The sequence below is a fragment of the Streptomyces sp. TRM70350 genome (assembly GCF_019219825.1).
Classification (GTDB): domain Bacteria; phylum Actinomycetota; class Actinomycetes; order Streptomycetales; family Streptomycetaceae; genus Streptomyces.
In genome coordinates this window covers 57,672-111,692 of record NZ_JAHUXH010000025.1, presented here as the reverse complement: position 1 = coordinate 111,692, position 54,021 = coordinate 57,672, and the positions used below count along the sequence as shown (strand labels likewise).

Sequence of the window (54,021 nt, the reverse complement as noted above, 5' to 3'; positions counted from 1 at the left end):
ATGCTCCGCCCGGCCGGAGCCCTGGGAACCGGGCCCCGGCAGCCGGACAGATCAAAGCAAGGACAGCCCAGCAAGACGTCAGTCAGTGATTGGGTCACGATCACCGGGGACCCGCGTATCACTATGACTGTCAGTGGTGATCGATATGGTCGGCACACCTGATCAGATGAGGAGTGCGGACCATGAAATCTCCGGCCGAACTGGACGCGGTACCGTGGCACGCCCTGACCCATGCCTACGGCTCCGCAGAGGACGTGCCCGAGCTGATCAGAGCACTCCATCAGGGCGACGAGGAGACGGCCGACGAGGCGATCTACGAGCTCTACGGCAACATCCACCACCAGGGCACGGTCTACCCCGCTTCGGCACCCGCCGTCCCCTTCCTCGCCCACGCCGTCCGGCACGCCCCGGGCAAGCGCGGCGAGTTGCTGATGCTGCTCGCCGTCCTCGCCGACCACGACCCGGCGGACATCGAATCTCCGCACTGGCCCGGCAGCTCGGTCGGCGGCGTCTGCGCGGAGCTCTGCCAGGTGGTCCCGGAACTGCTGCCCTGTCTCGGGGACGATGAGCGGGTGGTGCGCCGGGCAGCGCTCCGGGTGGTCGCGGCGGTGGCCGAACTCCTCCCGGGTGAGCTGCGGACCTCCGTCGAACGTCAGATCGAGGAGCTGTACGCCACCGATCCCGTCCCAGCGGTGCGGGCGGACGCGATGGTCGTCCTCGCCCGGTTCGGCCGGGAGACGGCGGCAGCGGCACTCGACAGCCCCCTGCCCGAAGTCAGGCTGGCCGCGGCCATGCTCGGCGCCGAACGGTCCGGGCCACCGTACCCGGCTGAGCTTGTGGAGGTCATCGCCGAGGACGGTGCCGAACCCGACCCGGGGGACGACGACTTCCCGTGGTCGGGCACCACCACCTCGGACGAGCAGCTCACCCGCCTGCTCACTCGGGACGCGGACGCGGGCCTCGCCGTTGCCGCCCGCTGGATCGCGGCCGGAGACCTCGGCTCGCGCGGATCCTGGCTGGCCCAGGAGATCGCCGAGACCTGGCGCGACCGGGAGCCCGAGGTCCTGGACCTGCTGCTGTCCGCCCTTCCCCACCAGAAGGACACCCGTGGCCTCGTCGGACGCCTTCGCGCTATCGGCCACTGGATCGAGCATCTGCCCGCGCCGGGCGCCGGCCTCCGGGACGCCTTGTACCGGCACGCGAGCGCCGGCGACGCGGCCGTCGAGCCGGCGCTCCTCGCCCTGGTGCGCTCCCGTGACCCCCGCGCCCTGGAGCTGGTGCCGCGCCGACCCAGTGCCCAGTTGCTCGAAGCGGCGGCGCGGCACTTCCCCGAGGCACCCGACCAGCTGATACCCGTGATCCGCCGAGAGCTGGCATCAGGTGCCACCGGGAACGCGGGCATCGCCCTTGTCGGGGCCCTGGCGCCGTTCGGCGCCGCCGCGCGACAGGCCCAACCCGAACTGGTCGACTGCCTCAGCACCGGCCGCGCGGCCATCGTCGCCGCCCGCCAAATCGGGCTCAACGGCATACGAACGCGGGAGGTCACCGACCTTTTGCGCAACGCCGCGCAGAGCAACGACCCGTCGTTGAGAGCCGCGGCAGCCGTGGCCCACTACCAGCTGACCGGTGACGCCGGTCCGGCGCTGCACGTCTTCGAGGGGCTGCTGTCGTCCCGGGGCCAGACCCACTGGTACCTGAGCAGCCTGCAGCCGCTGGGCAGCGCCGCCGCTCCGCTGCTGCCGTTCATCGAGCCTCTGCTGGAAGCGGGGTACGAGTGGACTCGGATGGCGGCCGCCGAGGCCCACCACTGGATCACCGGGTCCACGGAGCACGCCGTCCCCGTGCTCGTCGAGTTGGTCGGCCCCACCCCGGTCGGCCTCCGCGCCCTCAAGGCTCTCGCCGCCACCAACCAGACCCCAGAGGAGCTCCGCCCCACCCTTCGCTCCTTCGCCTTCTCCCCGCTCCGCCTGCTCAGTGACTCGCCCCTCTCAGGGCAGGGCCATCCGGACGAAGAACTCCGCACCCTGGCCCGGGCGTTGCTCACTGCGGGCTGAGGCAGCGAGGACATACCGGCCATTGCGAGGCGAGGGGCGTCAGCCAACGGCTGACGCCCCTCCAGTCGTCACTGCTCAGCGAACGCGTCGGATGTCGTAGCCAACGCGCATCCGCTCAGTGTCAGCTGCAACCGCTCGTCGAGCCGCAGCCCTCGCAGATGTAGCAGGAGCCCGCGCGCTGCATCTTCGTACCGCAGGAGAAGCACAACGGGGCGTCGGCCTGGATGCCCAGCTGCATCTCCACCAGCTCGGCGCTGGTGTGAGCCTGCTTCGGGGCGGGCTTGGCCGCCTCGATGTCGGCCTTCGGCGTGGCGACGGCCTTGAGCTCCTGGGCGCGCGGCGCCGACTGGGCCAGGCCTTCGACGTCGACGTCCTCCTCCAGCGGCTCGTACGAACCGGTCTCCAGGTGACGCTGGCGCTCCTCGGCGGAGTGGATGCCGAGCGCCGAGCGCGTCTCGAAGGGCAGGAAGTCCAGCGCCAGGCGGCGGAAGATGTAGTCGACGATCGACTGGGCCATGCGGACGTCGGGGTCGTCGGTCATACCCGCCGGCTCGAAGCGCATGTTCGTGAACTTCGAGACGTAGGTCTCCAGCGGCACGCCGTACTGCAGACCGACCGAGACGGCGATCGAGAAGGCGTCCATCATGCCCGCCAGGGTCGAGCCCTGCTTGGACATCTTCAGGAAGACCTCGCCGAGACCGTCGTCCGGGTAGGAGTTGGCGGTCATGTAGCCCTCGGCGCCGCCGACGGTGAAGGACGTGGTGATGCCGGGACGTCCCTTCGGGAGGCGCTTGCGGACGGGGCGGTACTCGACGACCTTCTCGACCGTGGGCTCCGCGGCGGGCTGCTCCGCCTTGGCGTCCGTGGTGTCCTTCTTCTTGGCGGAGAGCGGCTGGCCGACCTTGCAGTTGTCGCGGTAGATGGCGAGCGCCTTGATGCCCATCTTCCAGGCCTCGAAGTAGATCTCCTCGACCTCCTCCACGGTCGCCGACTCCGGCATGTTGACCGTCTTGGACAGGGCGCCGGAGATCCAGGGCTGGATCGCGGCCATCATGCGAACGTGGCCCATCGGGGAGATGGCGCGCTCGCCCATGGCGCAGTCGAACACCTCGTAGTGCTCGTGCTTGAGGCCGGGGGCGTCGATCACATTGCCGTGCTCGGCGATGTGGGCGACGATCGCCTCGATCTGCTCCTCCTGGTAGCCCAGGCGGCGCAGGGCCTGCGGGACGGTGCCGTTGACGATCTGCATCGAGCCGCCGCCGACCAGCTTCTTGAACTTGACCAGGGCGAGGTCGGGCTCAAGGCCGGTGGTGTCGCAGGACATCGCCAGACCGATGGTGCCGGTCGGGGCGATGACGGACGCCTGGGAGTTACGGAAACCGTTCTTCTCACCGAGGCGCAGCACGTCCTGCCACGCCTCCGTGGCGGCGGCCCAGACCGGCGTGTCCAGGTCGTCCATGCGAACGGCCTTGGCGTTGGCGTCGGCGTGCTGCTTCATGACGCGGTTGTGGGCGTCGGCGTTACGGGCGTAGCCGTCGTACGGGCCGACGACCGCGGCGAGCTCGGCGGAGCGGCGGTAGGCCGTACCGGTCATCAGGGAGGTGACGGCACCGGCGAGGGCGCGGCCGCCGTCGGAGTCGTACGCGTGGCCGGTCGCCATCAGCAGGGCGCCGAGGTTGGCGTAGCCGATGCCGAGCTGGCGGAACGCGCGGGTGTTCTCGCCGATCTTCTGGGTCGGGAAGTCCGCGAAGCAGATGGAGATGTCCATCGCGGTGATGACGAGCTCGACGACCTTGGCAAAGCGCTCGACCTCGAAGGACTGGTTGCCCTTGCCATCGTCCTTGAGGAACTTCATCAGGTTCAGCGAGGCGAGGTTGCAGGACGTGTTGTCCAGGTGCATGTACTCGCTGCAGGGGTTCGAGCCGTTGATACGGCCGGACTCCGGGCACGTGTGCCAGTGGTTGATGGTGTCGTCGTACTGGATGCCCGGGTCGGCGCAGGCCCAGGCGGCCTCGGCCATCTTGCGGAACAGGGCCTTGGCGTCGACCTCTTCGATGACCTCACCGGTCATCCGCGCGCGCAGGCCGAACTTGCCGCCCTGCTCGACCGCCTTCATGAACTCGTCGTTGACACGGACCGAGTTGTTGGCGTTCTGGTACTGGACGGAGGTGATGTCCTCGCCGCCGAGGTCCATGTCGAAGCCCGCGTCGCGCAGGGCGCGGATCTTCTCCTCTTCCTTCACCTTGGTCTCGATGAAGTCCTCGATGTCGGGGTGGTCGACGTCGAGGATGACCATCTTGGCGGCGCGGCGGGTAGCGCCGCCCGACTTGATCGTTCCTGCGGAGGCGTCCGCGCCGCGCATGAAGGAGACCGGGCCGGAGGCGTTGCCGCCGGAGGACAGCAGCTCCTTGGAGGAGCGGATGCGGGAGAGGTTCAGGCCGGCGCCGGAGCCGCCCTTGAAGATCATGCCCTCTTCCTTGTACCAGTCGAGGATCGACTCCATGGAGTCGTCGACGGACAGGATGAAGCAGGCGGAGACCTGCTGGGGCTGCGGGGTTCCGACGTTGAACCAGACAGGGCTGTTGAAGCTGAAGATCTGGTGCAGGAGGGCGTACGCCAGCTCGTGCTCGAAGATCTCGGCGTCGGCGGGCGAGGCGAAGTACGTGTAGTCCTCGCCGGCCTTCCGGTACGTCTTCACGATGCGGTCGATCAGCTGCTTGAGGCTGGTCTCGCGCTGCGGGGTGCCGACGGCACCGCGGAAGTACTTGCTGGTGACGATGTTGACCGCGTTCACCGACCAGAAGTCGGGGAACTCGACGCCACGCTGCTCGAAATTGACCGAGCCGTCGCGCCAGTTGGTCATGACGACGTCACGGCGCTCCCAGGCCACCTCGTCGTACGGGTGTACGCCGGGGGTGGTGTGGATGCGCTCGATACGCAGTCCCTTGGTGGCCTTGGTGCCCTTTGCTCGGGAACCTCGTGCCGGACCGCTCGCCGTCTCTGTCATGCCGCCTCCCTGTACGGGCTAAAACGCCCTGAAGTGCCCCGATGTTCCCGTGGCACGGTGTTCTGTCTTGTGTTGCGGGTCCCTCTCGCTGCCGCCCGCAACAGGTCTTCGATCGCCGCCGATCCGGCCGGTCCGGATGCCGCCTCCGGTCCCGGCCCGCCGATCAGTCGGCGGCGCGCGCGGGCTCGGGGAGCTGACCAGCCCCTCCGGACCCGCGGTCGTCTTCCTGGCTCCCCGTGCCGCCGTCTTCGTCGTCCGCGGCGGGGCGTCCCGGCTGTTCCCTGAGTTCCGCGATCGCCGCCTCGAAGTCCTCCAGCGACTCGAAGGCCCGGTACACGGACGCGAATCGCAGATAGGCGACGAGGTCGAGCTCCTGCAGCGGGCCGAGTATGGCCAGCCCCACGTCATGGGTGGTCAGCTCGGCGCTCCCGGTGGCCCGCACCGCCTCCTCGACCCGCTGGCCGAGCTGGGCGAGTGCGTCCTCGGTGACAGGCCGTCCCTGGCATGCCTTGCGCACACCGTTGATGACCTTGGTACGGCTGAAAGGCTCGGTGACTCCGGACCGCTTGACCACCATGAGTGAGCACGTCTCCACGGTCGTGAAACGACGGGAGCAGTCGGGGCACTGGCGGCGCCTGCGGATCGACGTGCCGTCGTCGGTCGTACGACTGTCGACCACGCGGCTGTCGGGGTGCCTGCAGAAGGGGCAGTGCATGGATTCCCAACCCTCCTCACAGCAGACTCAATAGCCTCAACAGACCCGTGGGCCCCTCGAAGCGACCCCAAGCATAGGCGATGATCGCGCGGCCGAAGACCGGGGGGACCACAACTTCTGGGCTGCTGTAGCCATCCAACCACTAGATGTGGGGATTGGCTCGTACGTCCACCCGGCCTCGCGTGTCGGCGGGCGCATCAGCGCACGCCACGCGCGCGTGCGGCGCGCCGGACCCATCGCGCGCCACGCGCGCGGCACGTCGGACCCGTCGGCGCACAGCCGTATCGCGGCGACACGTGGGGAGATACCGTGAGCGACACAGGGAGAAGACGTAGGACTCCCGCGCAGACGGGGACCGGTGCCCGGTTGGCGGGGCGCCGGATGGCAGACTGGGCCGCACCCCACGAGGGCTCACCCCGGCGGTGAAGAGTACAACAAAGGGCGCTTTTGCCTGCGGGGCGCCGCGTCAGCCATACACCCAGACACATGATCACGTCCGGCGATTCGCACTTTTTCACTCGAACGTGTGTTTGGCGCAACCTTTCGAAAGCAACTACCGTTGTGCAGCAGGGAGACCATCGAGAGGGGCCGACGTGACCACCACCGCAGACAGTGCCACCATCACTGCCCAGGACCGCTCCCAGGGCCGACTCGAGCCGGTGCATGCGATGAACGAAGCCACGAATCCAGAGGGGCCCAAGCGCTCCCTGCCGGGCCGACCTCCAGGCATCCGGGCGGACAGCTCCGGGCTGACCGACCGGCAGCGCCGGGTGATCGAGGTCATCAGGGACTCGGTGCAGCGGCGCGGCTACCCGCCGTCGATGCGGGAGATCGGCCAGGCGGTCGGGCTGTCCAGCACGTCCTCCGTGGCGCACCAGCTGATGGCACTGGAGCGTAAGGGCTTCCTGCGCCGCGACCCGCACCGCCCTCGCGCGTACGAGGTGCGCGGCTCCGACCAGGCCGCATCCGTGCAGCCCACGGACACCGCGGGCAAGCCCGCCGCGTCGTACGTCCCGCTGGTCGGGCGCATCGCCGCCGGTGGCCCGATCCTCGCCGAGGAGTCGGTCGAGGACGTCTTCCCGCTCCCCCGGCAGCTCGTCGGTGACGGTGAGCTGTTCGTGCTGAAGGTCGTCGGCGACTCGATGATCGAGGCCGCGATCTGCGACGGCGACTGGGTCACCGTCCGCCGCCAGCCGGTCGCCGAGAACGGTGACATCGTGGCCGCGATGCTCGACGGCGAGGCCACCGTCAAGCGCTTCAAGCGCGAGGACGGCCACGTCTGGCTGCTGCCGCACAACTCGGCGTACGAGCCGATTCCGGGCGACGACGCGACGATCCTCGGCAAGGTGGTCGCCGTTCTGCGGCGGGTGTGATGCCCACCGCGGGCAGCCCTGTCGCCGCTGCCCTCCCCTGACCGGGCCCCGGGACCCCTGCGCCGGTTCCGGGGTCCTGTGCTGTGCGGACCCGCGCTGAGAGGTGGGATGACCTCACGCCGCGATGCGTCAGGCCAACCCACCTCTCACTGCGCTTACACCTCTGTGGCGGAGGGCTGTGCTTCCTGCTGCTTGGCCGCCGCGTCGATCGCGGCCAGTGACTTCCGAACCTGGTTGCGGTCCGTGGTGTACCAGAAGTCGGGCAGTGACGCCTTCAGATAGCTCCCGTAGCGGGCCGTGGCCAGCCGCTGGTCGAGTACGGCGACCACACCGCGGTCCCCCGAGGCCCGTACGAGGCGCCCGGCGCCCTGGGCCATGAGCAGGGCCGCGTGGGTGGCGGCGACCGCCATGAAGCCGTTGCCGCCGGCGTCCTCCACCGCCTTCTGGCGGGCGCTCATCAGCGGGTCGTCAGGCCGTGGGAACGGGATCTTGTCCATGACCACCAGCTGGCAGCTCGGGCCGGGCACGTCCACGCCCTGCCAGAGCGACAGCGTGCCGAAAAGGCACGTCTCCGGGTCGGCGGCGAAATTCTTGATCAGCTCGCCCAGGGTCTCCTCGCCCTGGAGGAGGATCGGGAACTCGGGGATGCGGGTGCGCAGTTCCTCGGCGGCCAGTTGGGCGGCCCGCATCGAGGAGAACAGGCCGAGAGTACGCCCGCCCGCCGCCTGGATCAGCTCCGTCAGCTCGTCGAGCATGTCCGCGCGATCGCCGTCCCGCGCGGGGCGGGACAGATGCTTGGCGACGTAGAGGATGCCCTGCTTCGGGTAGTCGAAGGGCGAGCCGACATCGACGCCCTTCCACTTGGGCAGGTCGTCTCCTTCGGTGCCTTCGGGGGCGAGTCCCAGGGAGGCGCCGACGCCGTTGAAATCGCCGCCCAGCTTCAGGGTCGCGGAGGTGAGAATCACGGAGCGGTCCGCGAAGAGCTTCTCCCGCAGCAGGCCCGAGACCGCCATGGGGGCGACGCGCAGCGAGGCACCGAAGCGGTCGTGGCGCTCGTACCAGACGACGTCCCACTCCGAGCCGTGCGTGATCCGCTCCGCCACGTCGTGCACGGTCTCCACGGAGGCCAGCGCCTGCTTGCGGACCGCGTCCTCGTCCTGGACGGACTTGTCGCGGGTCCCGCCGATCGCGGAGATGACCGTGCGGCAGGCGTCGCGCAGCGCCGTCAGCGCATAGCCGAGATCCTCCGGGATCTCTTCGAGCCGGCCGGGCAGGGCCAGCTCCATCAGCCGCTCGAAGCCCTCGGCGGCGGTCTGGAGCTGGTCGGCGGCCTTCTCGTTGACGAGCTTCGCGGCGCGGCGCACCGCGCGGTTGACCTGGCCGGGGGTCAGCTCGCCGGTGGCGACACCGGTGACCCGGGAGACCAGCTCGTGCGCCTCGTCCACGATCAGCACCTCGTGCTGCGGGAGGACGGGAGCGCCCTCGATGGCGTCGATGGCAAGCAGGGCGTGGTTGGTGACGACGACCTCGGAGAGCTTGGCGCGCTCCCGTGCCATCTCGGCGAAGCACTCGGCGCCGTACGCGCACTTCGAGGCGCCCAGGCACTCTCGCGACGAGACCGACACCTGGGCCCACGCGCGGTCGGAGACACCCGGGGTGAGGTCGTCCCGATCGCCGGTCTCGGTCTCCTCCGACCAGTCCCGCAACCGCAGCAGGTCCTGGCCCAGCTTGCTGGTGGGCGCGGCCGCCTCGAACTGGTCGAAGAGGCCCTCCTCCTCGTCCTGCGGGACGCCCTCGTGGAGGCGGTGCAGGCACAGGTAGTTGGACCGGCCCTTCAGCATCGCGAACTCCGGACGGCGGCGCAGCAGCGGGTGCAGCGCCTCGACCGTGCGCGGCAGGTCCCGCTCCACCAGCTGGCGCTGCAACGCCAGGGTGGCGGTCGCTACGACGACACGCTCGCCGTGCGCGAGCGCGGGCACCAGATAGCCCAGCGACTTGCCGGTACCGGTGCCGGCCTGGACCAGCAGATGGGAGCCGTCGTCGATCGCCTCCGCGACGGCTTCGGCCATGGTCACCTGGCCGGGGCGCTCCGTACCGCCGACGGCTGTGACGGCGGCATGCAGGAGTTCGGGGAGTGAGGGCTTCGTCATAGCTCGACCACCCTACGGCCCGGCACTGACAAACGGGTGATGACGGTGGGGGTGAGGGCTGGATCAGGGATAGGGGGTTCTGGGCTGAGGGAGGGAGGCGGGGTGTGCATCGGATCGGTTGGGTGCGGCATGAGATCGACGGGGATCGGGCTTGGACCGGAGCGGGACGGTTGAGGATCGGCTTGGGCGGCGATGGGGGGACGGTTGTTGATCGCCTTGAGCGGGGCCGGGTGGTTGTGGTTCGGACTGGGCGGGGTGGGCCAGTCGCGATCGGTCGGCCGGGTTGCCGTGCCCCCAGACGGAGTCGATGAAATTCGGTGGGAACCGGATCGCCATCGGCGGTGTACCAAAAGTGATGACGCTGTGGCACAGCGCTACAGCAGATGGCTCAGGGACCGGTCTCTCATCATGAGGGCGGCCCGTTTGGCAGGCAGGTCGACCTCGGCGGCGAACCGGAAACCGGCGTTGAGGAAGGCCGCCACGGAAGGAGTGTTGCGAATGTCTGGTTCCGCTACGACGCGTGCGCAGGCGGGCCGTTTGTCGAGGACGAGGTCCGCGACGGATCTGAGGAGGGTGCTGCCGAGTCCCTGGCCGCGCTTGGCGATATCGCCGATGAGGATGTGGATGCCGGTGTCGTGCGGCCGGGCGGGATAGTAACGGGCCAGTGCGTCGAGGTCGGCCCGGTAGATCTCCCAGTAGCTCATCGGGGTGCCGTCCAGCACGCCGAGACAGGGGACGCTGCGTCCGTCACCGGCCAGCTGCGCGTTCAGGTGCTGCTCGGTCACATCCGGGGTTCCGTCCAGCTCCCAGAACGCGGCCACGGCGGAGTCGTTCATCCAGCGGCCGATGAGCGGCAGGTCCCGCTCGATGCGTACGGGGACGAGTTGCAGAACGCCTGCGGGTGTGTCGATCGGGCCCCAGCCGCCGACGTGGTCGAGCAGGTCGTCGGGCACGGGCGGGACTGCTGTCAGCCGTGGCGCCATGGCATGCGGTGGCCGGTCCGCTTCGGGCTCCTCGCCGGCGAGCAACGCGATGAACTCACCGGGCAGACGCAGGTCCAGGGTGTCCTCGGCATCGGTGTCCTCGGGCGTTCCCTTGCGCTCGCCCGGGCCGGGACTCCTGTCCGTGACGGGTGCGGTTTCGGCGTCGGCGCTCGCGTCGGTCGGAGACACGTGGGGCTCCTCTCAGAAGGCGGTGTCGGGGCGTCTTTCTTATGGACGAAGGGAGTTGGCGTTGATCAGGAATAGGGGGTTGGCGATGGTGACGTAGACGGACTGGGTGTCCACCGGGCCGACGAGTTCGTCGAGGCCGTGCAACCGGGTCAGCAGGTTGGCCTTGCAGCGCAGGGCAGGTGAGTCGAGGAGCCGGGAGGGCAGCGTGGTGCGCAGCCGGACAGGGCCGGAGGCAGCGCTGTCGAGGAAGCGACGGAAGGCGGCGAGTAGGAGCCGTTCGTCGGCCAGATGCTGCGATCCGAACGCACCGATGAGGCCGAACACGTTATTGATCGCCAGGTAGTAGGCGAAGCGCTCGTCGGCTACCTCGTCGGAGACGAAGGTGTCGCTGCGCTCGCCGATGCCCGGCAGTCGGGCGGTGAGCTCCGCGCGTCGGGAGTCGCGGAAGTAGTAGCCCTGGTTGTCGCGGTAACGGCCGCCGGCCGGCCAGCCATCGCGGTCCAACAGGACCAGCGTGTTCTGGTGGTGGGCCTCCAGGGCGATCCCGGCTTCGCCGTCCAGCCACAGCACCGGACGGACGACCTGTTCGAGGTAGCGCAGGAACCACTCGGCCGCGACGGCTCGGCGCGGACGACCGGTCCGACCGGCGAGCCGAGTGACGACGTCGGCCAGCCGGGACCGTTGCGACGGCCGGTCGGGCTGCGGACCGCCGGCGGACGGGCCCGGCCAGGCGTGGGGACGCAGTGCCGTGAGCCCGGCGACGCAGGAGACATCGTCCGTGGGCGTGAACGGGTTGTGCCGGATCATCACGTCGAGTCCGGGCACGGGGCTGCCGTCCAGTCCGTCGACGGCGAGCCAGGCCGGGTCGCGGACGATGTCGAAGCCGGGGTGGGCGGACCGCCACTGCTGGGACAGCCCGGTGCGCAGCAGGCGGTGGACCTCGACGCCACGGTGCAGTTCCTTGCGGAGGTTCTCGCGACGGGAGTTGGTGATCTTCAGGCCCAGCGACAGCTTGAGCATGGCTGGGGCGTGGGGCTGGTAGACGGTTCGGACGGAGGAGGTGGGGTGCCAGGCGGAGCCGTGGGCCCCGAGGTCCCGAAGCAGTCCGGCGTCGAGCAGGGCGGCGACATCGCTGCGGTGCCGAAGCTCGCGCAGCTGCCAGGGGTGCACCGGAAGCGTGGTGTAGCCATCGGGCAGGGGCAGGTCGGCTCCGGCCAGGTGGGCGGTGAGCCGGGCCGCGGGGACGGCGCGGCCACGCTCGGTCCAGGACGAGTCGGTGGCGAGGACGGAAGGAGCGACAGCCATCCAGTGCAGGCGGAAGGAGCCGCGCAGTTCGGGTGAGTAGAGGCGCGCTTCGCCTTCGGTGAGGCCTTCGCGGCTCTTCGGGGTGGGGTGGAGTGGATGTCCGAGCAGGAGTGCCTGCTCGGCTGCCAGGAAGGGGTCGGGTTCGTCCGCGGGGTGCTGTCTGCGGTCGCTGATGAAGGTGGCGACACGGCGGACGGAGTCGGCGACACGCGCGACGACGTCGGTGCCTTCGCTGCGTCCGCGCATCGTCCCTCCCCCGGACGTCTCTCGGGCGAGCAGCGCTGCGAGGGTGACGGCGTCGAGCGGCTGGGACGGTTCCGGGGCGCCGGGCAGATACGGCAGGCCGAAGCGGTGGCAGCCCGTGCGGGACCAGTAGTGCACGGGGACGAGCAGAGCGGTGCCGCTGGCCGGGAGCGGGATGCGGAGCGTGCCGTGCTCGGAGGCGGGGAGGCCGGTCTCGCGCACCCAGCAGCGCAGCATGTTCTCCACGGCCGCCGCCTGGGCTGCTGTGTGGGCGTCGGGGTGGTCCAGGAGGTCTGCAGCGCTGCCGTACAGCTGCTCCGCCTGCTGCCAACCGCCCTGTTGTCCGGGGACCGTCGGGGTCGTCGGTACGGCTGTGGCCTGGGTGCGGCAGCAGCGTTGCGCGGGGGTGTGCAAACGGCCGTCGGGTGTGTGGGCGGTGGTCAAGACGCTTCCTCATGGGGTCGCTCTGGCTCGGGTGTTACGAGCCGGGTTTGCGCTCGTATGGACAGGTGGGTGGTGCTGGCGAGCAGGCTGCGCGAGGCGCGGGTTGTGGTGGGGCTGAGCAAGTGGGGCGTTCGACTGAGGGTGATGCGTGTGGTTCAGAAGGTGGGGCTTCGGTTCGGCAGAGGGTTTCGGGCAGGGGGCTTCGGCCCCTGCCCGGAAGTGGCATTCAGACGACGGCGGTCGTCGCGACGTGTGAGGGCGCATCTGCATCCGCACCTCCGCTATCGCGACCGCTCGGCGCGGTCGGCATGGTTGGCGTGGTCGTGGGGCTGGTGTTTCGAGCGGCGCGATGGGCGGTCGCCCTCGTCGGGGTGGGCGCGGGCCGCGGCCGTGAGTGCGTCGGCCAGGCGGTCGAGTACTGCGGAAGCCTGCTCGTCGTTGATGGTGAGCGGTGGGAGCAGCCGTACGACGCTCGGGTGCCGTCGGGCGAGTCCGACGATCAGGCCGCGTCGGAGGCACTCCCGCTGAACGGCGACGGCGAGTTCAACAGCGGCAGGGTGCGTACCCTGGGCGCGTCCTCCCGGGCTCGGCGGCGTCGGACCGATCGCACCGCTGATGCGCGGAGTCCCGGCCTCATCTCGGACGACACAAGAGTCCGCCGCTTCCGAAGCCACCCTCAGCTCCACGCCGATCATCAGTCCCCGCCCGCGCACATCGCCGATGAAGGGGAACTCCCGGGCGAGGCAGCGGAGTTGGGACAGCATGTGGGACCCGATGGCCGCCGCTCGTTCGGCGAGGCGGTGTTGGCGGACGTGGGCGAGGGTTGCCGTGCCTGCGGCGAGGGCGAGTTGGTTGCCGCGGAACGGGCTGGTCGGGGTGATGGGGTAGCGAGGTGCGAGGTCGTCGCGGTGGATCACCGCGGCCAGCGGGAGGCTGCCGCCGATGGTTTCGGAGAGGATCATCACGTCGGGCGTCACCCCGCTGTGCTCGACGGCCCAGAAGGCACCGGTCCTGCCGACCCCTGTCTGCGTCTCATCGACGATGAGGGGGATGGAACGGGCGGCTGTGATCTGCCGCGTCGCGCGCATCCATGCGTCGGGCGTGGGGATCACTCCGCACTCCCCATGGACGGGTTCGAGGAGCATTCCGGCGGGGCTGGTCGCCGGGGACGAGGACGAGAGGGTGGCCCCGGTCCGGCGGGCGGCCAGTTCGGCGGCGTCTGTGCCGGCGATGCCGAAGGGACAGTGACAGCCGCGCGGGGAGCGCAGGCGGGCGTCCGGCGCCTGGCCGGCCTCTCCGGAAGTTCCCGACAGGTCGGGCGTCATCCCGTGATCGGTGCTGGTGAGGGCAACGACCTGGGTGCGTCCGGTTGCGGCGCAGACGAGGGCGGTGGCGGTCTCGACGGCTTCCGTTGCCGACGGGCCGCAGAACTGCACGCGTGCGTTCTCGGCGAGTCCGGGCGGCAGGGTGCGCTTGAGTTCCGTGACGAAGGCGTCCTCGACGGGGGTGGCCAGGTCGGGGACGTTGAGTGGGGCGCCCGAGTCGAGGACCTTGCGGATCGCTTCGAGCACGACGGGGTGATTGTGGCCGAGGGCAAGGGTCCCGGCGCCCGAGAGGCAGTCCAGGTAGCGGCGTCCGTCCGCGTCCTCGACGGTGAGGCCGCGAGCACGCACCGGCACGATCGGCAGGGCGCCCGGGTAGGTCCGCGCCCCCGGCTCGCGCGCCGGCTGGCGGCGTGGGATCTGCTCGGTCACTGCCACGGTTACCTGTCCTCCCGCTCCGAGGCGGCCTGCCGCCGGTGTGAGGCGACGAGTTGGTCTCGCACTCTCCGCATCCGGCCGGCAATCGCCCGCTTCCGCTTCCCGCGCCCTCACTCGCCGACTGGCCGAAAGGGACGTGTCCGGCCGCCGTCCAACTGCCCGGCGCGTACGGCATCGCGGCCCGGTGCGTCACGACTCGACGGCCGGGCTGCCGGTCCCGGACGGGCTCGCAGTCCCGTACACCCGCTCAAGGGCCCGCGCCCGCGTCGCAGCTGTGGACAGCCACTCCCGACAGCACACCTCCCGAGGCAACGCAGGCAGAGCATGGGCACACAGGACCAGCCCCGCTCCCCACCCCCACCGCTACCAACCGCGGTCCGGCGACCGGGTTACGGGTTGCTCCAAGATCCTTGCCGTGACGGGCCCGTTGCCGGTCCGAACGGCCCAGGTGAGGCATCTGACATCCAATGGCGGCATCAGCCTGGTTCCGTGAAGGGCCGTCCAACTCCGATCGCCCCCACACTCACTGGCAGGGTGTCAGCGGACACGAACGTGCAGCTCTGTATGGATACCGAGTGGTCGGGGTGGCTGCTGCGCCCCCGCTGCGGGAGACCCAGGCGTACGCCCTTTGCCACGTGCCCCCTCTGCGCTGTGTGTCCCCACCGAAATGGGGTCTGCGCCCGATGGCCGTCTGCTGCCCGGGCGGTGAGGGTGGAGGGCGAAACGGGAGATTGCCGGTGAACGCGGCGGTCTCCCTGCGCGGCTGTGATGGGAAGGGACTGATGTCGCGATGTCGTTGGACTCCGCTGCCCGCGTCGGCGCTGCTGTCGAACGTCTCAGTGTGAACGAGGCACGCCAGCGTCTGGAGCATGAGCGCAGCGCCCGTGTCGCCCGGCTGCAGGCCCTCGGCGAAGCCGCCAGGGGCGCTCAGGAGGCCGATGATCTGAAAGAGATCTGAAAGTCGTGCAGAGGACGGCTGTGGAACAGGTACTGAGAGACATCGACGCCGCCTTTGCCCGGCTTCAGGCGGGCGCGTACGGCATGTGCCAGGGGTGCGGCAAGCCGATCCCGGTGGAGCGGCTGGAGATCCTCCCGCACGCGCGGTGCTGTGTGCCCTGCGAGCATCGCGCCGACTGACCCGCGTGGCCCTTCCCTGTGCCACAGGGCCGCGGGCCTGACTCTGTCCCGCTCCGGCCGCAGCCGGAGCCTTCTGTGTGCCCCCTGCTTCACTTCTGGAAAGGGGTGACGTCGTGAACCAGCAGGTCGTCGCCGACACCAACGCGGGCCTGAGCGCGGCCGAACTGGCCGGGCTGCGGGAGAACCTCAACGAGCAGCGTGTCTTTCGCCTGGAACAGCTCGCCCAGGTCTGGCAGGGCGCTCCCGCGCGGGCCCAGCGCGCCCGCGAGCAGGCCGCGGTCTCCCAGCTGGAGGTTCACATCAAGCTGTGTGCCTCTGCCCGCATGGTCCTCGCCGATGTCGAGGCCGCCCTGGAGCGCATGGATCAGGGCACCTACGGCGTCTGCCGGCAGTGCCGGAACCCCGTCGAGCTGGCGCGGCTGCGCATCGTGCCACAGGCCCGCTACTGCGGGCGCTGCCCCAGGTCAGGGAGGTCCGCTCGTGATCGCTGCTGTTCGCCGCCGGCCATGGCCGACCTGCCGACGCTGACCCGCGATCGCCATCGGCTCGGGCAGCGCTCGCACTCGCGCCTGGCCGGTCGGCCGCCACGGCATCCTCGACGTGCCCCGTCACCGGCCCGCCCACCTTCGCCGACCACCCCGTCCAGCGCGGCACCGTCGTCGATAGCGCGGGCGCCCTGTTTCCAGAGCGCGGGCGAGACGGCTTCGCTGCATCTCCGCCTCAGGGTCGCGCAGTGGAAGGGTGCCGGGCTGCGCCATGACTCATCCTTTCGGGGATCGGCACGTCGGGCGTCTATGCCACCGTCGCACGCAGCCACGTGACATTGTCGTCGGGTTCAGTGCCCATTGCCGCAGGTGACCGATGCCCATAACGGCCTTGCCGTGGTGGCGCGGGGCATGAGTGGCGGAGGCAGAGGTGCCGGGCGCCGATGGGCGCAAGCGCCAAGCGCCTTGCCCGTGGCGCTGTGATCGCGCCGCGCCCACCCGCGCCCACCCGGAGGGCGGTGCGACTCAGGCCTCGCCGCGTACCTTCATCACCATCTTGTTGAGCGCCCACAGCCCGATTCCGATGGCCAGCAGTACGCCCGCCCGGATGTAGACGTCCGCGGGCCGGTCGGACAGCGGGCTGGCCAGGATCAGGGCGGTGACCGCGCCCAGCACCGGCAGGGCCGTCGGTGTGCGGAAGTGCTGGTGCTCGACGCGGTCGCGGCGCAGGACGAGGACGGCGACGTTGACGACGGCGAAGACGCACAGGAGCAGGAAGGCCGTGGTGTCGCCGAGGCCCGCGATCTCCCCGGTGGACACGAGGCCGATGGCGAGGAGCGAGACGAAGACGATCCCGACGACCGGCGTGCGGCGCCGGGGGAGCACGCGGCCCAGGGCGCGCGGCAGGATGCGTTCGTTCGCCATGCCGTAGCAGAGGCGGGAGGCCATCATGATGTTGATCAGTGCCGAGTTGGTGACCGCGAACAGGGCGATCAGCGCGAACAGCTTGGGCGGGAAGTCGAGGCCGCCGGCCTTGACGACCTCCAGCAGCGGGCCGCTGGAGTCCTCCAGCACGCGGTAGTCGACGAGCAGCGAGGAGACCAGGGCGACCAGGACGTAGATGGTGCCGGTGACGGCGACGCCGGTGAAGATGGCGCGCGGGAACGTACGCACCGGGTCCTTGGTCTCCTCGGCCATGTTGACGGAGTCCTCGAAGCCCACGAAGGCGAAGAAGCCGAGAGCTGTCGCTCCCAGCACGCTGGTGATCAGCGCGTAACCGGTGCCCTCTGCCTGGAACTCGCCGAGCCGGGACGGTTCACCGTCGCCGGTCAGGACTGCCCAGGCGCCGATCGTGAGGATGACGAGCAGGCCGGTCAGTTCGACCATGGTGAGGACCACGTTGGTCTTCACGGACTCCGACACGCCCCGCAGGTTCAGGGCCGCCAGGGCGAGGATGAACAGGATCGCGATGAGGGTGGGCGGGAAGAAGTCCGTGAACTCGGCGAAGTAGTCGCCGCTGAAGGCGCGGGCCGCCGCACTCGCCGAGGACAGGCCCGAGCACATCACCATGAAGGCGATGATGAAGGTGAGGAACGGGACCTGGAACGCCTTCTGGGTGTAGAGCGCGGCGCCGGCCGCCTTCGGATACTTGCCGACAAGCTCGACGTACGAGGCGGCTGTCAGGATGGCTACGACGAATCCGATGACGAACGGCAGCCACAGGGCCCCGCCCACCTTGCCGGCGACCTGCCCGGTGGTGGCATAGATCCCGGTACCGAGGATGTCGCCGATCACGAACAGGACCAGCAGTCGGGGACCGATGGCCCGCCGCAGCGGGGTCTCGTCCCCATTCCCCGCCGAAGCGGCGGCATCCCTTGTGGTTGTGGACACGAAGGCTCCCCCTGAGGTGTTCCGCGCTGAACAACGTCTTGCCTGCCCGGCAGGCCAGGGAGTGATGCCTTGGCGTACTGCAATCGGAGACACGGACTCGCCCCAAGGCCCGAAGGCCCCGAAGACTCCACGGCCCCAAGGCCCCAAGGCCCCAAGGCCCCAGCTCCCGATACCCGCAGGCTTGACGAATCACATGGCTTTCCGCCGCCCCCCTGCACATGGGATCCCGGGCGCAGGCGGCTGACGGACCACGGTGACTGCAGCGCAGGGCGCAGCGAGCCGTGCCTACGTGCGGTTGTGGAGTTCGATGGCGAGGGGTGTGGCGGTGAACATGGAGGAGTAGGTACCCACGGCGAGGCCGATGAGCAGGGCGAGGGCGAAGTCGGTGAGGGAGTCGCCGCCGAGGACGGCCAGGGCGGTGAGGATGAAGGCGGCGCCCAGGCCGGTGTTGACGGTGCGGGGCAGGGTCTGCAGGAGTGCTCGGTTGGTGATGGATGCGAAGGGCGCCTTGCGGTCGCGTCGGCTCATGTCTCTGATGCGGTCGAAGACGACGACGGAGTCGTTGACCGAGTAGCCGATGACGGTCAGCAGCGCGGCGAGGAAGACGCCGTCGATGGGTTTGCCGAGCCAGGCGAAGACGCCGATGAGGATCACCACGTCGTGGGCGAGGGCGGCGACCGCGGAGGTGCCGAACAGCCACCGGAAGCGGGCGGCGAGGTAGAGCAGCTGGGCGCCGAGGGCGACGGCGAGGGCGATCAGGGCGTTGTGGCGTAGTTCCTTGCCGAGGCTGGGGCCGATGGTTTCGTCGCGGAGCTTGTCCGCGTGGCTGGTCAGACGACTGATGGTTTCGGTGACGGTGGCTGCTTGTGCATTCGTCAACTGGTCGGCGCGGACGGTGAGCCGGTTGTCGCCGGAGGTCTGGACGACGGCGCGGGGGAATCCGGCGTCGGCGAGGGCGGCGCGGGCCCGGTCGGGGTCGACGGGAGTGGCGGTGGCGTATTCGATGAGACGGCCCCCGGTGAATTCGATACCGAAGTCCAGGCCGCGCACGGCGATCCCGGAGGCGGCCAGGGCCAGGACGGTGGCGGAGGCGGCCAGCCACCGTCGGGAGCGACGCATCAGGTGGGGATTCTTGCGGGTGAGGTGGTCGCGGACGATGCCGGTGTGGGCGATGCCCGTCAGGCGCGGGCGGCTGCGCAGCCAGCGCCGGGAGGCGGCGTAGTCGGCGAGCGCGCGGGTGATGACCAGGGCGCTGAACATGGAGGCGAGGACGCCGATGCCCAGGGTGACGCCGAAGCCACGCACCGGTCCGGAGGCGAGGAGGAACAGCAGGCCGGCGGCGATGAGGGTGGTGATGTTGGAGTCGGCGATCGCGCTGAAGGCGCCACGGAATCCCGCGGTCAGGGCTGAGCGGGGGCTGGGTCGGTGGCGGGAGGCGTACTCTTCGCGGGCGCGTTCGAAGACGAGGACGTTGGCGTCGACGGCCATGCCGATGGCCAGCACGAAGCCGGCGAGTCCGGGCAGGGTGAGCGTAGCGCCGAGGGCGGCCAGGGCGGCGTAGGAGAGCAGGCCGTAGCAGGCCAGGGCCACGGTGGCCAGAGCGCCCGTGACCCGGTAGACGGTGATGATGAACAGCGCGGTCAGCGCGGTGCCCACGGCGGCGGCCCAGGCGCTGGCGGTGATGGCCTGCTCGCCCAGGGTGGGGCCGACGGTGCGCTGCTCGACGGTCTCGACGGGTACGGGCAGAGCGCCGCCGTTGATGAGCAGGGCCAGTTCCTTGGCTTCGTCGGCGTTGAAGGATCCGGTGATCTGCGTGGAGCCGCCGCTGATGCCCGAGCCGCAGGCGATCGAGGGGTCGACCTGGGGCGAGGAGATGATCTTGTCGTCCAGGACGATGGCGACCCTTCGGGACGGGTCCCCCGCCGGGTGGCAGGCGGCCTGGCCGGTCAAGTGGGCCCAGCTGTCGCGGCCGTCCCCCTTGAAGTCGACGGCGACCTGCCACCCGGCGCCGCTCTGCTGGTCGAACCGGGCGGCGGCCTCCTTGACGTCCTTGCCGGTCAGCGAGGCTGCCTCAAGGCGCAGGAGCTGGCCGGACTCGTCGGCCAGAACCTGCTCGCGGGGCCGTTCGGGCAGCGGTTCGGCAGTGTCTTCGGCATGGGTGGCTGTGCCGAGGACCTGATGGAAGGTGAGCTGGGCGGTGCGGCCGAGCACGTCCGCGGCCTTGGCCGGGTCCTGGACGCCGGGAAGTTCGACGACGACCCGGTTGCTGCCGGAGCGGGCGAGGGAGGGTTCGGCGACGCCGAGCGCGTCGATGCGCTCGCGCAGCACCTCCACGGTGCGGTCGACGGCTTCGCTGTCGGCGTCAGCGGTGGCGGTGGGGCGGGTTTCCAGCACGATCTGTGTGCCACCGCGCAGATCGAGTCCGAGTTGGACGGGCACGGTGAGGGCGATGTACAGCGACAGGGCAACAGCGGCGAGGGCGAGCAGCCCTCGGATGCGCAGGGCGCGGGTCACAGTGGGCCTCCGGCAGGCACACCGCGGCCAGGACAGTGGCCGCGGTCAACGGAAAGAAGGAAGAAGTTCAGGTGCCTGGGGCTGGAGGTGGTGCCCGCCCTTGGTGACGGTCCGCGGGCCGGAGGGAGGCGGGCGGGTTCGCCGCCAGTAGGGGCGTGCGTGCGCACGACGGCGGGCTATGGGCCCCGCAGTACGAGGTGAGGGTGGCGGTGGCCGACGGTGAAAGACGCTCGCCGGGGGTATCGCGTTGGCTTCGGACCAGGGTGTTACGGACGGCGGAGTGCCCGTCGTCCGCGTACGGTTCGCTGCCGGTCTGCGCGGCGCCGGAAGTCGGCGCCGCGCCATAGGTGAGGTAGGTGCTGCCGTGCGCGGGCGAGTTGAGCAGGGCGGTGAGGACGGCGAGCAGGACAGCGATCACCGCTGCCGGGCCGAGGCCGCCCGCGCGGGGGACGGTGTGCAAGGAGCGTGCCATGCGCCGTCCCCTTCTTGTGTCGGTGGTGGCTGGGCGCGAGCGGATCTGCCGGGGCCTCAAGGTCTTGTTGTGTCGGTGGTGGCGGGTGCGAGCGGTCTGCCGGGGCCTCACGGTCCCGGCTGGGGAGTGGGCGGCCTGCCTTGTTGAGGCAGCCGTAGGGGACAAGCGGGTCAGGGTTCGATGAGGCCGGCGCGGATGGCGTAGCGGGTCAGTTCCGGACGGTCGCGCAGGCCGAGTTTGTGGAGCAGGTTCGCCCGGTGCCGGTGGACGGTCTTGATACGGATGAAGAGTATCTCGGCGATCTCCTTGGAGGAGTAGCCCTCGGCGACGAGCTTGAGCACCTCCTCTTCTCGGGGGGTGAGGACCTGGTCGGGTGGTTCCTCGCCGTGGCGGACGCGGTCGAGGTAGTTGCGGATGAGGGCGGTGACCGCACCCGGGTAGAGGAAGGGCTCGTCGCGCATGGCGGCCCTGCAGGCGGCGACCAGGTCGCGGTCGGCCACGGACTTCAGCACGTATCCGCTGGCACCGGCCTTCAGCGCCTGGAAGAAGTACTGCTCGTTGTCATGCATGGTCAGCATCAGCACGCGCAGGTCCGGCTTCAGCGCGCTCAGTTCCCGTGCGGCCTGCAGGCCGGTCATCCGGGGCATGGCGATGTCCAGCACGGCCAGGTCGACCTCGTGATACGGGCCAGGGCGATGGCCTCCGCGCCGTCGCCGGCCTCGGCGACGACCTGAAGGTCCGGCTCCCGGTCGAGGACGGGCCGCACGCCGCGACGCACCAGCGCATGGTCGTCGGCGAGGAGGATACGGATCATGGACGACGAGTCGGTTGTGTTCATGACTGCTCCCTGGGAACGGGCACGGCCAGTCGGACCCGCGTACCGGCCCGCGGCTGGGAGATGACGTCCAGCGTGGCGCCGATGAGCAGGGCCCGCTCGCGCATCCCGCGGATCCCCGCGCCTTCCCGCGCGGGCCCTGTCCCTCGGCCGTCGTCCGCGACGGCCCGCACGACCGTGCCATCGGTGTGACGCAGGTTCACCTCCACCCGACTGGCCTCGGCGTGGCGGGCCTCCACCCGACTGGCCTCGGCGTGGCGGGCCGCGTTGGTCAGGGTCTCCTGGGCGACGCGGTACAGCACCAGTTCGGTCTGCTGATCCAGCTCGGGCGGGCCGGTATCGAAGTGGCGCACCACGCGCAGCCCGGTATGGGCGGCGAACTCGGTGGTCAGCGAGGTCAGGGCGCTGACCAGCCCGAGATCCTCCAGGACGCCCGGCCGCAGCCGACGGACCAGGCGGGGCACCTCGGCCAGGCTCTCCCGGGTGATCTCCTGCGCCTGATGCAGCTCTCCGCGCAACGGCTCGTCCGCCTCGTCCGCTGCCCGCTGCCCGCTGCCCGCTGCCCGCTGCCCGCTGCCCGCTGCAGGATCGCGGTCATGCTCTGGCCGACCTCGTCGTGGAGTTCCTGGGCGATGCGGCGCCGCTCGGCCTCCTGCGCGAGCAGGACACGGGCGCTGCTGGCGGCTCGCTCCTGCTCCAGCCTCTCCAGCATGGCGTTGAAGGTGCGGAGCAGCTCGGCGATCTCACCCCGGCCGTGCTCCGGCAGCCGCTGCCCGGGGCGCAAGAGGTCAGCGGTGGTCGTCAGCTTCGTGAGCCGGTCCAAAGGGGCCAGCCCGATCCGCAGCAGGGCCGCGTTGGCGATCAGCATGACCACCAGGCCGGTCACGAGGATGACCGCCTCGGTCAGCAGAACCGGCACGGAAACGGTCACCGGGGCCCACAGCGGCAGCGCGGTCGCGGCCCCCAGCACCACGGCGTTGAGGGCGAAGACCCGCCAGAACAGGGACACCGCGATGACGCCTTCCTCTTCGTACGGCTGTGTCTCTACTGTCGGTCACCGCGTCCGCCCGAGCATGAGCCTCGGCCACTGCTGGACCGGCCGACCGCCGGCCTGCCCGTACCGCCTGGATCCGTCGATGGGCGTCAATGCCCATTTCCGCCCCATGGCCTGCCCACGCCTCGGTGGGTCTTCGATGTGGCCCGGACGGGTAGCGCGCCCGCCGGGTTTCGCGCGGTGCCTGAAGCGGGCCCTCACGGCCTTGGCACCACTTGCTCTGGCGCAGGCCGCCATGCCTGCCCACCAACGCGCGACAACACCTCGTGACTGCCCAGGGGCGGGCCCGCGGTGCACCGACGCGAGGACGTCAAATCGGCAGCACTCTGGACGAATTGCCAGGTCAGACAGCCCGTAGCGAAACCGTTGCCGTTCCATCGGAAGTCCCCCACAGCGACCGCATAGTCTGGGGTGCCATTCCCGGAAAGCCGTGAGATCGGCCTGAACCGCAGGTGAGTTCGGTCGGGATCGCGGCCGTAGGCGCCGAGTCCGTTCACCACCAGGGGGAGTAACACCATGCGATCCACACGTCCGTCGTTCACCGCTCGCCGGGAGAGGGGCGCGCGTCGCAGAACCTTCCCCGTACCGGCCGCCGTTGCGCTGGCCTCCGCGCTGGCGCTCACCGTCACCGCGTGTGAGTCGGGTGACCCCGCGGCGGACGCCCAGGCGTCGGCCTCGGCGACTGCGGAGGGCGATGGAAAGATCCAGATCCCGGACGACATCAAGGACCGGCTGAAAGAGCACGGGATCGACCTGGACAAGTGGCGGGACGGCGCCTGGAAGAACTGGGACAGGGACGACTGGCTGCGCGAGGCCGAGGACTTCATCAACCCGATCATCCAGGACCTGTGGGACCCGGACCGGATGCGGGAGGCCCAGGAACCGGACCAGGCCGTCGACGAGGGTGACCTCGCCGGAGACCAGGGGGTGACCGACCCGACGCCGGAGCCGGTGGAGGCGCAGGGCGTGCCGGCGTCGTACCACACCAACGCGCCGGAGGCGGGCAAGCTGCTCTTCGACGCCCCCGGAGGCACGATGGTCTGCTCGGCGACGGTCGTGAAGGATCCGGCCAACCCGGGCAAGTCGAACCTGGTGTGGACGGCGGGGCACTGTGTGCACGCCGGAAAGAGCGGCGGCTGGTTCCGCAACATCGCGTTCGTGCCGTCGTACAACGATGCCGCCATGTCGGCCGTGGAGCTGCAGAGCGCCACCAAGGAGGAGGTCGCTCCGTACGGTGTCTGGTGGGCCGACTGGGTGCAGACCTCGGACCAGTGGATCGAGCAGGGCAGTTCGACGGGCGGGGACGGAGCGGCGTACGACTTCGCCGTGCTCCATGTGACGCCGGAGGACGGCAACGGGGGCAAGTCCCTGGAGGAGACGGTGGGTTCGGCGCTGCCGGTGGACTTCGCGGCTCCGGCCGTGCCGGAGATGGAGAGCCTGACGGCGACGGGCTACCCGGCGGGGGCCCCGTACGACGGTCAGCTGCTGTACCAGTGCGAGGACAAGCCGGGGCGCCTGTCGATCAACGCGTCGGACCCGACGATGTACCGGATCGGCTGCACGATGACCGGCGGTTCGTCCGGCGGTGGCTGGGTCGCGACGGGGTCGGACGGGAAGCCTGCGCTGGTGTCGAACACCTCGATCGGACCGGTGACTTCGGGCTGGTTGGCGGGGCCGCGGCTGGGCGATGAGGCCAAGGGCGTGTTCGAGGCGGTGAGCGGCAAGTTCGCGGGCCAGTGACACGTCCGCCACGGTTCTCGCTCCGCCCGGCGCTGCAGCTGGGGGCAAACGTGAGCAGGACGTGCGGCGGCCAGTGACCCGCCGATGACGAAGGCCCGCCCCTCACACCAGGGGCGGGCCCTCTCTACAGCTCTACAGCTCTACAGCTCTACAGCAGGTTCACGACGGCTCAGGCCGCCGGTGTCGGAGCGTACGGCGCGAGCTCGGCCGCCAGTTCCTCGTGCACCCGCACCTTGAGCAGGGTGCCCTCCGGGGTGTGCTCCTCGGAGATCACCTCGCCCTCGTCGTGGGCGCGGGCGACCAGCTTGCCGTGGGTGTACGGCACGAGCACCTCGATCTCGACGGACGGGCGGGGCAGCTCGTTGTCGATCAGCGCGAGCAGCCGGTCGATGCCCTGGCCGGTGCGGGCCGAGACGGCGATGGAGCGCTTCTCGATCCGCAGCAGCCGCTGGAGGACCAGCGGGTCGGCCGCGTCGGCCTTGTTGATCACGACGATCTCGGGTACGTCGGTGGCGCCGACGTCCCTGATCACCTCGCGTACGGCGGCGAGCTGCTCCTCCGGGTTCGGATGCGAACCGTCCACCACGTGCAGGACCAGGTCGGACTCGCCGACCTCCTCCATCGTGGAGCGGAACGCCTCGACCAGGTGGTGCGGCAGGTGCCGGACGAAGCCGACGGTGTCGGCCAGCGTGTACAGCCGGCCGCTCGGGGTCTCGGCCCGGCGGACGGTCGGGTCCAGGGTCGCGAACAGGGCGTTCTCGACCAGGACACCCGCGCCGGTCAGGCGGTTGAGCAGGGAGGACTTGCCCGCGTTGGTGTAGCCGGCGATGGCGACCGAGGGCACCTTGTGGCGCTTGCGCTCCTGGCGCTTGATGTCGCGGCCGGTCTTCATGTCCGCGATCTCCCGGCGCATCTTCGCCATCTTCTCGCGGATCCGGCGCCGGTCCGTCTCGATCTTGGTCTCACCGGGACCACGGGTGGCGAGGCCGCCGCCCTTGCCGCCGCCCATCTGACGGGACAGCGACTGACCCCAGCCGCGCAGCCGCGGCAGCATGTACTGCATCTGCGCGAGCGCGACCTGCGCCTTGCCCTCCCGGGACTTGGCGTGCTGGGCGAAGATGTCCAGGATCAGCGCCGTACGGTCGATGACCTTGACCTTGACGACGTCCTCAAGGTGGATCAGCTGGCCCGGGCTGAGCTCACCGTCGCAGATGACGGTGTCCGCGCCCGTTTCGAGCACGATGTCGCGCAGCTCGTCGGCCTTGCCGGAGCCGATGTAGGTCGCCGCGTCGGGCTTGTCGCGGCGCTGGATCACGCCGTCGAGCACGAGCGCGCCCGCGGTCTCCGCGAGGGCGGCGAGCTCCGCGAGGGAGTTCTCCGCGTCCTGCACGGTCCCCGAGGTCCAGACGCCGACGAGGACGACCCGCTCCAGGCGGAGCTGGCGGTACTCGACCTCGGTGACGTCCTCCAGCTCGGTGGACAGGCCCACGACACGGCGCAGAGCCGCGCGCTCGGAGCGGTCGAACTGGTCGCCGTCCCGCTCTTCGTCGATCTCGTGGCTCCAGGCGACGTCCTCTTCCATCAGGGCATCGGCCCGAAGACCTTCGGGAAAGTCGTGCGCGAGGCGCTTGGTGTCCTGGGAAGGGGAAGAAGAGGAGGTCATTGGGTCCTTACGTCGTTGGGGATTCCGTATGTGCGGCGACGGGGCGCACCGCAGGCGAAGGGTCTCGGAACTGGTCCTTCACGTTGCACAACGCACGAGTGTCCCGGGAGATTCCCGTCACCCGTGCCGCCGACCTGAAGATGGTCGCACGGCACGCCCCGTCTCGTCACCGTGTTATTCCGCCGCCGTTTTCCTGGGCTCCATGGCCTTGGGCCCAGCGGTGGGCTGCGCCGCCGTCGGCTTCCAGTCGGGGTGGCCCGGCATCGGCGGGGTCTTCTCGCCGTACAGCCATCCCTGGAAGAAGTCGCTCAGATCGCGTCCGGCCATCTGGGAGGCCAGGGACACGAAGTCGGCGGTGGTCGCCGTGTCGTCCTTGTGGCGGCTCACCCAGGCCCGTTGCAGGCGCTCGAAGGCCGGGCGTCCGATCTCCTGGCGGAGGGCGTAGAGGACCAGGGCGGCGCCGTCGTAGACGTTCGGCCGGAAGATCCCCAGGCGGCTGTCGGACTCGGGCGCCTTGGGCGCGGCGGGCGGGCCGCCGGCGGCGCGCCAGCGGTCGGATGCGCCGTACGCCGCGCGCATGCGCGCCTCCAGGGGGCGGTTCGACTTCTCCTCCGCGTACAGCGCCTCGTACCAGGTCGCGTGCCCCTCGTTGAGCCACAGGTCGGACCAGGTGCGGGGGCTGACGCTGTTGCCGAACCACTGGTGGGCCAGCTCATGGACCATGATCGAGTCGACGTACCACTGGGGGAAGGCAGGGTCGGTGAAGAGCTCTCTCTCGAAGAGAGAGAGGGTCTGCGTCTCCAGCTCGAAGCCGGTGGAGGTGTCCGCGACGAGCACGCCGTACGTCTCGAAGGGGTACGGCCCGACCTTGCCCTCCATCCAGGAGATCTGGTCGGGGGTCTTGGCGAGCCACGGTTCGAGCGCCGCCCTGTGCCGGGTCGGGACGACGTCCCTCAGGGGGAGCGCGTGGGGGCCTGTGCGGCGTACCACCGTGGAGCGGCCGATCGAGACCTGGGCGAGTTCGGTGGCCATGGGGTGCTGGGTGCGGTACGTCCATCTGGTCGCGGCGCCGACGCGCCGCACGCTGGTGGGCAGGCCGTTGGCGACGGCCGTGTAGCCCTCGGGGGCGGTGATCCGGATGGTGAAGTGGGCCTTGTCGGAGGGATGGTCGTTGCTGGGGAAGACCAGGTGGGCGGCGTCGACCTGGTTGGCCATGGCGAGGCCGTCGGCGGTGCGGAGCCAGCCGCCCTCCCGTCCGCCGGACGGCAGGGGGTCACTGGTGTGGCGCACGGTGATGCGCATCCGCTGCCCTTGGGGCACCTGTTCGTCCGGCGTGACCACCAGGTCCTCACCGGCCGCGGCGAACGACGCCGGCTCACCGTCGATCTCGACCGAGGCGACCTTGCCGCGGGCGAAGTCGAGGTTGACGCGTGACAGGGGTGCGGTCGTCAAGGCGTCGATCGTGGTGACCGCCTGGAGTGGCTTGTCGTTGGTGCCGGGATACGTGAAGGACAGGTCGTACGCCGTCACGTCGTATCCCGGGTTGCCGAGGTACGGGAAGAGGCGGTCGCCGACTCCCAGCGGGGTCGGTGAGGCGCTCGCGGCGACGAGACAGACGGACGCGGCGGAGGCGACCAGGGCCGCTTTCAGCCGACGGGTGACCGCTTTCAGCCGACGGGTGGTCTGCAGGGCGCCGATGCGGGCCTCGGGGGCGCTGCAGGCGTCGGTGGAAGGCGTTCTGGCGGTGTCGGTGGCGGGCCGGGGAGCCCTGTCGTGGGAGGTGAGCAGCATGGATTACGGCTATCAGCGCCCACGTACCACACGACGGCGACGCGCGCCGGGCGCACCCGAACGGGGTGCGGGCGGGGCCTGAGAGGCAGGCGCCAGAGGGTGGGCACGGACCAGGGCGCCGCACGCGCGCGTGGGCGCGTCTCACGACGGAGACGGGTCAGGCCACGCGCTCCTCCCTCACCACGCCGACACGTGATGCTGCGCCCGGCTCACGTCGTACACCCCGGCCACGTTCCGCATGGCGCGCATGAGGGCGGGCAGGTGGGCGGCGTCCGAGAGCTGGAGGGTGTAGGTGTGGCGTACGCGCTGCTGAGTCGGGGGTTCGACGGTGGCCGAGACGATTTCGGCGCCCTCCAGGGCGATGGCCTCGGTCAGGTCGGCCAGGAGGTGGGGGCGGCCGAACGATTCAGCGACCAGCGTGACCCGGCACTCCGTCGCCTCCCCCCAGCGCACGCTCACCTCCGCGCGCCCCGCGCTCTTCATCCGCGCCACCGCGGCGCATTCCACGCGGTGGACGGTCACCACTCCCCCGCGCACGGCGAAGCCGGTGACCTCGTCGGGCGGTACGGGCGTGCAGCAGCGGGCCAGCCGGACGCTCGCGCCGGGGCGGTCGACGACCACGGCGTCGGTGGAAGGGGAGGCTGCCGGGGCAGTAGGGGCCCAGATGGGACCTGGGGCGGGGCCGTCGGTGGCGCCTCCGGGGCTCGGCTCCACGCCCCTGGCGCTCCTCTGCTCCCCGGCGTCCCTCAAGCCCGTCTCCGCCGCCTGCGGCCCATCAGTCTCCGTAGGCGTGGGATGCGTCGCCAGCCACCGTTGGATGGCGATCCGGGCGGCCGGGGTGTGGGCGTGTTCCAGCCACTCCCTGGAGGGCTCCGAGGCGGGGTCCTGGCCCATGAGGAGCTGAACGGTGTCGCCGTCCTTCAGGACGGTGCTCAGCGTCGCCAGGCGGCCGTTGACGCGGGCACCGATGCACGCGTGCGCGTCCTCGCCGTACTGCGCGTACGCGGCGTCCACGCAGCTCGCGCCCTCGGGCAGGCCGAGGGTGCCGCCGTCGGGCCGGAAGACGGTGATCTCGCGGTCCTGGGCGAGGTCCTCCCGCAGGGTGGACCAGAAGGTGTCGGGATCGGGCGCGGCCCGCTGCCATTCGAGGAGCCGGGAGAGCCAGCCGGGGCGGGTGGGGTCGGCGCGCTCGCCGTCGGCCGGGTCGTCGGAGGCGGGCGGCGCATACGGGTTGCCGAGCGCGATGACACCGGCCTCCGCCACCTTGTGCATCTGGTGGGTGCGGATGAGGACCTCGGCGACCTGGCCGTCCTGGCGGGCGAGGGCGGTGTGCAGCGACTGGTACAGGTTGAACTTCGGTACGGCGATGAAGTCCTTGAACTCCGAGACGACGGGCGTCATACAGGTGTGCAGCTCACCCAGGACGCCGTAACAGTCCGCGTCCTCGTTCACCAGCACCAGCAGTCGGCCGAAGTCGCAGCCGCGCAGTCGGCCGCGCTTGCGGGAGACGCGGTGCAGGGAGACGAAGTGCCGGGGGCGGATGAGGACTTCGGAGGGGATGTCGGCCTCATTGAGTACGGCGCGCATCTCGTCGGCGATCTTGGCGAGCGGGTCGTCGGGGCGGGCCGCGTTCTCGGCGATCAACCGGCGGGTGTGTTCGTACTCCTCCGGGTGGAGGATCGCGAAGACCAGGTCCTCCAGTTCGGTCTTGAGGGCCTGGACGCCGAGCCGTTCGGCGAGCGGGATGAGGACGTCCCGGGTGACCTTGGCGATGCGGGCCTGTTTCTCGGGGCGCATCACGCCGAGGGTGCGCATGTTGTGCAACCGGTCGGCGAGTTTGATCGACATCACCCGGACGTCGTTGCCGGTGGCGACGAGCATCTTGCGAAAGGTCTCGGGCTCGGCGGCGGCGCCGTAGTCGACCTTCTCCAGCTTGGTGACGCCGTCGACGAGGTAGCGGACCTCCTCGCCGAACTGCTCGCGCACCTGATCGAGGGTCACGTCGGTGTCCTCGACGGTGTCGTGGAGGAGAGAGGCCGTCAGGGTGGTGGTCTCGGCGCCGAGTTCGGCGAGGATGAGGGTAACCGCGAGCGGGTGCGTGATGTACGGCTCGCCGCTCTTGCGCATCTGGCCGCGGTGCGAGGACTCGGCCAGGACGTAGGCGCGGCGCAGGGGTTCGAGGTCGGCGTCGGGGTGGTGGGCGCGATGCGCGTCGACCACGTGGCCGATGGCGTCGGGCAGCCGGTCGCGGGTGGCGGAACCGAGCAGCGCGGCGCGGCCCAGCCGGCGCAGGTCGATCCTGGGGAGCGACCTTCTGCGGGGCACTGTCGAGGGCGAGGGGCCTGTCATCGGGCCCGATACAGCACCTGGGGTCGCAGGGTTCGTGGCCTCCGCACTCATGGGCACCTCCGGCTGCGTGGACCGGCGAACGGGGTGCCCCATGGCGGACACGGCTCAGGGGTTGGCGACTTCTGCCCCGTCCGGGCCGGTGCTTGATGCTATCGAGCGGACCACGCGCACCTGACCGCCTCCCGCCCAGCGTGAAACGGATCACCCATTCGAGCGACGGTTTGGATGTTTATGGCCGGGCGCGGCATGAACTGGGGCGGCCGGGTATGGGCCTTGGCAGGCCGCGCCCGGAAATCTCATCACCCGTCAGCCGCGACACCGGGAAGCCGATCCACCGCCAGCCGACCACACCGGGCAGGACGATCCACCGCCAGCCGACCACACCTGGGCTCCCGCGTCAGCCGACCACACTGGGAAGGCAATCCCCCGTCAGCCGACCACACCCAGGAAGTCCATCCACCGTCAGCCGACCACACCGGGGAGGTCGATCCACCGTCAGCCGAACAGGCCTGGGCTCCCCCGTCAGCCGACCACACCCGCAAGCCACTCCGCGTCGATCTCGCCCTCGGCGACGATCACCGCCGGGCCGGTCATCTCGATCTCGCCGTCGGGGCGTTCGGTGATCACCAGGCGTCCTCCCGGGACGTCCACGGTGTACGTCGCCGGAGTGCCGGTGACCGCCGGGTCGGCGCCGTCGCGGCGGGCCGTGGCCACGGCGACGGCGCACGCGCCCGTGCCGCAGGAGCGGGTCTCGCCGGAGCCGCGCTCGTGCACGCGCATCGCCACATGCCGGGGACCGCGGTCGACCACGAACTCGACGTTCACGCCGTCCGGGTAGGCCGCGGCCGGGCTGAACGGCGGCGGGGAGAGCAGGTCACCGGCGTCCGCGAGGTCGTCCACGAACGCCACGGCGTGCGGGTTGCCCATGTTCACGTTCCGCGCGGGCCAGCTGCGCTCGCCGACGCTCACCGTGACGTCTCCCTCGGGGAGCCGCGCCCTGCCCATGCCGACGGTGACGTCACCGTCCTTGGCGAGGTGCACGGTCTTCACGCCCCCGCGCGTGGCGACGGCGATGTCCCCTTCGGCCACATGACCGGCGCGCTGGAGGTAGCGGGCGAAGACCCGCACGCCGTTGCCGCACATCTCGGCGATCGATCCGTCGCCGTTGCGGTAGTCCATGAACCACTCCGCCTCCGCCGCCATCTCCTTGGCCTCGGGGTGCGCGGCGGACCGCACGACGTGCAGCAGGCCGTCACCGCCGATCCCTGCGCGGCGGTCGCACAGGGCGGCGACGGCGGCCGGGGTCAGGTCGATGGCGTTCTCGGGGTCCGGGACGATCACGAAGTCGTTCTCGGTGCCGTGACCCTTGAGGAAGGCGATCCGCGTGCTCATTCCTCGATCGTACGGGGTGGCTACGACACGTCATCGCGCCGGGCGTCGGCGGACGCCCGCACCCCCGCACAGCGAACCCAGGCGTCAGCGGGCACGTGCCCCGCAAACCGGACCGGCCCTCACCAGGCACTTGCCCCACGGCGACCCCGGCGTCAGCGCAGCCGAGCCACCCGCCACACCGCCAGCACCACCACCGCGGCGACCACGACCACGTACGCGAGCACCACCCGCCAGTCCGGCCGTCGCCCCGACCCCCGCTGCGGCAGCCCCGGCCAGGTGTAGCCGACCTTGCGGGCGGCCATCATGCCCCAGCCCGCCGCGCAGGAGCAGATCAGCAGCCCCAGCATGGCGATCACGGCCCCACTGTCGCCGAAGTCGAAGGCCAGCGGGAACGCGAACATCAGGGAGCCCACCGCGGCCAGGCCCACGATCGGCGCGAGCTGCCACAGCCGCAGCCTGCGCTGCGGGCGCAGTTCGACCTCGACCTCGGGGCCGCTCACGAACATCTCGTCCGGCTCGGGACCGTCGTCGGTCACACCGTCCGGCGCCTCGTCGGGCCCGTCAGGGCTGAGACGAGCGTCCTCGTCGGAACTCGGACGGCTGTCCGGGCCAGGGCTGAGACGACCGTCCCCGTCCGGACTCAGACGGCCCTCCCCGCCGACGCTCGGACGACCTTCGTCGTCCCGCTCCCTTTCACCACTCCCGGTGGTGGCGTGCTCAGCGCCTTGTGCGGTGTCGCGAGGGCCGGCCTCCATCGCCACGCGCCCTCCCAACTAGGACTCCACTTGGTCGATCGAAGCTCGATGATGGCACGGCACCGCAGGCCCGGATGACGGCCGGAGCGTCCCGATGCCATGACGTGATCAGGCTGTAACCGGTCGTTCCACCAACGCCAGGGCATGCCGCGGAAGTTCCGTGAGGTCCGCCGCGGCCCCACTGAGCCAATGCACCCGCGGATCGCGCCTGAACCATGAATCCTGACGGCGCGCGAAGCGTTTGGTGGCCCGGACGGTCTCGGCCCGGGCCTCCTCCATCGTGCACTCACCGGCGAGCGCCGCGAGCACCTGCTGGTAGCCGAGCGCGCGCGATGCCGTACGCCCCTCACGCAACCCCTGCGCCTCCAGTGCGCGCACTTCCTCGACCAGCCCGGCCTCCCACATCCGGTCCACCCGGCGCGCGATGCGCTCGTCGAGCTCGGGACGCGCCACGTCGACGCCGATCTGCACGGTGTCGTAGACCGAGTCGTGGCCCGGGAGGTTGGCGGTGAAGGGCATGCCGGTGATCTCGATCACCTCCAGTGCCCGGACGATACGGCGGCCGTTGCTGGGCAGGATCGCCCGCGCGGCCTCGGGGTCGGCGGCGGCGAGGCGGGCGTGCAGCGCGCCGGGGCCGCGCAGTGTCAGCTCCTCCTCCAGCCGGGCCCTGACCTCGGGGTCGGTGCCGGGGAACTCCAGGTTGTCGACGGCCCCACGGACGTACAGTCCGGAGCCGCCGACCAGGATCGGCCAGCGCCCCTCGGCGAGCAGGGCGTCGATCCGCTCCCGGGCGAGCCTCTGGTACTCGGCTACGGAGGCCGTGACCGTCACGTCCCAGATGTCCAGCAGATGGTGCGGGACACCGGCGCGCTCCTCAGGCGTCAGCTTGGCGGTGCCTATGTCCATCCCCCGGTAGAGCTGCATGGAGTCGGCGTTGACGACCTCCCCACCGAGCTGCTGAGCCAGGTGAACACCCAGATCGGACTTTCCGGCCGCGGTCGGTCCGACGACGGCGATGACTCGGGGGGCGGGAAGTGCGCTGCTCACCGGACCAGTCTCGCAAACCTCCCACCCCGCCCTCGAACGAGTTACGTGACGGTGGCGACCCGGAGTCGTTGCCCGTTGCGTGGTTCACGCCGCCGGTTCTCCGAAGCGGCGACCCGGGCGAGGCAATCGGACGCTCTCCGAGCTCCTCGGCTTCGCCCGGAAAGGGGACCCCACAGCGACGCGGGATTTCGCCCGCACGAGTAACGTATGGAGTTGATATGGGCGTTTTTGCACGACTTCTCCGCAGGTCGAAGACCAAGGAGGAGGCGTCGACCGCTGAGGCCCAGGCCGACAAGCCGTCGGCCGCTTCCGAGGCGGACGGGGCTGCGGAAGCGAAGGGATCCGGCGAGACCGACGCCGGGGCCGGGACGGAGCCGGCCGCGGTGAAGGAGGGCGAGGAGGGCGACGCCCCGGAGGCCGTCGAGATTCCCCAGCAGCAGTCCCCCGGCAAGGCCGCCGACAGTGAGGCCGACGAAAGCGCCCGGACGTAGCAGTCCCGCGAGGGAAAGGTGAACCATGGGTCTTTTCAACAATCTGAAGGCCAAGCTCGCCCCTGCCAAGGGCAAGGTGTCCCACCTCGCGCAGCGGCACGAGGACAAGATCCAGCACGGCATCGACAAGGCCGCGAAGGTGGTGGACGAGCGGACCAAGGGCAAGTACAGCAACAAGATCCATTCGGGCACCGACAAGGCGAAGGGCGCCGTGGACCGGCTCGCGCACCAGGACGAAAGGGACACGGGAGGCGGCGCCACCACGCCGCCGAGCGGCCCGCCGCCCGCCTCCTGAACAGCCGACAGCAGCACTGACGGCAGAGCTGACGGCGAGCTGACACGGAGCCGACGGCAAGCGCAGACCAGGGCGGCGTACGGCACGAACGGGCGGCCGTGGAGCACAGCGCTCCCGGCCGTCCGCCGCTTCCGGGTTTCGGGGGGCCTCCCCTCCCCTCGCCTCCCCCCCTCCCCCACCCGTCCCCGCCCCTACGACCAGGCCGCCACCACGTACCCCACCCCGTACGGCGCGTCCTCGTACAGCAGCGCACCGCCGAGTCCGGCGCCCGCGGCCGCACCCGCGAGCACCTGCCAGGGCGCGCGCCCCGACACCATCAGTTGGCGCGCCAGTTCCACATCGAGCGCCTCCAGGGCCGTGAGGTCCGCCGCCCCCAGCGCACGCCCGACCGCCGCGTCGAACGGCTCCGCCCGCTCGTCGAGATAGCCCGGCGCCTTCAGCGTGCGGCACGCGCTGGCGTCGCCCATCACCAGCAGCGCCACCCGCTGGGGCCCGGCGGTGATGTCCCTACCGATCTGAATACACCGCTCGGGCGGGAGAGGTTCCCCTACGGCGAGTCCCTCGATCGGGGGATCCGACCAGCCGGTGCGGTCCAGCAGCCACGCGGCGACGGCGAGCGACGGCGGCAGCGCCCGCCGCACGTCCCGTTCGGCCGCCGTTTCGCGGCCCAGTCGCACGTCGACCTCGACGCCGAAGCCGCGGAACGAGCCGTGGGTGCCCTCCGGGTAGGTCTCGACCTCGCCCTGCCGTGTGGGCCCGACGACGACCAGCCGGTCGGGCCGGGCGGCGGCGAGCACACCCAGCGCGTCCGTGCACGCGGCACGGGCGGCGTCCATCTCGGGTGCGGCACCCGCGGCGACCGCGGGCACGAGAAGCGGCGGACAAGGGCAGACTGCGGCGGCGACAAGCATGATCGGGAGCGTAACCCCGCGGCCCTTTCGATCAGCGAGCCGAGCTCAGTCGCAGCCGCAACCGCTGCCCGAAGCCACCGGCAGCGGCTCCGGGACGCCCACCTTCGGCAGGCCGAGCAGCACGCCCGCCGGCTTGGCCGCCTCGGCGGCGTTGCGCTTCTCCCAGGCGTCGCCCGCGCGCGTGCGGCGCACGTCGAGGACGGGGCCCTCGGCGAGGAGGTGGTGCGGGGCGGCGTACGTCACCTCGACCGTGACCACGTCACCGGGGCGTACCTCCTGCTCCGGCCTGGTGAAGTGGACCAGGCGGTTGTCGGGGGCGCGGCCGGAGAGGCGGTGGGTGGTGCCGTCCTTGCGGCCCTCGCCCTCGGCGACCATCAGCTCCAGGGTGCGGCCGACCTGCTTCTTGTTCTCGTCCCAGGAGATCTCCTCCTGGAGGGCGACGAGACGCTCGTAGCGTGCCTGGACGACTTCCTTGGGGATCTGGTGGTCCATCTCGGCGGCCGGGGTGCCGGGCCGCTTGGAGTACTGGAACGTGAACGCCTGTGCGAAGCGGGCCTCGCGGACCACGTGGAGGGTCTGCTCGAAGTCCTCCTCGGTCTCGCCGGGGAAGCCCACGATGATGTCGGTGGTGATCGCCGCGTGCGGGATGGCGGCGCGGACCTTGTCGATGATCCCCAGGTAGCGCTCCTGGCGGTACGAGCGGCGCATCGCCTTCAGGACCGTGTCCGAGCCGGACTGCAGCGGCATGTGCAGCTGCGGCATCACGTTCGGCGTCTCGGCCATGGCGGCGATGACGTCGTCGGTGAAGTCGCGCGGGTGCGGCGAGGTGAAGCGGACCCGCTCCAGGCCGTCGATCCTGCCGCAGGCCCGCAGCAGCTTGCTGAAGGCCTCGCGGTCGCCGATGTCGCTGCCGTAGGCGTTGACGTTCTGGCCGAGCAGGGTGATCTCGGAGACGCCCTCGGCGACGAGGGCCTCGACCTCGGCGAGGATGTCGCCGGGGCGGCGGTCCTTCTCCTTGCCGCGCAGCGCCGGGACGATGCAGAAGGTGCAGGTGTTGTTGCAGCCGACGGAGATCGACACCCATGCCGCGTACGCGCTCTCGCGGCGCGTCGGCAGCGTCGACGGGAACGCCTCCAGCGACTCGGCGATCTCGACCTGCGCCTCCTCCTGCACGCGCGCGCGTTCCAGCAGGACGGGCAGCTTGCCGATGTTGTGCGTGCCGAAGACGACGTCCACCCAGGGCGCCCTCTTCACGATGGTGTCGCGGTCCTTCTGCGCCAGGCAGCCGCCGACCGCGATCTGCATGCCGGGCCGCCGGGCCTTCTTCGGGGCGAGGTGGCCGAGGTTGCCGTACAGCCGGTTGTCGGCGTTCTCCCGTACCGCGCAGGTGTTGAAGACGACGACGTCCGCCTCGCCGTCGGAGCCCTCGGGGGCGCGGACGTACCCCGCGCCCTCCAGCAGCCCGGCCAATCGCTCGGAGTCGTGGACGTTCATCTGGCACCCGTAGGTGCGAATTTCATAGGTCTTGGATGATCGAACGTCCACTGCCGGGCTCCGGTCGCTGCTGCTGGTCATGCGTCAAGGGTAGGCGGTCCCCGGAGACCGTTGCCCCAGCGTTTCTGCAGGGCACGCATTGCAGGTCAGCAGCTTTTTTCCCGGCTCACTCGTCGGCGGGCAGCAGCGCGGGCCGGCAGAGCACAGCCGCCGGCGCTTCCCGCAGCAGGCGGGTCGCCTCGGTGATGCCGGGGGCGCCGCCGGGCCTGCGCCAGGCCACGTACCCATCGGGGCGGACCAGCAGCACGCCCTCCTCGTCGATCTCCGCGCGGCGGCTCCACGCGCCGTACGCGTCGTGCGCGTCGCGGTCGACGACGACCCCGCGCAGGCCGAGACCGAATTCCTGGGCCAGGGTGTCGGCGGCGTCGGCCCATGCAGTGCCTGCCAGGCCGGTGACGACGCAGAAGCCGCCCTTGCCGACCAGGTCGAGCGTCGAGACGCGCCGGCCCTTGCGGTCGACGAGCCAGGCGTGCGGCAGCTTCGCACCGGGGCGCGAGGTCGGGCGTCCGAAGAGTTCGTCGTCGTGGGAGATCGTCTCGACGGTGCCGTCGGGGACGACAGCCGCCGACTCGTAGCGCTGGTTGTGTTCGACCCCGTGGGCGTTGAACTCGTAGTGCTTCAGCTCGATCGCCTCGCGGACGGCCCTCCGCTTCTTCGCCCCGTGGGCGTCCGGCTGCCGGGCCGCGTGCAGCGCCTTGGCGATGCCCTCCTCGTCCCCGTCCACGACGCCGAGGGCCTCGAAGAGGGGCAGGAACTGGTCCCGGGAGAGGTTCGCGCGTTCGACGCTCTGCCGGGCGACCGGGGCTCGTTCGTCGGAGTAGGTGTCCAGGAGTTGGGGCCCGGCCTGCCCCTCGAGTACGGCCGCCGGCTTCCAGGCCAGGTTGTAGGAGTCCTGGACCGAGGTGTTGGAGCCGAGGCCGTTGGACGGCGGGTGCCGGTGGACGGCGTCTCCGGCGCAGAAGACGTGGCCCTCGTGCAGCCGGGTCGCGTAGGCGTGGTTGACCGTCCACAGGGAGGCGCTGTCGATCCGCACGTCCAGCTCGTCGTCGCCGACCAGGTCGCGGACGATCGCTGCCGCCGCCTCGTCGGTGAGCTTCGGCGGGGGGTTGTCGATGTCGTATCCCCAGACGACGAGCCACTCGTTCCAGGGCCGGACCATGCGCAGCAGGCCCATGCCGATGCCGCCGACGTCGGCGCCCGGGCGCATGATCCAGTACAGGACGCTGGGGCGGTGCTCGACGTACTGGGTGAGGTCGGCCCTGAAGACGATGTTCATGCTTCCGGCCTTGCCCATCTGCCCCTCCATGGGCAGGCCGAGCTTGTCGGCGACGATGCTGCGGCCGCCGTCGGCGCCGATCATGTAGCGGGCGCGGACGGTGTGCTCGTTTCCGCCGGTCCGGTCGCGCAGGTGCGCGGTCACTCCGTCCGCGTCCTGCTCGAAGTCGATCAGCTCGGTGTTCAGTCTGACCACCGCGCCCCGCTTGGCGGCGTTGGACAGGAGGATGGGCTCCAGGTAGGTCTGCGGGAGGTCGATCATCCCGCACGGGCTCTGGGACACGTACTCGGTCAGGCTCTCGTCGCCGGTGCCCCAGGTACGGATGCGGCCGATCTCCTCGCCCAGGAGCGAGGTGGCGAACACCGTGTCGCCCATCAGGTGGCTCGGCGTTCCCTTCTCCAGCGCCTCCTTCTCGATCCCGAGGTCACGGAAGACCTCCATGGCCCGCTGGTTGGTGATGTGGGCGCGTGGCGTGTCCGCGAGCCATCCGTATGTGGTGACCAGGTGGGTGCGTATGCCATAGGTCGCCAGCAGCAGGGCCGCGGTGCCGCCGGCGGGTCCGCTGCCGATGACGAGGACGTCGGTGTCGTACTGCTCGGGCGTGCTCATGCTGTCTCCGAAAGCTCGGTGAAAACCCGTCAGGGGATTGCGCGTTCCGTGCCCGGGGCGTGCTCAGTGCGTGAGGGGCGCGATGCGGAAGGTGAACTCGAGCAGGCGCCACTCGCCGTCGACCGGCCGGCCGTCGGGCGTGGGGCCGGTGCGCCGGACGAAGTCCGTGATCAGGTCGTCCTTGACACCGAAGACAGCGTCGCGCTGCCCGGGGGCGCCGTCGAGGTGGGCCCCGCCGCGGACGAACAGCTGGGTGGTCAGCGGCTGATGCCCGGGAGCGTTGATCAGGAAGTGCACGTGCGGTGCGCGGTAGGGGTGGCGGCCCACGGCGGAGAGCATCCTGCCGACCGGACCGTCGTCCGGGATCGGGTACTCGGACGGAAGGATCGACCAGAACGTGAACCGTCCGTCCTCGCCGGTGGTGAACCGGGCACCCAGCACCGGCCCGTCCAGATCCGGGAGCTGGACGTCGTAGAAGCCGTCCTCGTTGGACTGCCACACGTCCACGACGGCGCCGGAGACCGGCTCGCCCTCCTGATCGGTCACCTGGATGTCCGCCCAGATCGGCGTGCCCGTGCAGTCTCCCGCGATGTCGCTGCCGTGTTCCGCGGCGGGCGGCCCGGCCACGTGGAACGGGCCGAGGATCGCGGACGTCGGGGCCGCGCTGCAGGCCGTGGGCGCGGCGGTGCGCCACCAGTCCTCGCTGAGCGACCGCGTCCGGGAGGTGGCCGTACTCCTCGTGGCCGCGCACTGGGGGGCGCGTTCGAGCGAGAGACGCACGAGGCCGTGGGGCGCGCCTGCGGTCTGACCGAGGAGGAACTCGGCTCCCTTCGCTCGGGTACTCTGCCGGACCTCGCCGACCCCGCCGAGACGATCGCGCTGCGCACCACGGCCTCCCTGCTGCGTTCGGGTGCACTGGGCGACGACGAGTGCGGCACGGCGGTGTCGGCGATCGGCGAGCGTGGCCTGTTCGAGCTGACGACCCTGGTGGGCCACTACTCCACCCTCGCCCTCCAGCTCCGCGTCTTCGCGGGCGAGGAAGGCGGGCCGAAGCACTCGTCGCGCTGACGACCACCCCGCCATCCCTCCAGCGGCTGCCGTGTCATCCGCGCCGCGACCCGTGCGATCGTCTCGCGGAGCGAGGAGGCCCGGGCGGAGATGGCGGCGGTCATGGACCGCCGGGCCGCCGAGGGCCTCCCCTACGTCTTCATCGGCCTGCCGACCACCATCGCCGGCCCGTACGACGATGTCGTGCTCCCTTCCTGGGCCGAGAAGCCGGACCGGGAGCTGGAGCCGGCGGCCGTGATCGAGCTGCGTTCCGCGCGACAAGCCGCCCCTCGTTCTCACGGATGAGTCCCGCCCCCGCTCGCCTGCCAAGCGCACACTGGAAGCAGAAAGCCATGCGTCACGAGCTGCACGTGGAGGTGGGCCGTGAGCACCCTCGAACTGCACGTCGACGTCGGAGTTCCGATCGACACGGCCTGGGAAACGCTGCACCGAGTGGAGGACTATCCACGCTTCGTGGAAGGAGTGCGGGACGCGCATACGGACGCGGGGGGCCGAGCGCATCTGAACGTGGAGGCAGGTGGCCGGGCCCGGGAGGTGGAGGCCGAGGTCTCCGACCGCGGCGAGCACGTGATGGAGTGGCTCACCACGGGCGCGCCCGAGCTGACGGGTTCCTTCTCGGTTCGGCCGGTCGACGAGAACACCACCCGCATCCAGGCACGGGTGGAGTACGACCCCGACACGGTCCGGGAGAACTTCGGCGGGCCGAAGGGGTTCGCCCAGACGAACGCCATCGAACGACTCGTCCGCAGCGATCTGGAGCACTTCAAGGAGTACCTGGAACGAGCGTGAACGGAAGAACCATGCGGACGCGCCGTTCCGCCCCGCTCGGCGGTCACCGAAAGGAGCGCGTTGGTGAAACAGCCTCTGCCCTCCGTCGCCGAGGAACCGGACGATCTCGTACGGGCCCTCAGAGCCGCCGGGATCATGGACGAGCGGCTGCTGGAGGCCGTGCGGGCGACACCCCGGGCGGGATTCGTCCCGGCCGGTCAGGTGGCTGCCGCCTACCGGGACGTGCCCGTCGCCATCGGGCAGGGACAGGTCACCACACAGCCCTCGCTGTCCGCCATGATGATCGAGGGCCTTGGTCTCGGTGGCCACGAGCACGTCCTGGAGATCGGTACAGGTCTGGGCTTTCAGACCGCTCTGCTCGCCCGACTGGCTGCGGACGTGGTCAGCATCGAGGTACGGCCGGGGATAGCCCGGCAGGCTCGCGTGAACCTGGCGCGTGAGGGCGTGCGGAACGTGGAGCTGCGCGTCGGCGACGGCAGCGCCGGCGTGCCGGACCGGGCTCCCTACGACGCTGTCCTCGTGTCGGCCGCTTTCCCCCAGGTGCCCGCACCGCTGGTCGCACAGGTACGGCGGCACGGCCGCCTGGTGCAGCCGATCGGGCCGGGCGGGCACGAGCAGGTGGTGTGCTTCGAGCGCACCGCATCGGGGTTGGATCGGCTGCGGGTGCTGACCCCGGCCTGCTTCGTCCGGTTGCAGGGGCGATACGGATTCCCCCTGGACGAGGCGGAGTAGCTGTGAGGAGTTCCTCGACCGGACCTCCCTCCCTACGCGTCCTCGGCGCGCACGATCGCCAGCGTGATGTTGTCAGGGCCGCCTGCCGCGATGGCGGCCTTCCACAGCTCGAAGGCCGCCCGGCCGTCGTCGTGCTCCCGCATCACCTCGTCGAGTACGTCCGTCGGCACAGGATCGGTCAGGCCGTCGGTGCGGATGAGATAGCGGTCGCCGGGAGACAGGGACCCGGCCGTCACGTGGGGGTGGATGGCGCGACAGGCCAGGCTGCCGCCCAGGCACTGGGTGACGAGGGAGGTGGTGCGCCGCCCGGGTTCGGGCGGGGGTCTGTCGTCGACGCTCACCTGGCGCAGCCCGTCGCGGGAAGCGGCGAAGACCCGGCTGTCGCCCACGTTGAACGTCAGCAGCGAGCCGGGCTGCACGACGGTGCCGGCGACCGTCGTCCCCATGGCGGCGAGCTCGCTTCCCTCGTCGCCGCCGACGGCCTCGTACACGGCGCGGTTGCAGGCGTTCAAGGCGTCTCGGACGGCGTCCTCGCTGCTCAGGGCGGGGCCGATGGCCGCGATCCGGCGAACGACCAGCGCGCTGGCCACGTCGCCGCCAGGATGCCCGCCGAGCCCGTCGGCGACGGCGACGACCAGCGGCGTCCCGAGCGGGAAGTACAGGCTCTGCGGACTCTCCGTCACCGTGGCGCACAGGGTCCACGGGCCGACCACCCGGCTGTCCTCGTTCTGTCGCGGAGCAGCCCGGGATGACTGAGCGAGCGATTCCTTCATGGGGAGCGGGGGCTTCAGCCGGGCAGCGGCCCGGCACCACCCGTCAGAGTTCATACAGAGTTCCTGCACAAACATGTTCGAGGTCGGCAGGTTCTGTTTAGGCTGTGGTTCATCGCATGGGCGGCCGCAGACTGACTACGGGTGACCACCGGGGCGGCCAACTGGGGCACAACCGCGGGGGGACCGCTTGGGAAGCAACGAGATGGCGGTGTTAGGCGTGTCCTCATCGGAAGAGGAGATGTACCGGCACTTCCTGAGGCATCCGGACACGTCCGTGGATGACATCCATCTGCGGCTGCACATGGACACGGATCTGGCGCGTGTCTGTCTGGACCGGCTGCAGGAGCTGGGGCTGCTCAGTCCCGCAGGCGCGGACGGATCGGTCTGCCCCACAGACCCGGAGGTGGCGCTGGCCAGGCTGGTGGACCTGCGGCTGCAGGCCCTCCATCTGGAGTTCCAGCGCCTCACCCGCTCCCGGCACATGGTGGACGGGCTGCGCGCGGAGCTGGGTTCGCGCAGTCCCTGCCCGCAGGGCATCGAGCAGTTGGAGGGCCTCGCCGAGATCCGCGACCGCATCGACTGCCTGGCCTTCTTCGCCCGCGACGAGATTCTCTCCGTGGAGCCGTACACAAGACTGTCACCGGAGAACATCGAGCGGTCACGGCCGTTGGACCTGCGCTGTCTGCGCCGCGGGGTACGGATCCGCAACGTCGTGCTGCGCAAGGCCTTGCAGGACAGGCCGACCGCCGACTACTTACGGGAACTGGCCTCCCACGGAGCCGTGATCCGAGTGGTCGAGGACACCAGTGAGCGCATCCTTGTCTACGATCGCTCGGCCGCCCTGGTGCCGCTGGATCCGCAGAACACCTCGCGCGGTGCGTTACTGGCGCACAAGAGCGGGATCGTCGTCAACATCATCGCCCTGTTCGAGAAGATCTGGGCGGAGGCCGAGGACCTGGCGTACTGGGAGGCGACGGACGGCACGGGCCCGGCTTCCGGTCTGTCGGAGACCGAACAGCAGGTGCTCGTTCTGATGTGCTCGGTCGGCAAGGACGAAGCCGGCGCCCGGGAGTTGGGGGTTTCGGTGCGCACCTACCGGCGTTATGTCGCCGATCTCATGGAGAGACTCGGCGCCGTCAACAGGGCGCATGCGGCACTGCTGGCACGCGAGCGCGGCTGGATCTGACGCCGCGTCCGGCAGGAAACCGTCGGCCGGTCAGCCGGTCAGTTCTCCTGGGACCAGCCGTACAGGGCCGTGTCGGCGAGCACCTCGGCCATCGCGCGCCGCACCGTGTTCCGATCGCCTCCGCGGCCCGGCTCGACCCACAGCCGGACCCGGTCGGGGCTGACATCGAAGGTGCAGGACCAGTCGGCCGGCAGGAGTCCCAGCAGCCGTACCACCGTGGTCTCCCCGGAGGGTGCCGAACGGTCCCGGCGGACGGTGACGACCTCCACCGCCCTCCGGATGTGACCGGGCGTCAGCATGTCCGCCGTCCCGTGTCCGGCAGGTCCGGCTCTCCTGTGTCTGCCCTGCGCAGGATGTGCCGGGCGGCAGCGGTCATCGCCGCTATTCCGGTCGGCAGCGCGGTGCGCAGGTCGGGGGCGAAGTCCGGCGCGTGGTTCGACGGCGGCGGTGCGCCGCCGTCCAGGGCGGTTCGCCACTGGCGGGCGCCGGTCACGCCCAGCATCCAGTAGGCCGTGCGCACACCGTCGGCCTCGGTGCCGAACCATGGGAAGTCCTCGGTGGCGGTCGCAGGTTGCCAGTCGACCACCCGATGCGCACCGAACAGATCCTCGTGCGCCCGGCGGACGGCCGCGGTGGTGGTGGCGTCGGGCAGCAGCACGGGAGAACGGGCGGTGACGACGAACTCGGGGTCCTTGGGGCAGCCGGAGGCCGCGCACTCGGCCCGTACGATCCGTTCGACGGCCGCCGTGACCCGGTCCAGTGCGGCGTCGGAGAAGGCCCGTACGCACAGGCTCAGCTCCGCCTCGTCCGGGATCACGTTGCCCCGCTGTCCCGCGTGCAGCGAGCCGACCGACAGGACGACCTGCTCCGCCGGTGCGGTCTCCCGCGACACGACCGTCTGCAGGCGCAGTACGACGGCGGCGGCGGCCGGCACCGGGTCGACGGTCAGCTGCGGGGCACCGGCGTGGCCGCCGCGTCCGTGGATGATCACGTCCATGGCCGTGCTGCCCGCCAGCAGCGGCCCCCGCCCGTGGGCCACCGTCCCCGCGGGCAGCGGGGCGCTGTGCTGGGCCAGGACGACCTCGGGGGTGCCGAAGCGTTCGTACAGGCCGTCCGCCCGCATCGCGCGTGCCCCGGTGAGCGTCTCCTCCGCGGGCTGGCCGACGACCAGCAGTGTGCCGCTCCAGGCCGCACGGTCACCGGCCAGTTGGGCGAGCGCTCCCGCCGCCGCGGCCATGTGCAGATCGTGACCGCAGGCGTGCATGACGCCCGGCACGGTACTCGCGTACGGCACGCCGGTCTGTTCGTCGACCGGCAGTGCGTCGAGTTCGGCGCGCAGCATCACCGTCGGCCCGGGACCGTTGCGCAGGACGCCGACGACGCCGTGGCCCCCGACCTCGCGCGTGACCGTGCAGCCGTACCGCTCCATCCAGCGGGCGAGGCGGGCCGCGGTGCGGCTCTCGGCGCCCGAGAGCTCCGGGTGGGCGTGCAGATCGAGGTAGAGCTCGATCGCCGACCGCAGCACGTCCCGCGGAACGCCTGCTGTTCCTGTTCCGTCCACCGTACTCACCTCCTCATTCCCCGCACGGGCTCGGGGCCCCATGCTCGCGAGCGTGCGGCCCGGGTGTTCCAGACCGCTGTCGGGTCGCTGTCAGGGGGTGTCAGTGAACTGACAGCGAGCGCCGGGCCGATCTGACAGCAGCCCCCTGTGCGATGGAGTCATCGCAAGGGGAACACCGCCGGAGAGGCCGGCGGGCCCCGCTGACGAAGGAGCACACCATGGCCCCGAAGACCGAGCTCGCCACCCTCGCCGACGAGATCCTGGAGCTGGAGGCCGAGACCTTCGAGATCTCCGACTACTCGGACGCGGCCGAGGTCGTCCTCGCCGGTTCGACGTCCTCCTCCTCGACGTCGACCTGCTCCAGCACCACCAGCACCACCTCCTGCAGCGCCTGATCACGCGCCTGACCTGATCGGCAGCCCCTTCCACGGCCGAACCCGCTGGAAGGGGCTGCCGGACGTTGGCGTGTGCTGGAAGCGCCCCCGAAGGCGGCCCCTCACGGGAAGGGATGCGGTACGACCTTGATGTCCGCGTCACCCAGATCGTCCGCACGCCGTCCCGCCGTCCGCAGCCCGGTCCGCAGCCGCGGCATCAGCAGGGCGCGCTGACGGCTCCAGCCGAAGTCGAGCGGCAGCAGGCCGGGAACGGTCGTACTGACCGTGTGGAGCCCCATCCGGTGCTGCTCGGGGGTGGTCTGGTCGACGGCGATCACATCGTGCCCGGTGCGTATCAGCTCGTCCCGCACCAGCCCCAGGTCGTCGAGGAGGTCTCCGGTGCGTGGCCGCCGTTCCTCCCAGTCCCGGTACAACTCCACGAGCGGCAAAAGGGCCGTGGGTTCCAGGTACTCCCGGGCGTGCTCCGTCATCACCGGCAGCCCGTAGAGCTGGGCGTGGTCCTTCAGGTGCAGCACCTTGGTGAAGTCCCCTGTCATCTCCTCCAGTTCGCTGTGCCGCTCGGCGACCTGGTAGGGCAGGTGCGGGATGTAGGTCAGCACCTCGGAGAGGGCGGAGTCGACGGTCCGCTCCGGGTCGAAACCGGCCGCCGCGCTGAACGAGAGGGTGCCGTAGCCGCCGTCGCGCCTCACCGCCAGGGCGGTGACGACCGGGACGGCGAGGTCCATCCGGGTGTCGAAGGCGTGCACGTCGTAGCCGTGCAGGGCGGCCCGGTCAAGCATCGACCGGATGGTGCCGCCGCGGCACGAGTCCAGGTCGATCTCGGTGAGGCGGGCCCGGCCGTACCAGGCGAGCAGGAACGCGTCGCGCTCGATGAGTTCCAGCAGGCCGTGGAGGATCGCCTCTTCCAGACTGCCGCCGGTGGCACAGCCGTTGGAGCACTCGAAGACGAAGTTGTCGGCGTCCACGCCGGCGCCGTAGTGCGCGAGCCTTGCCGGAACGAGGATCGGGCGGTCGTCGCGCAGGGAGTGGCCCCATACCCAGGGAATCTCCCGGTCCGGATCGAAGGGACTGACGAGATGGTCCCGCGCATAGGTCTCCGGAGCGTAGAAGCCGCACTCCGCGGGGTTCAGCGCGCGGTCCGCGAGCTGGTGGTACGAGCCGGTGACCGGGGTGGTGCCGCGCCGCCGGTGGGTGCCGGCGTACCGTTCCAGACCTTCCAGGTAGGCCAGGGTGCGGCTGGTGCGGTAGCTGTTGGCCTGTCCGCTCCAGGTGACGTCGTTGAGCCCGGCGTAGCCGCGGACGAAGTTCGTGCCGGCCACCGGGGCGGTCGTGGTGGAGGCGGGGTTGATCCAGGTGTCCGAACCGAGGGCGCCGCAGACCGGGTTGGCCAGGGCGGCGGTCGGCAGGGGGTAGGAGTCCAGGGACCGCAGCCGGTAGCCGTCGGGGTCCGGTTTGCGGGCCGGGCCCAGCCGCATCCGGGCGGCGTCGGCCGTGTCGGGGCGCGGTCGCACGCAGGCCGGGCACAGCGGCTCCGGCAGCAGCGGGAAGCCGGCGGTGGCGAGAGTGCCGAGGTCGACGCGGGTGACGCGCGGCAGTGCGCGGTCGGCCGCGGTGGCGTCCGACGCGGTGGCGTCCGACGCGGTGGCGTCCGACGCGGTGCGGTCGCCGGTGAACACGGCCCGGTACGCGGCCCAGACCGCCTCGACCGCGTAGTCGGTGAACACCGGCCAGCGCGCTGCGCCGCGCGGTTCGTAGCCGAGTTCCATGGCCTCTCGCTCGGAGCGGCTGCGCAGCCGCTGCCAGCGCATGGCGAGGCACTGCCCGCATGCCGCACTGCCCGCCTCCCCTCCCGAGGGGCCGATCAGCACGGCGCGGGCGGTCAGCTGGACGGTGGCCACGGGCCGGACCGCGGCGTACGGGTCGGGGTGCCCGAAGCCCAGCGTGTCGGCGGCACCGAGCGGTACGACCAGTGGGGCGGGAAGCCCACAGGCGCCCTCGTCCTGGGCAACACCCCTGCCCTGTGCGTCCCGCCCGCCCCGCGCCGGGCGCTCCGTCTCGTGACGTGCCGACAGCGCGCGCTGCAGCGCGGCACGGCCCGCTTCCAGCGGCGCGTCGGCGGGGACGTCGGCGACAAAGGCTCCGGTGGCGGAGCCTGCGGTGGGGGCCGATTCCGTCGCGGTCGCCGTCATGACTTGTCGCTCCAGCGGAACGTCCTCAGCGCGGCGGCGCAGAAGACGAGGGCGAAGGCGGCGAGCACGCCACAGGCCACGGCGATGTCTCCTGCCGCGTCGGTGCCGGTCAGCGCCGCGGAGATGCCGTCGTTGAGGTAGCGCAGCGGAAGTGCCCGGGACAGGGTCTGCATCCAGTCCGGCATGGCGTCGAGCGGGAAGAACGATCCCGACAGGAACGCCATGGGGATCATCAGGCAGTTCGCGACCGCGGCGACGGCCTCCGGGGTCCTGGCGTACGAGCCGACGAGGACGCCGACGGCCAGGAAGGCGGTGATGCCGAGCACCAGCACGGGCAGCGCCAGCGGCCAGCTCCCCGACAGGCTCAGCCCGAAGGACGGCAGCACGGCGACGGCCACGAACAGCACCGCCTGCACCGCTCCGACGCCGAGGGCGAGGACGTAGCGGGAGGCGAGGACGGCCGGCAGCCGGGTGGGCGTCATCCGGATGAGCCGCAGGATGTCGTCGCGGCGCCACTGCATGAGGGTGAAGCCGACGCCGAAGACGGCGGCGTTGGCAACGCCCCAGGACAGCACGCCGGGGGCGATGTAGTTGATGTACGGCTTCCCGCTCTGCTCGACCTCCTGACCGTGGAAGATCAGCCCGAAGACGACCAGGAAGAGGAGGGGGAAGGCGAAGGTGAAGAAGAGGGTGGTCCTGTCACGCGTGTAGGCCCGGTATCCGGCCTGGCTCAGCGCGGCGTATGCGCTCATGGTCCTGTGCTCCGTTTGCGGTGGATGGTGTCCGGCCGGTCGGGGCCGGGTGCGCTCCGAGGCCCCTGCCGGGCTACGACTGGGCCCTGCCGGTGAGTTCGAGGTAGACGTCTTCGAGGCTCGCGGTGCGGGTCTGGACGCCCTGGAGTCCGGCGATCTCGTCGATGGCCGCCAGCACCGGCCCGGAGTCGAGGGTCTCCAGCACGATCGCGTCGGCCTCCTGGACGACGCGGTCCACGCCCGGGATGGCCCGGGCCGCGGTGAGGGTCAGCCGTTCGGCGGGGACCAGGAGCCGGGTGGTGGGGCTGCCCGCCGCCACCAGCCGCCGCGGGGTGTCGAGCGCGGCGATCCGGCCGTGGATCATGATGGCCACCCGGTCGCAGAGCGCCTCGGCCTCGTCCAGGTGGTGGGTCGTGTAGACGATGGTCCGGCCGGCGCGCTTGAGGTCGCGCAGCACCTCCCACAGGGCGCGCCGGGCCTGCGGGTCGAGGGCGGCGGTGGGCTCGTCGAGGAAGATCAGCTCCGGGTCGTGGACCAGGGCGGAGGCGATGGCCAGGCGCTGGCGCTGCCCGCCGGACAGGTCGTCCACCCGGTGGTCGCCCTGCTCGGTCAGCCCGACCCGCGCAAGGGCACGCTCGGCCGCCTCCCGGTCGGTCCGGTAGAGGGCGGCCACGGTCCGCAGGTGCTCGCGGGCGGTGAGCCGTACGAAGAAGGCTGACGACTGGGTCTGCACGCCGAGCCTGGGCAGCAGGCCGACGTTGCGGGGCCAGGGCCGCTCGCCGAGGACCGACACCGTGCCGGAGTCGGCCTGCCGCTGTCCCTCCATGATCTCGACCAGGGTCGTCTTGCCCGCGCCGTTCGGCCCCAGCAGTCCGAAGAACTCGCCGCGTGCCACGGTCAGCGAGATGTCGTCGACGGCCTGGATGCCTCCGTAGCGCTTGTGTACGCCCTCCAGGACGACGGCCGGGTCATCCTGGGCGGTGGTGGGGGTCATGGGACTCTCCTCAGTCGTAGTGCTCTTGGTGCCCGCGGTGGTCACGGTGGTCATGGCGCGGTGAGCAGGAAGTGGGTGACGGCCGCCACGGCCGCGGCGAGCGCGCCGAGGACGAGCAGGCTGCCCAGGCCGTAGGCGGTGTACACGATGCGGGCGCGGCGCGGATAACCGGCCGCGGCCGGGTCGCGGCGGAGGGCCAGACGCAGATAGGTACTGCTGGACGCGGCCAGTTCGGTCGCGCCCAGCAGTTGGGCGGCGACCTTGTATCCGTCGAGCGGGGGAAGCGGGACCAGCATGGCGAACGCCTGGACGCTGCCGAGGAACAGCAGCGCCGCCAGGGCGTCGTGGGTGGCCTGGTCGAGCGGTGCCAGCAGCCAGAGCGCGAAGAAGGGCAGCAGGAACAGCAGGTTCGCCACCGCACCGGCCAGTGCCGTGGCCACCCGGTGCCAACGTGTTCGCAGGTAGAGGAAGTTGTCGACGACGCAGTACATGATCACCGAGGGCAGCCGCCAGCGCAGGCCGATCTCGGCGACCCGTCCTCCGTAGTGCTTGGCCACCACGCCGTGGGCCAGCTCGTGCAGGGCGGTGCTCAGCCACAGCAGGGCGCCCGTCGCGGTCAGCAGGACCGGGTTCGTGAACGTCTCCCGGGTGGCCAGGACGAGTTCGCCCGTGTGCAGGGCCGCGACGATCTCCATGACGGCCACCAGGGTCAGCAGCGGCACCATCGTCCAGGGGGACAGCAGGGAGCGGACCGCGCGGTGCAGCCGGGTGGCGGTCGCGTCGGCGTCGGCGACGAGCGGGAGCGTGCCCCGCAGCAGCCGCCGTTCGGACCTCGCCGCCTCGGCCGGCGCCCGGTCCGGTGCCGGTGCCGGTGCCGGTGCCCCGGCGAGCAGGCCGCGGGCGCCCAGCATCCGCAGCAGCTGCTGCCAGTTGGCGTCGGCCAGACGGCGTCCGTACTGGCGGGCGTACTCCGCGCCGATCTCCTCCAGGTTGCGGGTGCCGTCCATCCGGGAGATGAGGAAGTGTTCCCTGGCACCGACCTTGAAGGACTGGCCGCTGCCCGTGTCCTTGATCAGGTGCACGGTCCGGTCGCCGAGCAGCAGCGCGTCGGTGACCAGCACGTCCGGCTTCAGCTCGGGGCGGTACTGCGCCCGGGAGGCCGGGGCGCTCATGTGCCGGCCTCCGTGGGCTCCGCCTCCGCGATCGTCTCACGCAGGCTGCGGCCCAGGACGTGCGCGAGGTACGCCTCGTCCCGGATGGTGACGTGCAGCCGATTGTTGGTCATGTGCATGTAAGGGGAGAGGAGCAGGGGCAGCGCCACCGCCGGATCGGTGACCGTCTCCTCCCGCTCGCCGTCCCAGGACCGGAACACGAGGTCGCCGGCGACCGCCAGCGACCGGGCCCGGTCCCGCAGTTCGGCGCAGTGCTCGGCCCAGCCCGCCAGGAAGGCCGGCAGCCGTCCGGGCTCGCCCCGGCCCACGGCGGCGCGGACCCCGGCGAAGCGGTCGGCGAGGCGGGGGGCCATCGCCGCGTAGGTACGGTCGTACTCCTCGCTGCCGATGAAACCGGTGCCGGGGAACGCCTTGTGCCAGAACTCGTAGTAGCTGTCCAGGTAGTCGGCCAGCTCCCGCTCGTCGGGCAGGAAGCACCCGGACATCACCATCATCAGCTGGGCCGCGGTACCGAGCAGGACCGTGCGCAGATGCAGGTTCTTGGTGCGGAAGGCGTCGATGACCATGTCGCTGGAGTGCCGGAAGTGCCACTCGGCCAGCTCGACACCCGCCGGGCCGCCGTACTTGCCGTACTCCGGTTCGTACGGCTCCGCGCTGCGGGAGTTGTTGGGCCGCAGGTTCATCCGCCCCTGGTCGTCCAGGTACGGGGTGCGCTCGCTGCCCGGGAACTCGATCTCGAAGAGGGTGTTGTAGAAGTCGTTGAGGAAGCCCGAGTCCACCTCGTACAGCGCGGGGCGGGCGGCGAGGAAGGCGTCGAGCGCCTGTTCGGTGCGGCGCCGCACCTCCGCCTCGGCCTCGGGCGAGGCCGGCTTGACGCGCAGCCGCACATGCGGGCCCTCCAGCCAGTAGTTGATGAAGAAGTAGTTGGCGAGCAGCCCGTCCGCCTCCAGTTGGTCCACCAGCGGGCGGATGCAGTCGATCAGCAACGGGCGCGGGTTGGCGGCGTAGAAGACGTGCGTCGCCTGCCATGCGCCGGCGGCCGTGACAGTGGTGGTCATGAGGTGGTCCTCCGTCGGGTGGAGACGGCGGTCTCCACCGCCAGTTCGGCGACATGGCGGCCACGGCGGGAGACGGCGTGCAGACCGTTCTCGTCCGGGAGCATCTCCCGGAACACCACGCGGGCCTCGGGGCTCTTGAGCAGCGCTTCGAAGGCGGTCAGCGACAGCGGGCTGTCGAAGTCGAGGTACTGCGGCTTGGCGCCGGTCGCGCCCCGCGCTCCGCTGTCCGCGACGGTGGCGAAGACCCGGTCGGGCAGTCCGTGCGCCCGCCGGAAGCGGTGCCAGCCGAGGAACCACTCCGCCTCGGGCGTGCCGGGAGTGTGCAGCGGCAGCGCCGTGGCCGGTGCGCTCCAGCTGCGCCGGCTGAGCACGACGCTCGCGTGGCGCACCCGCGGACGCCGGGTCACTCCGTCCACCGGCTCGCTCTCCGGGACACCGCCCCAGACGTTGAGCGGCGCCATCGAGGTCGGGGAGAGCAACAGCAGGGTGCGGGGCAGCTCGGGCAGGGCGAGCGGCACGAGATAGCCGAAGTAGACGGGGACGACCTCCCGGTCCAGTCGTGCCGAGCGCAGCACCAGCCGGTCCTCCGCCTCGTCGTGCTCGACGGACAGGTCCGCCAGGCGCAGGCAGAACTCCTCGGGCAGGGTGCCCGTCTCGCCCGGGCAGACGATCTCGTAGTCGGTGAGCCGGTCGTGCAGATTGAGGTTGCTGGTGACCGGACCGCCGGTGACCTCGGCGAAGACCGCGTCGCCGGGCCGGACGCCCTCCGCGTCCCGGCGCAGCCGGTCGGCCAGGCCGTCGAAGCAGTGTGTGAACCGGCTGAACGGGAACGACAGTCCGCCGTAGGAGCGGTTGAGCACGACCAGCGGCTCCCCGGGGCCGTCGGCGAGCTGGAGGTGGTGGCTCATGGGCGCGAACCGCGGTGCCACACCGTTTAGTTCGTCCGCCACCGCGGCGAGGGCCTCCTCGTCGACGGTGATCTCCTCGGCCCCGTCCGCCGTGTCCCACAGGGCCCGCATCCGCGCCACGAAGGTCTGGCGTGCGGTGTCGAGCGCCTTCAGCTGGGGCAGGCCCAGCCAGTTCTCCTCCGGTACGTAGCGGCCCTCCTCGTCGAACGAGGTGCGGCCCGCCGTGAACGACATGTACTGGTCGAAGAAGTCCTCGTGGAAGTCGTGCACGAGCTTGAGCAGGTCGTCGCAGCGCCCGCCCTGCCCATGGCGGGCGAGGAAGAATCCCTTGAACGTGATGCGCTGCGGCAGGGTCAGGTCGAACGCGGGCAGGATCCGCTCCACCGCGTTCAGCGCGGCGGCCGGTTTCGCCCAGGCGTCCTCGCCGAGCACGACGTCCCGGCCCGCGGCTGCGTCCTCGTACAGCACGGTCTGCGGCACCCTGGCCCGCTGCGCACCCAGTTCCTCCTGCGCGGTGCGCAGCCCGTCGCGCAGCCGGGCCAGCAGTTCCCCGCGCTCGGCCGGGTCCGCGGTCGCGAAGCGGTCGACGCAGTCGGCCGGCTCGTCGAGGCGGTCCGCCAGCCGCGTGGCCCAGGGGCGTGCCAGAGCGCGCAGTGACTCCTGGAAGGACCGCAGCGGGTCGGTGTCGTGCACCTCGGTGCGCAGACAGGGCACCTGCACCAGGCCCAGGTCCAGCAGGACCTGAAGGTACTGCTCGACCTCCTCCTGCGGGGCGCCGCTGTCGGCGGCGAGCCAGGCGGACAGTTCGCCGTAGCGCAGGGTGCCGCGCTCCTCGAACAGGCCGAGCAGCCGTTCCAGCGTGCCGCTGCGGCGCAGGAAGAACAGCTGGTCCTTGACGGCGTCGAAGGTGACCGCGGTGTCGTCGTCCCCGGAGGTCACCCAGCGCCGCACGTAGCGCACCCGGTCGTCGTCCCGGCCCCAGCCGGTGGCCGGCGCCACCGGCAGATCGGCGCGGCGGGCGGGGTCGGCGATCACCGCCTCGGCGAGCCTGGCGACGGCGGCCACGCCGATCCGCGGGTGGCTGGTCCACTCGTCGTCGATGCGCACCTGCGGGCCGCCGGCGCCGAACTCGCCGAGGGCGACGCCGGTGAAGGTGCTGAAGGGGCTGGTCTTGCAGACCGTCCGGTACAGGTACGACAGCAGCGAGCGCTCGATCTTGCGCTGCTTCCTGCCGGGGCGGTCCGCCGGCGTCCGTGCGAAGGCGTCGAGTTGCGCGTCCAGCGTGGGCGAGGCCAGCAGCACCCCGGCGCGCAGCCGCTCCTCCCCCACCAGACGGCGCAGTTCGGCGCGGCTGCGCCCGGTCTCGGCGGCGAGCAGCATGGCGCCCTCGGCCTCCCGCGCCGCCAGCCGCCGCCGGCCGGCCAGCCACGCGGCGAGGCGTTCACCCGCGACCGGGTCCAGTCCCCGGACCAGGGCGAGGGCGGAGGCGCCGTCCTGGGGCAGCCGGTTGTTGAACACCTCGCGACGCAGCTTCAGCAGCCTGCGCCGCACCGCGTCGTCATCAGTGGAGCCGACCAGGGCGTACAGCAGATCGCCCACGGCCTCCCCCGAGGTGTGCGACTCCTGCGTCGCGGTGAGGACGTCGTCCGCCCATCGGCGGCTGTCAGGGCAGCGCAGGCCGTGCACGGTGTCGATGGGCAGTCCGGCGACCCGGAGCATGAACGGCATCGGATGGTCCCCCCTTCCGGTACTCGTCGGTTCAGGCGATCTCGTACCGGAAGTCGGCCGGGGCGGGCCGCTCGTTGCCGACCATCATGATCAGCAGCGGTGCCTCGCCGGTCTCCTCCAGGCCGAGTTCCTCGATGTACGAGATGTTGTCGAAGCCCAGCGCCACGCCGCAGCCGAGCTCCAGGGCGGACGCCGCGGTGTAGACGGCTTGCGAGACGGCGCCCACGGTGGCG

40 protein-coding genes and 4 pseudogenes (1 of these 44 cut by a window edge) are annotated in these 54,021 nt (G+C 71.0%); 13 read left to right on the top strand and 31 right to left on the bottom strand.

The genetic code is table 11. The features are described 5' to 3' along the window. Positions 1-182 precede the first annotated feature (182 nt). Positions 183-2,054, top strand: coding sequence for a hypothetical protein (locus KWI83_RS29030; protein WP_218517352.1), 1,872 nt, complete (start codon positions 183-185; stop codon positions 2,052-2,054). A 121-nt stretch (positions 2,055-2,175) separates the two neighbouring features. Here the strand turns inward: KWI83_RS29030 and KWI83_RS29025 are convergent, their stop codons facing one another. Both KWI83_RS29025 and nrdR read right to left on the bottom strand, forming a co-directional pair. Continuing rightward, positions 2,176-5,061 (bottom strand): vitamin B12-dependent ribonucleotide reductase, encoded by a 2,886-nt coding sequence (locus tag KWI83_RS29025; protein WP_218517351.1) that lies wholly within the window; start codon positions 5,059-5,061, stop codon positions 2,176-2,178. A gap of 163 nt (positions 5,062-5,224) precedes the next feature. Beyond that, complete coding sequence (gene nrdR, locus KWI83_RS29020; RefSeq protein ID WP_218517350.1) at positions 5,225-5,776, bottom strand: transcriptional regulator NrdR; 552 nt, start codon at positions 5,774-5,776, stop codon at positions 5,225-5,227. 593 nt (positions 5,777-6,369) lie between these two features. Between nrdR and lexA the strand changes: the two genes are divergently transcribed. Further along, positions 6,370-7,149, top strand: coding sequence for a transcriptional repressor LexA (gene lexA, locus KWI83_RS29015; RefSeq protein ID WP_129801080.1), 780 nt, complete (start codon positions 6,370-6,372; stop codon positions 7,147-7,149). 155 nt (positions 7,150-7,304) lie between these two features. On the opposite strand, the gene KWI83_RS29010 is transcribed toward lexA, so the two are convergent. From KWI83_RS29010 to KWI83_RS28995, 4 genes are all read right to left on the bottom strand, one after another. Beyond that, positions 7,305-9,299: an ATP-dependent DNA helicase gene (locus KWI83_RS29010; RefSeq protein ID WP_218517349.1), complete on the bottom strand. Its 1,995-nt coding sequence runs from the start codon at positions 9,297-9,299 to the stop codon at positions 7,305-7,307. A gap of 374 nt (positions 9,300-9,673) precedes the next feature. Then, complete coding sequence (locus tag KWI83_RS29005) at positions 9,674-10,471, bottom strand: GNAT family N-acetyltransferase (RefSeq protein ID WP_218517348.1); 798 nt, start codon at positions 10,469-10,471, stop codon at positions 9,674-9,676. Between the two features lie 39 nt (positions 10,472-10,510). Next, positions 10,511-12,463, bottom strand: a complete 1,953-nt coding sequence (locus tag KWI83_RS29000) for an IucA/IucC family siderophore biosynthesis protein (protein ID WP_218517347.1) — start codon at positions 12,461-12,463, stop codon at positions 10,511-10,513. A gap of 281 nt (positions 12,464-12,744) precedes the next feature. Next, positions 12,745-14,223 carry an aminotransferase class III-fold pyridoxal phosphate-dependent enzyme gene (locus KWI83_RS28995; RefSeq protein WP_218517346.1) on the bottom strand — a complete coding sequence of 493 codons (1,479 nt, stop codon included), beginning with the start codon at positions 14,221-14,223 and terminating at the stop codon, positions 12,745-12,747. 963 nt (positions 14,224-15,186) lie between these two features. Here KWI83_RS28995 and KWI83_RS40105 point away from each other — a divergent pair. Further along, complete coding sequence (locus KWI83_RS40105) at positions 15,187-15,360, top strand: TraR/DksA C4-type zinc finger protein (RefSeq protein ID WP_308122241.1); 174 nt, start codon at positions 15,187-15,189, stop codon at positions 15,358-15,360. 113 nt (positions 15,361-15,473) lie between these two features. Beyond that, positions 15,474-16,181, top strand: a complete 708-nt coding sequence (locus KWI83_RS40100; RefSeq protein ID WP_308122240.1) for a TraR/DksA C4-type zinc finger protein — start codon at positions 15,474-15,476, stop codon at positions 16,179-16,181. A gap of 189 nt (positions 16,182-16,370) precedes the next feature. Here the strand turns inward: KWI83_RS40100 and KWI83_RS28980 are convergent, their stop codons facing one another. The 5 genes and pseudogenes from KWI83_RS28980 to KWI83_RS28960 all read right to left on the bottom strand — a co-directional run bounded on the left by KWI83_RS28980 (position 16,371) and on the right by KWI83_RS28960 (position 22,565). Further along, positions 16,371-17,735, bottom strand: a complete 1,365-nt coding sequence (locus KWI83_RS28980) for an APC family permease (protein ID WP_218517345.1) — start codon at positions 17,733-17,735, stop codon at positions 16,371-16,373. 285 nt (positions 17,736-18,020) lie between these two features. Next, on the bottom strand, positions 18,021-20,249 hold the full coding sequence (gene secD, locus KWI83_RS28975; protein WP_218517344.1) for a protein translocase subunit SecD: 2,229 nt from the start codon (positions 20,247-20,249) through the stop codon (positions 18,021-18,023). A 67-nt stretch (positions 20,250-20,316) separates the two neighbouring features. Continuing rightward, positions 20,317-20,721, bottom strand: coding sequence for a hypothetical protein (locus tag KWI83_RS28970; protein ID WP_218517343.1), 405 nt, complete (start codon positions 20,719-20,721; stop codon positions 20,317-20,319). Between the two features lie 170 nt (positions 20,722-20,891). Continuing rightward, a pseudogene (locus KWI83_RS28965) lies at positions 20,892-21,559 on the bottom strand (response regulator). Further along, a pseudogene (locus KWI83_RS28960) lies at positions 21,556-22,565 on the bottom strand (HAMP domain-containing sensor histidine kinase). Before KWI83_RS28960 ends, KWI83_RS28965 begins: the two co-directional pseudogenes overlap by 4 nt. Before the next feature lie 561 nt (positions 22,566-23,126). Here KWI83_RS28960 and KWI83_RS28955 point away from each other — a divergent pair. Further along, positions 23,127-24,350: a serine protease gene (locus tag KWI83_RS28955; protein ID WP_218517342.1), complete on the top strand. Its 1,224-nt coding sequence runs from the start codon at positions 23,127-23,129 to the stop codon at positions 24,348-24,350. A gap of 169 nt (positions 24,351-24,519) precedes the next feature. Here the strand turns inward: KWI83_RS28955 and hflX are convergent, their stop codons facing one another. From hflX to miaA, 6 genes are all read right to left on the bottom strand, one after another. After that, positions 24,520-26,013 carry a GTPase HflX gene (gene hflX / locus KWI83_RS28950; protein WP_218517341.1) on the bottom strand — a complete coding sequence of 498 codons (1,494 nt, stop codon included), beginning with the start codon at positions 26,011-26,013 and terminating at the stop codon, positions 24,520-24,522. A gap of 174 nt (positions 26,014-26,187) precedes the next feature. Beyond that, positions 26,188-27,804, bottom strand: coding sequence for a M1 family metallopeptidase (locus KWI83_RS28945; protein WP_218517340.1), 1,617 nt, complete (start codon positions 27,802-27,804; stop codon positions 26,188-26,190). Positions 27,805-27,981: 177 nt separating this feature from the next. Continuing rightward, entirely contained in the window at positions 27,982-30,204 is a 2,223-nt protein-coding gene (locus KWI83_RS28940) for a bifunctional (p)ppGpp synthetase/guanosine-3',5'-bis(diphosphate) 3'-pyrophosphohydrolase (protein ID WP_218517339.1), read from the bottom strand. A 471-nt stretch (positions 30,205-30,675) separates the two neighbouring features. Continuing rightward, a complete protein-coding gene (gene dapF, locus KWI83_RS28935; protein WP_218517338.1) occupies positions 30,676-31,545 on the bottom strand; it encodes a diaminopimelate epimerase in 870 nt (289 codons plus the stop codon). A 152-nt stretch (positions 31,546-31,697) separates the two neighbouring features. Next, entirely contained in the window at positions 31,698-32,300 is a 603-nt protein-coding gene (locus tag KWI83_RS28930; RefSeq protein ID WP_256362955.1) for a hypothetical protein, read from the bottom strand. A 108-nt stretch (positions 32,301-32,408) separates the two neighbouring features. Next, positions 32,409-33,347 (bottom strand): tRNA (adenosine(37)-N6)-dimethylallyltransferase MiaA, encoded by a 939-nt coding sequence (miaA, locus tag KWI83_RS28925; RefSeq protein ID WP_218517336.1) that lies wholly within the window; start codon positions 33,345-33,347, stop codon positions 32,409-32,411. Between the two features lie 218 nt (positions 33,348-33,565). Between miaA and KWI83_RS28920 the strand changes: the two genes are divergently transcribed. Together KWI83_RS28920 and KWI83_RS28915 are read left to right on the top strand one after the other, a co-directional pair. Next, complete coding sequence (locus KWI83_RS28920) at positions 33,566-33,838, top strand: hypothetical protein (protein WP_218517335.1); 273 nt, start codon at positions 33,566-33,568, stop codon at positions 33,836-33,838. 25 nt (positions 33,839-33,863) lie between these two features. Then, a complete protein-coding gene (locus tag KWI83_RS28915) occupies positions 33,864-34,133 on the top strand; it encodes an antitoxin (protein WP_218517334.1) in 270 nt (89 codons plus the stop codon). 191 nt (positions 34,134-34,324) lie between these two features. Here the strand turns inward: KWI83_RS28915 and KWI83_RS28910 are convergent, their stop codons facing one another. From KWI83_RS28910 to KWI83_RS39130, 4 genes are all read right to left on the bottom strand, one after another. Further along, complete coding sequence (locus tag KWI83_RS28910; RefSeq protein ID WP_218517333.1) at positions 34,325-35,044, bottom strand: class III extradiol dioxygenase subunit B-like domain-containing protein; 720 nt, start codon at positions 35,042-35,044, stop codon at positions 34,325-34,327. 45 nt (positions 35,045-35,089) lie between these two features. Then, on the bottom strand, positions 35,090-36,619 hold the full coding sequence (gene miaB, locus KWI83_RS28905; RefSeq protein WP_218517332.1) for a tRNA (N6-isopentenyl adenosine(37)-C2)-methylthiotransferase MiaB: 1,530 nt from the start codon (positions 36,617-36,619) through the stop codon (positions 35,090-35,092). Positions 36,620-36,704: 85 nt separating this feature from the next. Continuing rightward, positions 36,705-38,483: an FAD-dependent monooxygenase gene (locus KWI83_RS28900; RefSeq protein WP_218517331.1), complete on the bottom strand. Its 1,779-nt coding sequence runs from the start codon at positions 38,481-38,483 to the stop codon at positions 36,705-36,707. A gap of 63 nt (positions 38,484-38,546) precedes the next feature. Further along, entirely contained in the window at positions 38,547-39,263 is a 717-nt protein-coding gene (locus KWI83_RS39130) for a hypothetical protein (protein ID WP_308122238.1), read from the bottom strand. Positions 39,264-39,269: 6 nt separating this feature from the next. On the opposite strand from KWI83_RS39130, the gene KWI83_RS40095 reads away from it, so the two are divergent. The 4 genes and pseudogenes from KWI83_RS40095 to KWI83_RS28875 all read left to right on the top strand — a co-directional run bounded on the left by KWI83_RS40095 (position 39,270) and on the right by KWI83_RS28875 (position 41,072). Next, a complete protein-coding gene (locus tag KWI83_RS40095) occupies positions 39,270-39,551 on the top strand; it encodes a hypothetical protein (protein WP_218517330.1) in 282 nt (93 codons plus the stop codon). 72 nt (positions 39,552-39,623) lie between these two features. Then, positions 39,624-39,791 (top strand): annotated as a pseudogene (locus KWI83_RS28885) (fumarylacetoacetate hydrolase family protein); the annotation flags it as partial. Between the two features lie 123 nt (positions 39,792-39,914). Beyond that, positions 39,915-40,340, top strand: a complete 426-nt coding sequence (locus KWI83_RS28880) for an SRPBCC family protein (protein ID WP_218517329.1) — start codon at positions 39,915-39,917, stop codon at positions 40,338-40,340. Between the two features lie 63 nt (positions 40,341-40,403). Next, positions 40,404-41,072, top strand: coding sequence for a protein-L-isoaspartate O-methyltransferase (locus KWI83_RS28875; protein ID WP_308122237.1), 669 nt, complete (start codon positions 40,404-40,406; stop codon positions 41,070-41,072). Between the two features lie 32 nt (positions 41,073-41,104). Here KWI83_RS28875 and KWI83_RS28870 read toward each other — a convergent pair. Then, a pseudogene (locus tag KWI83_RS28870) lies at positions 41,105-41,814 on the bottom strand (PP2C family serine/threonine-protein phosphatase). Positions 41,815-42,047: 233 nt separating this feature from the next. On the opposite strand from KWI83_RS28870, the gene KWI83_RS28865 reads away from it, so the two are divergent. Further along, positions 42,048-43,031, top strand: coding sequence for a helix-turn-helix transcriptional regulator (locus KWI83_RS28865; RefSeq protein WP_256362944.1), 984 nt, complete (start codon positions 42,048-42,050; stop codon positions 43,029-43,031). Positions 43,032-43,069: 38 nt separating this feature from the next. On the opposite strand, the gene KWI83_RS28860 is transcribed toward KWI83_RS28865, so the two are convergent. Together KWI83_RS28860 and KWI83_RS28855 are read right to left on the bottom strand one after the other, a co-directional pair. Continuing rightward, the gene (locus tag KWI83_RS28860) at positions 43,070-43,330 is read right to left on the bottom strand and encodes a hypothetical protein (protein ID WP_218517327.1); all 261 of its coding nucleotides are present in this window, start codon (positions 43,328-43,330) and stop codon (positions 43,070-43,072) included. Continuing rightward, positions 43,324-44,634, bottom strand: a complete 1,311-nt coding sequence (locus KWI83_RS28855; protein ID WP_218517326.1) for an amidohydrolase — start codon at positions 44,632-44,634, stop codon at positions 43,324-43,326. The genes KWI83_RS28860 and KWI83_RS28855 overlap by 7 nt, the downstream gene beginning before the upstream one ends. Before the next feature lie 176 nt (positions 44,635-44,810). On the opposite strand from KWI83_RS28855, the gene KWI83_RS28850 reads away from it, so the two are divergent. After that, complete coding sequence (locus tag KWI83_RS28850) at positions 44,811-44,987, top strand: thiazolylpeptide-type bacteriocin (RefSeq protein WP_218517325.1); 177 nt, start codon at positions 44,811-44,813, stop codon at positions 44,985-44,987. A 101-nt stretch (positions 44,988-45,088) separates the two neighbouring features. Here KWI83_RS28850 and KWI83_RS28845 read toward each other — a convergent pair whose 3' ends face one another. From KWI83_RS28845 to KWI83_RS28815, 7 genes are all read right to left on the bottom strand, one after another. Continuing rightward, positions 45,089-47,176 (bottom strand): TOMM precursor leader peptide-binding protein, encoded by a 2,088-nt coding sequence (locus KWI83_RS28845; RefSeq protein WP_218517324.1) that lies wholly within the window; start codon positions 47,174-47,176, stop codon positions 45,089-45,091. After that, positions 47,173-47,928 (bottom strand): ABC transporter permease, encoded by a 756-nt coding sequence (locus KWI83_RS28840; RefSeq protein ID WP_218517323.1) that lies wholly within the window; start codon positions 47,926-47,928, stop codon positions 47,173-47,175. The genes KWI83_RS28845 and KWI83_RS28840 overlap by 4 nt, the downstream gene beginning before the upstream one ends. 73 nt (positions 47,929-48,001) lie before the next feature. Next, a complete protein-coding gene (locus KWI83_RS28835; RefSeq protein WP_218517322.1) occupies positions 48,002-48,922 on the bottom strand; it encodes an ABC transporter ATP-binding protein in 921 nt (306 codons plus the stop codon). 50 nt (positions 48,923-48,972) lie between these two features. Further along, on the bottom strand, positions 48,973-50,094 hold the full coding sequence (locus tag KWI83_RS28830) for a M50 family metallopeptidase (RefSeq protein WP_218517321.1): 1,122 nt from the start codon (positions 50,092-50,094) through the stop codon (positions 48,973-48,975). Next, positions 50,091-51,152, bottom strand: a complete 1,062-nt coding sequence (locus KWI83_RS28825) for a lantibiotic dehydratase C-terminal domain-containing protein (protein ID WP_218517320.1) — start codon at positions 51,150-51,152, stop codon at positions 50,091-50,093. Before KWI83_RS28825 ends, KWI83_RS28830 begins: the two co-directional genes overlap by 4 nt. Continuing rightward, the gene (locus tag KWI83_RS28820) at positions 51,149-53,788 is read right to left on the bottom strand and encodes a lantibiotic dehydratase (RefSeq protein ID WP_256362943.1); all 2,640 of its coding nucleotides are present in this window, start codon (positions 53,786-53,788) and stop codon (positions 51,149-51,151) included. The genes KWI83_RS28825 and KWI83_RS28820 overlap by 4 nt, the downstream gene beginning before the upstream one ends. A gap of 31 nt (positions 53,789-53,819) precedes the next feature. Then, on the bottom strand, positions 53,820-54,021 hold the 3' portion of the coding sequence (locus KWI83_RS28815; RefSeq protein ID WP_218517319.1) for a SagB family peptide dehydrogenase. 1,373 nt of this gene lie beyond the right edge of the window; 202 of the gene's 1,575 nt are visible here — the last part of the coding sequence; its start codon lies beyond the right edge, outside the window — the gene reads right to left on this strand; the stop codon is at positions 53,820-53,822.

Bases quoted from the DNA above. Each gene is read 5' to 3' on its own strand.
- KWI83_RS28845 (WP_218517324.1), bottom strand. From the start codon at position 47,176: ATGACGGCGACCGCGACGGAATCGGCCCCCACCGCAGGCTCCGCCACC.
- nrdR (WP_218517350.1), bottom strand. From the start codon at position 5,776: ATGCACTGCCCCTTCTGCAGGCACCCCGACAGCCGCGTGGTCGACAGT.
- KWI83_RS28830 (WP_218517321.1), bottom strand. From the start codon at position 50,094: ATGAGCGCCCCGGCCTCCCGGGCGCAGTACCGCCCCGAGCTGAAGCCG.
- KWI83_RS28865 (WP_256362944.1), top strand. From the start codon at position 42,048: ATGGCGGTGTTAGGCGTGTCCTCATCGGAAGAGGAGATGTACCGGCAC.
- KWI83_RS29030 (WP_218517352.1), top strand. From the start codon at position 183: ATGAAATCTCCGGCCGAACTGGACGCGGTACCGTGGCACGCCCTGACC.
- KWI83_RS28910 (WP_218517333.1), bottom strand. From the start codon at position 35,044: ATGCTTGTCGCCGCCGCAGTCTGCCCTTGTCCGCCGCTTCTCGTGCCC.
- KWI83_RS28900 (WP_218517331.1), bottom strand. From the start codon at position 38,483: ATGAGCACGCCCGAGCAGTACGACACCGACGTCCTCGTCATCGGCAGC.
- dapF (WP_218517338.1), bottom strand. From the start codon at position 31,545: ATGAGCACGCGGATCGCCTTCCTCAAGGGTCACGGCACCGAGAACGAC.
- KWI83_RS28820 (WP_256362943.1), bottom strand. From the start codon at position 53,788: ATGCCGTTCATGCTCCGGGTCGCCGGACTGCCCATCGACACCGTGCAC.
- KWI83_RS28915 (WP_218517334.1), top strand. From the start codon at position 33,864: ATGGGTCTTTTCAACAATCTGAAGGCCAAGCTCGCCCCTGCCAAGGGC.
- KWI83_RS28860 (WP_218517327.1), bottom strand. From the start codon at position 43,330: ATGCTGACGCCCGGTCACATCCGGAGGGCGGTGGAGGTCGTCACCGTC.
- KWI83_RS28850 (WP_218517325.1), top strand. From the start codon at position 44,811: ATGGCCCCGAAGACCGAGCTCGCCACCCTCGCCGACGAGATCCTGGAG.
- KWI83_RS28970 (WP_218517343.1), bottom strand. From the start codon at position 20,721: ATGGCACGCTCCTTGCACACCGTCCCCCGCGCGGGCGGCCTCGGCCCG.
- KWI83_RS28855 (WP_218517326.1), bottom strand. From the start codon at position 44,634: ATGGGGCCCCGAGCCCGTGCGGGGAATGAGGAGGTGAGTACGGTGGAC.
- KWI83_RS29010 (WP_218517349.1), bottom strand. From the start codon at position 9,299: ATGACGAAGCCCTCACTCCCCGAACTCCTGCATGCCGCCGTCACAGCC.
- KWI83_RS28955 (WP_218517342.1), top strand. From the start codon at position 23,127: ATGCGATCCACACGTCCGTCGTTCACCGCTCGCCGGGAGAGGGGCGCG.
- KWI83_RS28940 (WP_218517339.1), bottom strand. From the start codon at position 30,204: ATGAGTGCGGAGGCCACGAACCCTGCGACCCCAGGTGCTGTATCGGGC.
- KWI83_RS28825 (WP_218517320.1), bottom strand. From the start codon at position 51,152: ATGACCACCACTGTCACGGCCGCCGGCGCATGGCAGGCGACGCACGTC.
- KWI83_RS28835 (WP_218517322.1), bottom strand. From the start codon at position 48,922: ATGACCCCCACCACCGCCCAGGATGACCCGGCCGTCGTCCTGGAGGGC.
- KWI83_RS28920 (WP_218517335.1), top strand. From the start codon at position 33,566: ATGGGCGTTTTTGCACGACTTCTCCGCAGGTCGAAGACCAAGGAGGAG.
- KWI83_RS29025 (WP_218517351.1), bottom strand. From the start codon at position 5,061: ATGACAGAGACGGCGAGCGGTCCGGCACGAGGTTCCCGAGCAAAGGGC.
- KWI83_RS28930 (WP_256362955.1), bottom strand. From the start codon at position 32,300: ATGGAGGCCGGCCCTCGCGACACCGCACAAGGCGCTGAGCACGCCACC.
- hflX (WP_218517341.1), bottom strand. From the start codon at position 26,013: ATGACCTCCTCTTCTTCCCCTTCCCAGGACACCAAGCGCCTCGCGCAC.
- miaB (WP_218517332.1), bottom strand. From the start codon at position 36,619: ATGACCAGCAGCAGCGACCGGAGCCCGGCAGTGGACGTTCGATCATCC.
- KWI83_RS28945 (WP_218517340.1), bottom strand. From the start codon at position 27,804: ATGCTGCTCACCTCCCACGACAGGGCTCCCCGGCCCGCCACCGACACC.
- KWI83_RS28840 (WP_218517323.1), bottom strand. From the start codon at position 47,928: ATGAGCGCATACGCCGCGCTGAGCCAGGCCGGATACCGGGCCTACACG.